Here is a 57,366-nt window from a genome sequence, read left to right on the forward strand (position 1 = left end):
AGCGCTCTACAAGGATCTGCTGATCTCGGTGACGCGCTTCTTCCGCGATGGCGAGCAATTCGCGGTGCTGCGCGATGTGTTGCAGGATCGGGTCACCGCAAAACCGGGCGCCAAGATGCGCATCTGGGTGCCCGGCTGCGCCACCGGCGAAGAGGCCTATTCCATCGCCGCGCTCTATGCCGAGGCAGCCGGCGGGCTAGACGCGCTGGGCAAGGACAGCCTCCAGATCTTTGCCACCGACATCGACGAGCACGCCCTCGCGGTGGGGCGGCGCGGCTCCTACCCAAGCAGCGCCGCTGATGACATTCCGCCCGACCTGCTTGAGAAATACTTCGACATTTCCGGCGATAGGGTGATCGTCAAGCAGAGCTTGCGTAATTGCGTCATGTTCACACGGCACAACATCTTTCAGGATGCGCCGTTCATGTCGATCGACCTCGTCAGCATCCGTAACGTGCTGATCTACTTCGACAACACCCTGCAAGACCGCGTGCTCTCGCGCATTCAATATGCGCTCTCCGCCGATGGCATGCTGTTTCTGGGCACCTCCGAAACCGCGGGCACCATCGAAAGCCATTTCATCCAGCTCGATCCGGCGGCCAAGATCTACGCCAAGCGCAGCACCCCGCCGATTGATATGACCAACTTCGGCTCCACCCATGCCATCCGGTCCAGCCGCAGGATCCTGACGCAAGACAAGGCAAAGGGCGGCGACAACTTGCACGATTGGAGCAACTTCCACGCGCTGGTCCAGAGCTTCGCCGAAACGGCGGTGCTGGTAAGCGCTGAGGGTGCCGTGCTGAAGGTCTATGGCGATCTTGCCCCCTTCTGCCAGATCACCGATTCCGTGTTCAAAGGCTTCAGCCTGCGCCTGTTGAAGGCCCCGCTCGCCAATGAAAGCACCACTCTTCTGTTGGTGGCCCGGAAAAATATGAAGTCCCGCACCGGGCAATGGCACCGTATCGAGGGGCAAGGGTTCAACCACGCGCGGCTCGTGGTCTATCCGATGGAGCCGCAGGGCCGTGAAGAACCCTACCTGCTGCTGGCCATCGAAACCGAGATGCGCACCACCCCCGAGGCGAGCGAGGAAGAGCAGGGCGATTACGTCACCTACATCGAAACCGAGCTTGCCCGCACCCGCGAGGCGCTGAACGTGACGATGGAGCAACTGCAAACCTCCAACGAAGAGTTGCAGTCGCTCAACGAAGAGCTTCAAAGCTCCAACGAGGAGCTGCAAAGCACCAATGAAGAGCTCGAAACCTCCAATGAAGAGCTGCAATCAACCAACGAAGAGCTGATCACCGTCAACGAGGAGCTGATCGTCAACTCCACCGAGCTGCAACGCACCACGGCGGAGCTGAACGGCATCGTGGATGGGCTGCCTACAACCATGCTCATGCTCGATCAGGGCCTGCTGATCCGCCACGCTTCGCGCCGGGCTGTCGAGCAATTCGAGCTGCGTACCCGCGGCCAGTCCATGGGCCACATCTCCCAGTGCCACCTGCCCGAAGGCTTCCCCCCCGTTGTCGACCTTTGCTCGCAAGCCCTGCTTAACCGCAAGAACGTCTCGCGGCAGTTCTCCAGCGGGCAGCGGAGTTTTCTGCTCACCATCGTCCCGCTCAGCAGCGGCGCCGATGAGTTGATCGGGCTTGTGGTCATGGTCACCCCGCTCGAAAGCACCCTCGAGACCTCGCTGATCCACACGCTGCGCCGGTTTGGCAAGATCGGCACCTGGCGGGTTCAATTTCCCGATACCGAGGTGGAATGGTCGGAAGAGGTTTATCATATCCACGGCCTCCCCCCGGAAACCGAAACCATGTCACTGGATCGGGCCATCGGATATTTGCACCCCAGAGACCGTGAATTTGTGCGCGAGCGGCTCGGCAAAGCCCTCGAAGAGCGTTCCGGCTTTTACTTTACCGCGCGCGTCGTCCGCCCCGATGGTCGCGTGACGGTGATCGAAAGCTCGGGAACCGTTGTCACCGACCGGCTGAACAATGTCGTCGGCCTGATCGGCGTGGTGCGCGACTTCTCCCGCATGCAAACCGAGAGCATGCTGCTCCGCCATTACAACGAGATCACCTCCGACGAAGGGCTTGGTGTTTATTCCTACGATATCCAGAATGGCATAAACTATTGGAATCCCACACTCTACGACCTGCTCGGGGTGGATCGAAGCGAGCAGCCCGAGATCGAAACGGCGCTGAAACACCTCACCCCGGAAAGCGCGAGCCGCGTCAGGGGCCTGCTCGACAGGGCGATGAAGCAGGGCGAAGACTTCGAGTTCGAAGGCGAGATCCAGCGGCCAGACGGGAGCCGCATTCCCTATCACAGCAAGTGCCGCGTGCTGCGCGACGACAAGGGCAAGATTTCACATACCTTTGGCGTTCTGCGCCGTCGCAAATGATTGCCGATCTCCTACCGCCTGAGCTCCGGCGTTAACCCTGTGGTAACTAATTTTGGACGATGATCGCCACCTCCCGAGATGGTTGCGACAAGGCGTGCGAGATGGTGACAGGTAATGGCTTCGAAGACGGCGAAAATTTTAACCAAATTGCGATTTCCCTCTTCAGAGATACCCAGACAGGTGAGTGGTTTGCCGAGCGGGTCGAGTTCAACCTGCCGGGCAGCCGCACCCGCACAAGTTTCAACGTGCCTCAGCCTCTGAAACAGGCCTTTACCCCGGGCTTCGTGGCCGAGCTCATGCCATTTTTGCCAAGCTCGCACGAGCGCGGGCTTCTTGCCGATGGCGAGGTCAATATTGCCATCTCCCACCTGTCGCTCGTTGGAGTGCGAGTGGCGACGCAGGCCGTGTTCAACGGCATCCAGAAGGTCTGGGTCCGCTTCCAGCGCGCCTTCGGTGCGGTGCAGGCCATGCTCCAGCCCCAGCACCGAACCGAACGCGCCGCGGAGACGGCGCTGCATTACGTTGCCGCCAGTGCTTTGCTCGATCTGGTCTTGCCCTGCCTCGACATGCTCCGCCTTGACGGAGCCGCAACCGACAGCAAGGTAGGGGCCGAGAGGGTGGCGGCGCGGCTGGCAACGCTTCAGGGCAAGAAGCACGACCTTGAGTTCTACACCGGTCTGCTCACCCGCTACCTCGCCCAGCCCCACGAGGAGCCACAGGCCAGCAAGCGCGGAATTGCCGATGATGCGCCCTCCGCCCTTCAGGGCTTTCGCCTGCCCCGGCCCCTGATCGTGCGTTAACGCGCGGTGCCGTGGCGGTTCCCGTCGCTTCGGGGGGTGACATCCGCCCGCGCCTCTGCATGCTGGGCCGCGAAATTGCATCGAAAGGCCCCGCCATGAACCGCCACTCGCCCAATTCGCCCGAAGCCCGCGATATCGCCTACCACCTGCACAGCTACACCAACGCCGAGCTGCATCAGGAGCTCGGCCCAACGGTGATCGAGCGTGGTGAAGGGGTCTATGTCTACGACAATCAGGGCAAGCGCTATGTCGAGGCGCTGGCCGGGCTCTGGTCGGTCGGGGTGGGCTTTGGCGAAGAGCGGCTGGTTGAGGCCGCCACCGCCCAGATGAAGCAGCTGCCCTACTACCAGACCTTCGCCCACCGCTCCCACGGCCCGGCCATCGACCTTGCCGAAAAGCTGGTGAGCATGGCCCCCGTGCCGATGAGCAAAGCCTATTTCACCAACTCCGGCTCCGAGGCCAACGATACCGTGGTCAAGTTCCTCTGGTATCGCTCCAACGCGCTGGGCAAGCCGGAGAAGAAAAAGATCATCTCCCGACTGCGCGGCTACCACGGCGTCACCGTCGCCTCCGCCTCGCTCACCGGGCTGCCCTATAACCACCGCAGCTTCGATCTGCCGATTCAGGGCATCCTGCACACCACCTGCCCGCACTACTGGAAAGAGGGGCAGGACGGCGAGACCGAAGAAGAGTTTGCCACCCGCTGCGCCGCCGACCTTGAGGCCATGATCGAAGCCGAAGGCCCCGATACCATCGCCGCCTTCATCGGCGAGCCGGTCATGGGGGCAGGGGGCGTCGTGGTGCCGCCCAAGGGCTACTGGCAGAAAATTCAGGCCGTGCTGGCGAAGTATGACATCCTGCTGGTCGCCGATGAGGTGATTTGCGGCTTCGGGCGCACCGGCAACCTCTGGGGCAGCCAGACCTACGACATCAAGCCCGATATCATGGTCAGCTCCAAGCAGATCACCTCGTCGTATTTCCCGCTCTCCGCCGTGCTCCTCAACGAGCGCGCCTATGCGCCCATTCAGGATGAGACGGGCCGCATCGGCACCCTCGGCCACGGCGTTACCGGCGCGGGCCACCCGGTCGGCGCTGCCGTGGCGCTGGAGAATATTGCCATCATCGAAGAGCGCGGGCTGGTGGCCAACGCCGCCAAACAGGGCGAGCCGCTGCGCGCCGGGCTCAAGAAGCTGGCCGATGAGTTCGACCTCGTGGGAGAAATGCGCGGCATCGGCCTGATCGCCGCGCTGGAGCTTGATCCGGCCAAGGCCCGCGAAGAAAAGCCCGTGGGCGCCCTCGGCGCGGCAATGGGCGCGGCGCTGATGAACCACGGCGTCATCGCCCGCAACCTGGGCGACACCGTCGCCTTCTGCCCGCCGATGATCATCACCGAAGAACAGGTGAACGAAGTCCTCACCGGCGTCGAGAAGGCCCTCAAGGACGTGTCCGCCGAACACGGTTGATCGAACGCCCCGTCATCCTCGGGCCTGACCCGAGGATCTCTCGCCACCCGAGAGAGCCTCCGGCTCAGACCGGGGGGTGACCCTTCAGTGCGTACTCAGGTGGGCAATCTGCCCACCACCCGCCTCACCCTTTCGGCAACACCGGTGCCGTGCGCTCCAGTGCCAGCTCCGCGTCCGTAAACTTCCACGGTCCCCGCAGCCCCGGCACGCCCTCCGGATCAATCCGCATCCCGCGCGCCACAACCTGCGGGTCGGCCAGCGCCTCGCCCACATCGTTGATCGGCCCAGCCGGCACGGTGGCCGCTTCGAAGGCCGCCAGCAGCTCGGCCTTCTCCCAGCCCGAGGTCATCGCCTCGATCACCGGTGTCAGAACCTCCCGGTTGGTCACCCGCCCGGGGTTGGTGGCAAAGCGCTCGTCATCGGCCAGCGCCCCAAGCCCCAAAACATCGCAAAACCGGCGGAACTGCCCGTCATTGCCCACCGCGATGATGATATGCCCGTCTTTCACCGGCACCACCTGATAGGGGCCAAGGTTGCGATGCCAACTGCCCGTGCGCTCCGGCGGCACCCCGGTGGCGAGGTAATTCATCCCCTGATTGGCCAGCATCGCCACCGCGCAATCCAGCAGGCTCATGTCAATGTGCTGCCCCTTGCCGGTGCGGTGCCGCTGCTCCACGGCGGCCAGAATGCCGATGGTCGAGTAAAGCCCGGTGACAATATCGGTGACGGCCACGCCAAAGCGCGTCGGCTGGCCCTCCGGATCGCCGGTAATATCCATCAGCCCGCTCATCCCCTGCAGCAGGTAGTCATATCCCGCCCGATGCGCATAGGGCCCGTCCTGCCCAAAGCCGGTGACCGAGCAGTAAATCAGCGCCGGGTTCACCCGCGACAGCGCCGGGTAATCCAAACCGTATTTCGCCAGTCCGCCCACCTTGAAGTTCTCGATCAGAATGTCGGCACCGCCCACCAACTCGCGCACCCGCGCCTGCCCCTCGGGCGTGCGAAAATCGACCACCTCGCTTACCTTCCCCCGGTTGGCCGAGTAGAAATAGGCCGCGCTTACGTCGCCGTCGCGTTCCACAAAGGGCGGTCCCCACTTGCGGGTGTCGTCGCCGTCCGGGCTCTCCAGCTTGATCACCTCCGCGCCCAGATCGGCCAGCGCCTGCCCAATCCATGGCCCCGCGAGGATCCGCGCCATCTCGATCACCTTCAGCCCTTCAAGCGGTTTCATCCTGCCTCCCCATAGCTTTGTCGCGGCACCCTAGCGCCACTTCCCTGTTGCGGAAACACTGCGTTTCTACGGAAGGTTTTCACGATCCCCTTCTGGCAGCCGGTGGTTGCGCGTATGGAAACTGCTAACCTCCGACAACAGGTAACGCGCGATGAAACCTCTTGCCCGCCTTCTGGCTCTCCTGACCGCCCTCACCGGGCTTGCCATGCCCGCCCACGCCGAAGAGCGGGCCTTGTTGGGCTGGGGGAGGCTCTTCACCAATGACGTGTTGGGCGATGGCTATGACCGCTGGCGCACCGGAGCCTATACCATCTCCATCGCCTATGGCCCGGATTGGCAGGGCGTCGCGCCGGATAGGTTTGGCCAGCTGCTGGAATTTCGCCTGCGCTCCGAGCTGATCTCCCCCGAAAGCCTCACTGCGCCCGCCGTCAACGATCGTCGCTTCGTCGCCGCGTTCACCCTCGGCGTGCACAGCTACTCCAAGCTGGGTGGCAGCGATTTGCGCGCCGGGCTCGATCTGACCTTCACGGGCCCGCAAACCGGGCTGGGTGAGCTGCAAAACACGATTCACGAAACCTTCGGGCTGGAAAGCTCCAAGGTGCTGGACGACCAAATCCCCAACAACGCCTACGCCTCGCTGTCCGCCGAGCTGTCGCGCGAGCTGGCATTCGGCAACGCGCGCCTGCGGCCCTTCCTTGAGGTGCAGGCGGGGGTCGAGAGCTTTGCCCGCGTCGGTGCCGATCTCACCTTCGGCAGCTACGGGCGCGGGGCGCTGATGGCGCGCGATATCACCACCGGCCACCTCTATCAGGTCATCCGCTCGCGCGAAGATCATGGCCTGTCCTTCCTTATCGGCGGCGACATGGCCAAGGTCTATTCGTCAGAATACCTGCCCGAAGAAGACGGCTTCGAGCTGACAGACACCCGCACCCGCCTCCGCGCCGGGATGAACTGGCAGGGCGACAACCACGGCCTGTTCTACGGCCTGACCTACCTCAGCGAAGAGTTCGAGGCCCAGACCGAGGGCCAAATGGTCGGCGCGCTGCAACTTCGGCTGTTTTTCTGACACTCCACTCGGCGGCCACATCGTGACTCCCCTGCCACGCCTTTGACTCCCCTGCACATTTTTCTTGGTGGCAGAGTCCTGCCCATGTTAACGCTTTGTTAATAATAAAAGACAAATGGCAGGCATACAGGCATGAAAACGGGCTTTCTCGGCACGTTTGTCATTCCCTGGTCGTATACGGAAACAGATGGGCATCCCGGCGCGCCGGTTACAAGCCTGCATCCGGGTGCGACATGGCGCTGGTGCGGGGCGCTCACTCGGGTCGATGGCCCGGGAGATGTGATCTCGCTCGCAGATGCTGCGGGTATGGCAGACCTCCACAAACGCGCGGCACGCAAGGTGCGGCGCATGATTTCCGGCAATAGCACGGCACTGGCCGAGCTCACACGCGGCGACGATGCCCGCCGGGCGCTCGCCCGCGCCGAGGCGATTGCCGCCGTCACCGCAGAGGATGCGCTGCTGTCCCACGCCAGCTTCACCGTCACAGACGGTCAGGACGCATGGATGGCAACCTTCATCGAAACCGTCCCCGGCGCATCTGGCCTGCTGATGTTTGCAGGCCGCGTTCCGCCCGAGGGCACCGAACTCTGGGTCAGCGCTGCCGCCCGGCCCGCCGAAACGCCGCTGCCCCCCGGAGAGACGGCAGAGGGCGGGGTGATCTGTTTCACCGCAGGCACCCGCATTGCCACGCCCGACGGCTACAAGGCCGTCCAAGACTTGCGCGAAGGCGACATGGTGCAAACCAAGGATGATGGCTCCCAGCCGGTCATGTGGTCCGGTGCCCGCCGGATGACAGGCGCCCGCCTCTTCGCCATGCCGCAACTGCGGCCCATGCGCATCCGCGCCGGCGTGCTGGGGCCCGATATCCCCGATGGCGACCTGCTTGTGTCTCCCAACCACCGGATGCTCATTCGCGGCCCCGCAGCCCAGGCGCTTTACAACACGCCCGAGGTGCTGGTGCGCGCGCGCGACCTCTCCGGCCTGCGCGGCATCACGACCGATCACCACCGCACCGAAGTCACCTATGTGCACATCCTCATGGATCGTCATCAGGTGCTCTTCGCCAATGGCGTGGAAACCGAAAGTTTTCACCCCGCCGAGGCCGATTTCGGCACGCTGGACGCGGGCGATCGCGAGCGGCTGCTCGACGGCTTGCCGTGGCTGCGCAAGCGCCCGGATGATTACGGCGCGCCCGCCCGTCGCACCCTCTCCTGCGCCGAGGCGGCGATCCTGCGTCACGATGTCGGCCTGGCCGCCTGAGCCACGCTTGACTCCCCTCCGCGCGGCTGTATAAGCCCGCCATCCACCGGGGTTCGCGCCCCGGTGTTTCAATTGGTGTTGGTGGCCCCCGCAAGGGGATGCCTGTCACTCGCAAGAGAGAGGACAACGCCCTTCATAGTCTCCGCTCAGGGGACGCATCTAGAAGGAGATCAGACGGTGACCAAACGCACCTCTGCCAAGTACAAACTCGACCGCCGCATGGGCGAAAACATCTGGGGCCGCCCGAAGTCCCCAGTCAACCGCCGCGAATACGGCCCCGGCCAGCACGGCCAGCGCCGCAAGGGCAAGATGTCCGACTTCGGCCTGCAGCTCCGCGCCAAGCAAAAGCTGAAGGGCCACTACGGCGACCTGACCGAAAAGCAGTTCCGCCGCATCTTCGCCGAGGCCGAGCGTCTGCGCGGTGACACCGGCGAGCTTCTCATCGGCCTGCTCGAGCGCCGCCTCGACGCCGTTGTGTACCGCGCCAAGTTCGTGCCCACCGTCTTCGCGGCCCGTCAGTTCGTGAACCACGGCCACGTCAAGGTGAACGGCAAGCGCGTCAACATCCCCTCCTACCGTGTGAAAGAGGGCGACGTGATCGAGGTCCGCGACAAGTCCAAGCAGCTCGCCGTCGTGCTCGAAGCCACCCAGCTTCCCGAGCGTGACGTGCCCGAGTACATCGAGGCCGACCACTCCAAGATGACCGCCACCTTCGTGCGCACCCCCGGCCTGTCGGACGTGCCCTACGCGGTCCAGATGGAACCGAACCTCGTCATCGAATTCTACGCTCAGAACTAAGTCAAAACGACAAGTTCGAGGGACAGGAGGGCCGCACCGCAGGGTGCGGCCCTTTTTCTGTTGCGGGAGGGGGGCGGCATATGGGCCGCAGCGCCGCAGGAGGGCCAGGCTGCCTTCAGCCAGCCATCTCTTCGATCATCTCGCCCAGCCACTGCAACGTCAGCTCGCGGGCCCGCGGCGAGTCGTAGGCGGCCTGATGCTCGAACCCGTCCGCGACCGGCACCGCCATCTGCCCGGTATGGGCGCCTGCGCCCGATTGCACGGTGCCATCCCCGGGCGCGTTCGGGCCCGACATCTCGAGCAGGGCGCGGTAGAAGTCGCTCATGCCGGCGCTGTCGGACTGGCCGTGCCTGCCCCTCACGGCGACTCGGTCAAACCCCAGCGCTTCGGCCTCGCCTCCCGCGAAGCTGCCACTCGCCGGCAGCAGGCCCATCATCTCGACAAGGCTCCAGTCGACCCGGTCGCGCGTGCGCCGCTCGGTTCCGTAGAACATGCGGGTGTTCGGGTGAAAACCGTCGCGCCCAAGGCTCAGGTGATAGGCCTGCGCCCGGCGGATCTGTTCGAGGTACCGCAGGTAGGCCACCTCGCCTGTCGGGTCGCCCTCGGGGTTGAGAAAGGGCTTGTCGATCAGTCGCCAGTAGTCGGTCTCGTTTTCGTACAGCTCCGAATAGGGGTCGCTGCGCGGCAGGGCCAGCTTGCGCCCGTCGGATTCGACGGCCGTGACCCAATCGCGCTGTGCATCGGCGGTCTGGTGCCACTGGTTGGGTGCCAGCTCCAGCGGCCCGGGGCAATTGCCCGCCGTCGCGGTGACCTCGATTCCGCTTCGCCCCAGTACGGGCGCGGTGGCCCCCTCGAAGCCGCCCTTCATGCGCTTGTAGAGCTCGGGGGCGCCATGGGTCGGCATGGCCCCGTGGATCACACCATGCACCAGGTCGGACTTGCCCAGGATGTTGGTGAACGCCCGCGAGACCAGCCCGCCCATCGAATGGGTGACGATCAACGGCTTCACGGCCTGCCTGTCGAGCTCGCGGGCGAGATCCTCGGCATGTTGGGCCGCCCGGGCCACAACGGTCTCGAGGTTTCCATATGGGGCGTTCTGGGGGCGCCGTGCCGAATCGAGGTTGGAGGATGTCCAGTTGTAAGGGTAACACCACACTACGATCCGGGTCATGACCAGGCATTCGTTCACGTAGCCGTGCCGCTCCCCGTTCAGGGCCGACATGAACCCCCGGTAGGAGGGCAGCATCCCGGCCCAGCCGTGATCTTCCAGGCCGCCATCGGCGCGATGGGCGACCTCCAGGTGGTCGGGGCGAAAGTATTGGCCCGGGCCGCCAACGATGCGGCGGCGCTTGCCCGCCGCGAACCGGCGAGCAAGCCCGAGGGCATTCCCGATCTGCTCCCAACCGTCGACGCCCGGATTCCAGACGATGTCGCCGTTTTGATTGCGCAGGCGGCTGCCCATGATCCCGGGGATGAATATGACCGGCGCAACTATGTTCTGGATGCAGCCGGCAACGGCGCTGTCGGCCATCTCAGCGGCGCTCCAAGCTGTGCAGGGCGTTATCCCAGATTATCTCCAGATCGTCCTGCGCGAGGCCGTCGCCCGGCCCCGGCTGCCCGGCGGCAATGAGCAGCACCCGGATCGCGCGCGAGGGCTCCCCGACGCTCTCGCCCTCCACGCCGGAAAATTCAAACCGCACCCGCGCCTCACCCGTGTCGATCTCTCGCGCCTCCTCGCCCTCGAGGCCGGCCACCTCGCGCGGCTTGGAGGCTGCGCTGGTCATCAGGTCGGCGTAGGGCGGGGCCGGCAGGCTGGCGTGCTGGCTCAGCTCGAAGGTGAGGATCACGCCTTGGCCTGACGGGTGACGAAAACGCGCGGTGACGTGCTCGCTGGCCCGTACCGGCATGTCGAGCCGGGCCCGCTCCGCGCAGATGCCGGGGCCCGGCGGAAGCTCCGTGCTCTCCCGCGGCCGGGTGGCTGCCGCGATCTCGGGCAGGTCAAGCTGGCCGGACCCCTCGCCGAGCTGGCCCAGGTCCTCGGGCGAACGGAAGCCATCCACCCGGGCCCGGAACATGTGCCCTTCGCGAAGGTAATAGGCCTCCAAACCCAGGCTGCCAGGGTCGAAGGTGGGCAGGTCGGGGTCGAAGGCCTTGCGCCACAGAAGGGCCATGCCGCCCTGGTTGCGTTCTTCGGCCAGCCGAAAGTAGCCCTCGGGCTCCTCGACACCGGCGGCCAGGGCGGTACGCCTGGCCCCGACGTGGGCTCTGAGTTCGCGCTCTGTGCCGGGCCCAAGCCCGGTCACCGCCACGGCGCGCGGTAGGCCGACGCTCGCCTCCAGCGCCCCCGGTTCGAATTCTGTCGGCAAATCGACCGCGTAGCGGCCCACGCACCATGTCCGGGCCTCTGACCCCATCGGTGTCTCCATTGTTTTTTTCGTCTGCCCCACCAAGGGCAGAACGCAGATCAAGAAAATCGCGGCGACCGCTTGAACCATGCGCTTCATCGCCCACCACCTTTCCAGTTCTCGATGTGCCACAGTCGCACACCGGCCCCTTTGCGTCGATCCGAGAGCAATTCCAGCAGGCCGGGGTCGGGGGGGCTGCCCTCGGGAAAGCGGCGTGCCAGCCCGTGCATCGCCGGACGCAGGGTCGCGTGGCTCCGAAACCCCCGGGCCTGCAGCCAGCTGCGAAGCGAGGCGAGGAAACCGTCCGAAAGGTCAAGCTCGGGCGCGGAACTGCGAAGGCGGGCGCGGACGTCTTTCAAGTCCTCGGCCTCTCGGCGCCTGCGCACCGCGTCTTCCAATGCGGCCAGCGCCACCGGGCCGAGGACCAGAGGGGAGGCGGCTTCATCTTCGCCCCGGCGGCAGAAGCCGAACCAGGTCGTCCCGCCCTGCTCGGTGTCGGGCCAGAAAAACTGGTGATTGCCGAAGAACCGGCCCAGCCACGGCTCTTCGCTCGGCGCGATGCCCGACAGTGTGGCAAAGGTCGTAGGCTCCCAGAACCGGAAGTAGAGCCAGCGCCCGCTCTCGTCCCGCAGCCGGGTAAATTTGCGCAGGTGCGCCCAGAGCATTTCGAATCGGGCGGGCGTGCGAATGAAGAGGCCGGGATATGCACTCCACAGGTGGTGTGTCGCCTCGCCCCGGCTGAAGAGGTCGCGGGTCAGTGGGCTGGTCGGGTCCAGCTCGACCAGCCAGGGCGCGACATCGCCCATGTCCTGCTGCGATCTGCCCGAGAACAGGCAGCGGTGGCGAAGCCCGGAACCGTCGAGCCGTTCGGGCAGATGCAGAATGCGGCCGGCATCAAGTACAGCGTAGGTCCAATGCTCAGAGTCTGTCGCAGGGATATCGCCCGGTTGCGGGCGGGAACGGGCTTGCGTCACGGAAACGCCGAACAACGGCTCCGCGAGGCCATCGGGTACGTAGTTTGAAAGGTTAGTTCCCGGCTGCTCGTTGACAGGCTGCACGCCCTCGAACCTCACCAGCACGCCCGGCGAGAGTTGCGGGGAAGGCAACGAAAAAGGGGTCTCCGAAGCAGCAGAGGTGCCAGCAAACACTTGGATTCAGACCCTTTACTCGCATCACAGGGTCATTTGTATGATTGCACTCGACCAAAAACAAGGGCCGCCCTTTCAGGCGGCCCTTCCTGCTCAACCCTCAGGAGACATTACATGCCGGGGCTGACGGCAAAGCCCGAGAAGCCGCCCATGCCGAGGTCGGCCAGCATCGTCGCCGCGCCGCTTTCGAGGTCGATCGCGTAGAGGCCAGCGCTTTCGGCGCCTTCCATCTGGAGCACGGCATAGGCCTGATCTTCGCCCTCGGACGGTGACAGAATGTCAAACCCGCCCCAAGCGCTCAGGTCCACCTCTTCACCGTCCACGGTCACCTTGCCCACGGTGCCCAGCGTGCCGTCGTTGTTGGCCAGCGTCACCAGCGAGTCGGTGCCCGCGTCGAGCGCAAACTGCGCGGTCGAGCCAGCGGTCTCGCCCGCAATCGCGTTGGTGTAGGCGTTGGCAAAGATCATCGGCGTCGCACCGGCGTTGGCATCGCCCTCGCCGTAAGCGGTGTCGGTAAAGCGCTTCACCGTGTTCGCCCGCTCGTCATTGTCGCCAAAGCCCTCGGGGAAGTAGACAAGGTTCGCCCCGTCCGAGCCCACGGCCCGCACGGCGTCGATCTTGTTGTTGAAGTCAAAGGCCACATAGCCATCCGCGCCAATCATGGCGTTCTCGTCAAAGGTCGCGCCAAGGTCGCTGATCTCGCCCGAAGCGGGGTTCACCGTCACGATCATGCCATCGGCAAAGCCCAGCAGGTCGCCGGTCACCGGGCGGTAAGCAATTGCGCGCAGCGGTTTGTCGAGCTCAAAGGTCTGCACCTCGCCGGGCGCGGCGATATCGGCCATCACCACCAGCGTGGAGCCGTCATCGGCGAGGGCATAGCCCATGTTGCCAGCGTGACCGGCGGCAAAAGCAGGCGCGGCGCCAAGGGCAAGGGCGACGGCAGCGGAAGAAAGAAGGGTGTTGGTCATGAAGTCCTCTGAGTTTTGAGTGTCACAGGGCGATGTGCCCCGCGTTTGCAAAAGAGGACACGAAAGCCCGGCTCCCGGAGTTTCAGCCCGCCGCCCCGATCACGCCGATGTGAACAGCCCTGCGCAAAATTCGCCATCAAGGCCGAAACTTCCACCGGTCCCTTGGCCTCGCCGCCGGGTTTTGCCATGCATGGGGGCGCAACCTGAAGGAGCCTGCCCATGTCCCACCCCGTGTATCACCGCATCGACGGCCCCATCGTGATGATCGGCTTCGGCTCCATCGGCAAAGGCACATGGCCCCTGATCGAGCGCCACTTCGAATATGACGCCGACCAGTTCCTCGTCATCGAACCCGACGCGCGCCAACACAACTTCCTGCGCCAGCACAATCTCAACTTCATCGACACCGCCCTGACCCCGGAAAACTACAAGGAGGTGCTCTCGGGCCTCTTTCCCGATGGCAAAGGCTTCTGCGTCAACCTCTCGGTCGATACCTCTTCGCTCGACATCATGAAGCACTGCCGCGAACTCGGTGCGCTCTACATCGACACCGTGGCCGAGCCGTGGGCAGGCTGGTACTTTGAAGACCGCGACAACGCCGCCCGCACCAACTACGCCCTGCGCCAAGCGGTGCGCGATGAGGCGGCCGCCAACCCGGGCGGCCCCACGGCGGTCAACTGCTGCGGCGCCAATCCCGGCATGGTCAGCTGGTTCGTCAAGGAGGCCCTGCTGACGCTGGCCAAAGACACCGGCAAAGAGACCTCCGCGCCCACCACCCGCGCGCAATGGGCCAAGCTCATGCAAAGCCTCGGCGTGCAGGGCGTCCACATCGCCGAGCGTGACACGCAGGCCCGCCGCCTGCCGCGCCCCCGCAACGTCTTCGTCAACACATGGTCCGTCGAGGGCTTCATCGCCGAGGGCTTCCAACCCGCAGAGTTGGGCTGGGGCACCCATGAGCCGTGGTTCCCCGAAAACGGCCACCGGCAGGAAACCGGCTGCAAGGCCGCCATCTGGCTGGAGCGCCCCGGTGCCATCACCCGCGTCCACACATGGTGCCCCACGCCCGGCCCGCAATTCGGCTTCCTCGTCACCCATAACGAGGCCATCTCGATCTCCGATTTCTTCACCGTCGGCGAGGGCGACCACCCCGAATACCGGCCCACCTGTCACTACGCCTATCACCCCTGCGACGATGCCGTGCTCTCGCTCCACGAGATGTTCGGCTCCGGCAAACAGCAGGAAAAGCACCACATCCTCACAGAGGATGAGATCGTTGAAGGCATCGACGAACTCGGCGTGCTGCTCTACGGCCACGAGAAAAACGCGCTCTGGTTCGGCTCGCGCCTGTCTAACGAGGAAACCCGCGATCTCGCCCCCTACCAAAACGCCACCGGACTTCAGGTCACCTCCGCGGTGCTCGCTGGCATGGTCTGGGCGCTGGAAAACCCGCAAGCCGGGATCGTGGAGGCCGACGAGATGGACCACGCCCGCTGCCTTGAGGTGCAACGCCCCTACCTCGGCCCCGTGGAGGCACATTACACCGATTGGACCCCGCTTCAGGACCGCTGGGAGCACTTCCCAGAAGACATCGACGAAAGCGTGCCTTGGGCCTTCCGCAACGTGCTGGCCACCTGACCACCGGGCCTCTCATCGGCCCCTTCAGGCCCTCTTCGCCCGCGCGATAACGGGCCGTCAGGCCCCAAGGAGCGGCCCCGGGTCTCTCAGGCAACACACCAGCGCCTGCGACCTCTCGCGCCTTCACCGCTTCGGGCGGCGCGGCTATGAAACCTCAAGCCGTTTCTATTGATGAGCCCCGCCATGCCCGAGCCAAAGCCCGACGAGACCCACCCGCTGGAGCGCACCATCGAGCGCGGCCTCTTCAACGCCCGCTGGCTCATGGCACCGATGTATCTCGGCCTCTCGATCTGCCTTGCGATGCTCACCTTCATCTTCCTGCGCGAGCTGGTCTATTACGCGCCGCAGGTGCTCACCATGTCCGCCGACAAGTCGATCCTCGTGGTGCTCACCCTGATCGACCTCTCGCTTGCCGGAAACCTGCTGCTCATCGTGCTCTTCTCGGGCTACGAAAACTTCGTTTCCAAGCTCGATATCGGCGACCCAGAGGATCGCCCCGCATGGATGGGCACGGTCGATTTTTCTGGCCTGAAAATGAAGCTGATCGGCTCCATTGTCGCGATCTCGGCCATCCACCTGCTGAAGCGCTTCATGGAAATCGGCAATGACGAGGCCGATGCCGTCTATGGCAAGCAGGAGCTGTTCTGGCTGGTGGTCATCCACCTCACCTTCGTCACCTCCGGCGTGCTCATGGCCCTGATGGATTGGCTCGCCGCCCGCTCCAAAAAGGGCTGAGAGTAGGGTGGGCTATCTGCCCACCACGCCCCCTCACGCCAAGATCTGCACGCAAAGCCCCAGCGCAACCGCCGAGGCCAGAACGAACACCCCGTTCCACTTGAAGGCCACCACCTGCGGGCTCACGCCACCCAAGCGCGAAACAATCATCACCGAGGCGGTGAAGGGTGAGGTGGGGGCGGTCAGCGTCCAGCCACTGATAAGCGCCATCACGAGCGAAATGGTCGACACGCCCAATTCATCTGGCGTGGGCAAGAGCTGTGCGAAGAGCGAAACAAAGAGGATCGGGTTGAGCCCGATCTGCCCGGCCAGCGGGATCAGCACGATCGGCAAAACCAGCAGCACCCGCGCAGGCACCCCGCCAAGGTCAAACCCCGTGCCCGCCAGCGCCTGCGCCAGCAAGGCACCCGCTGCGGTGCCGATAAAGCCCGCCGTGCTCAGCAGCACCAACTCGCTGCGAAACCCGGGCAGGTCGCCAAAGGCATAGGCCCGCCCCCGCGCGGCCAGTTCCGCCATCTTGCCGCCCCGGGCTGTCTCCACCAGCACCCAGACCACGGCGATCAGCGGCACCAGCCCCAGCACCGTGCGCGAGGGCGGAATGTGCCAGATCGCATCCACCACCAGCGCAGGCACCGCCACCGCTGCCAGCAGCCAGGCCAGCGGCCAAAGCGCGCGCGTGTCGTGGGCGGCGGCCTCGTCGCGCTTGGGCACCACCGTGCCCGCTGGCAGGCTGCCCTTGAGCCGCCTGTCGACCAGCCAGCCAATGATGACGAGGATCACCGAAGAGCCGAGGCCGGTCATCACCACCGTCCCCAACTTCACCCCCGGCACCAGCGCCGTTGTTATGACAGTGGCAAAGGCCAGCGGCGACCAGCAGAGCGAGGCCGAAAAGCCGCATTGCGCCCCCTGCAACATCCGCCGCGCCCGCAGCGCCCGGATTGCCGGGTCGGCCTCTTGCTGCGCCGAACGCTGCGCCATGGTGCCCAGCAGCGAAAGCGCGCCGTAGTTCAGCATCAGCGCAAACACCTGCGTGCCCGAGGCAAGCGCAAGGTAGCGCCGCCCCGGCGGCTGGTTCGCCAAAAAGGCCGCCGCCCGGGCAATCGCCGCCGAGCGGGCCGCCACATGTTGCAGCGTGGCCAGCGCACAGAAGAACGCCATGATGAAGCTGGTGCGGTCCAGCGCCGGCCAAAGCACCTCTCCCGGCGCGGGCAGGGTGAGCAGGCACCACAGCGCAAGGCCCACTGAAAGCGTCAGAAAGACATGGCGCGAGCCACGCACCTGCGGCGCCAGCAGCGCCAGCACGATCACCGCAAACCCGCCCGCCAACGCATGGGTGCCGGTTTCCAGCCCGAGGCCAAGCGCGAGGTTCACCGCGACCACGGCAATCAGCAGCGCGCCGATCAGGCGGGCGGTGAGGGGTTCTGGCTTTGGCGGTAAGGCGGCGGGGCTGTCCGTCATGCTCTCGGCGTGTTTCATGGCGGCAGGTCTTGTCGCGCTCCAATGCTATCTGGTCAGGCGGTGGGCGCAAGGGCAGGGCGCTCGGTGCGGTAAGGTTTTGCCCGAAAACAGCTATGCAGTATCGGAATAGGTATGGAATGTGCATGGGATGTGCATCAGATGTTGCCCCCTGCTTTCGCGGTTAACGCCCCCCGAGCCCTTCCGATCTTGCATGTTTCCCCGGTATTGCTATGACCCTGCGCACCGGAGGAAGTGATGTCTGCACCCATTCCCCAGCCCGGCATTTCAGAGATTGCCCTCTACCAGAGCGGCAAGAGCACCTTCCAAGGTGTTGAAAACCCTCTGAAACTGTCCGCCAACGAAAACCCCTTCGGCTGTTCGCCGCGGGTGGCAGAGGCTATTGCCGCCGAGCTCGCGGGCCTGCACCGTTACCCGGGAACCGACCACAAGATCCTGCGCGATGCGCTCGCTGAAACACATGATCTGCCCGCCGACCAGCTGATTTGCGGCGTCGGCAGCGATGAAATCCTCCACCTCGCCGCCCAGGCCTATGCCGGGCCGGGCGATGAGGTCGTCTATACCGAGCACGGATTTTCGGTCTATCCCATCGTCGCCAGAGCCGCCGGAGCAACCCCCGTTGTGGCCAAGGAGCGCGAGCGCGTGGCGGACGTGGATGCCATCCTAAACGCCTGCAACGAAAAGACAAAAATCGTCTACCTCGCCAACCCGAACAACCCCACCGGCACCATGATCGGGGGCAATGAGGTGGCCCGTCTGGCCGATGGGTTGCCCAAGGGTTGCCTGCTGGTGCTCGACGGGGCCTATGCCGAGTTCGTTGAAGGCTTCGATGGCGGCGCAGAGCTGGCCGCGTCCCGCGATAACGTTCTGATGACACGCACATTTTCCAAACTCTACGGCCTTGGCGGGTTGCGTGTTGGCTGGGGGTTCGGCCCCAAAGAGATCATCGACACGCTCACCCGCATCCGCGGCCCTTTCAACCTGAGCAATCTGCAAATCTCCGGTGCCGTCGCCGCCCTGCAAGATACGGAATTTACAGAGAAAACCCGCAGCGAAAACACCCGCAACCGCGCCCTTCTCGCCAAAGGTCTCGCCGCCATCGGCATCCCTTCTGATACTTCCTCGGCCAATTTCATCCTCGCTCGCTTCTCCAGCGCCGAAGAGGCGGAGGCGGCGTTTAATCACCTTGGAAATCAAGGGCTTATCACCCGCCAAGTCGGTGGCTACGGCCTGCCAGAGGCCCTGCGCATCACTGTCGGCACCGAGGATGACTGCCGTGCCGTCATCGCCGCTCTCACCAGCTTCAAGGCCGCCGTATGATCTACCAGCGCATCGCTTTCATCGGCCTCGGCCTCATCGCCGGCTCCATGGCCCACGCCACCCGCCGCGCCGACCTCGCGGGTGAAATCGTCGGCACCGCCCGCTCCGAGCAAACCCGTGAAATCGCGAAAGAAATCAACCTTTGCGATCGCATCACTGACACCGCCGCCGAGGCCGTGAAGGGTGCCGATCTCGTGGTGCTCTGCGTCCCGGTCGGGGCCATGGAAGCGGTCACAAAAGAGATCGCCCCACACCTCGCCGAAGGCTGCACCCTCACCGATGTCGGCTCGGTCAAAAAGGCGGTGATCGACGCGGTCGCCCCCCACCTGCCGGATCATGTCCACTTCATCCCCGGTCACCCGCTGGCAGGCACCGAGCATTCCGGCCCCCGGTCGGGCTTTGCCGAGCTCTTCGACAAGCGCTTCACCATCCTCGTCCCGCCCCAAGGGGGTAACGCGCAAGCTGCTGCAAACCTTCGCAAATATTGGGAAGGGCTGGGCGCCTACGTTGATGAGATGGACCCCGAGCACCATGATCTCGTGCTTGCCGTCACCTCCCACTGCCCCCACCTCATCGCCTATACGATGGTGGGCGTGGCCGATGATCTGCGCCGCGTGACCGATAGTGAAGTGATCAAGTATTCCGCCGCCGGCTTCCGTGATTTCACCCGCATCGCCGCCTCCGATCCAACGATGTGGCGCGATGTTTTCCTCAACAACAAGGAAGCCACGCTGGAAATTCTCGGCCGCTTCACCGAAGAACTCTTTGCGCTGCAACGCGCCATCCGCACCGGCGATGGCGAGCAATTGCACGACTATTTCACCCGCACCCGCGCCATCCGCCGGGGCATCATCGAGGCCGGGCAAGATACTGATGCGCCCGATTTCGGACGGGGGGCCAAGCGATGATCCGTTTTGCCTTCGCTCTCTTCCTCACGGCCACGCCAGCCCTTGCCGATGCGCCCACCGGCGCTATCCGCCCGCTGCCGCGCCCCGGCGAAGCTGTTGAAGCTGAAACGAAAACCGTGGTCTCCACCCGTGGCGTTGCCCCAAAAGAGCGGCCCGAGCCCACAGGCAGGGTGCTTGGCCCCGAAGTGTCGGAGCGACGCCCGCCTCCTCGCCCTGAGGGCTGGAGCACCCCTGTGCTCGGCACGCCAACCCTCGCCGGGCACCAGCCAAAGCCGCGCCCCCCAGCGGCCACAGAGCAGCTCACTGCGGTGCGCGTCATTCGTGGCCCACTGGCCCGCGAGGCGCTTCAGGCGCAGCCGCGGCCCAAGCACATTGACCGGCTCGTTAAGGAGCAGGCAACGCTTACCGAGGTAAAGTTCCGCAAAAAGGGCTCTGTCTGCGGCATCAATTCGGTCAAAGGGCAGGCCATCAGCAGCTTCGGGCGGCCCGGCAATGGCTGCGGTGTCGCCAATCCGGTGCAGGTCACCTCGGTGCAGGGCGTTTCGCTGTCGACCTCGGCAACGATGGATTGCGGAACCGCCAAAGCGCTCGACCTCTGGGTGCAAAAGGGGCTAAAGCCCGCCGTCGGCAAAAAGGGCGGCGGCGTGAAGCAGATCAAGGTGGTGGCGCATTACGCCTGCCGCAACCGCAACAACGCCAAATCCGGGCGGCTCTCCGAGCATGCCAAGGGCCGTGCGATTGATATTGCAGGCGTCACCCTGCGCGATGGAACCTATGTTTCGGTGCTCAAGGGCTGGGGCTCCAAGTCGTGGTCAAAGGCGCTGCGGGTGATGCACAAGGCCGCCTGCGGGCCGTTCGGCACCGTGCTTGGGCCCAATGCCAACCGCTATCACCGCGATCATTTTCACTTTGATACCGCGCGCTACCGCTCAGGCTCGTACTGCCGCTAGGTCACTGAAACTATTCCAGAATTTCTTCGCGCTTCACGCCCCAAAGGGCTGTCTTTCGCACCCAGCCGCGTTCGCCCCCGGCGATGACCCAGCACCATTCGGTGCTGCATTCGCTCAGCCGCGCCACAACGCCCGCTTCGGCCCGCGCGCTGATCGGGGCCTCGTCGTCGGGCCTCATCCGCAGGGCCGTCATGTCATCTTCCACCAATGCGGTGCGCACGCCCGACAGCAGCGAGTAATGCACCCATCCCCCCGCGCCCTCCCGGTCGCGCACGCGGCGCCAATGGCCAAACTCGGCGGTTACTTCCAGCGGCATGTTGCGGCGGGTGAAAACCCAGTCGATCCGGTGGCTTAGCGAAGGCCCGCGCCGCACGTTGCCCTCATCGGCCTTGAGCGAAACAAAGCGCGGCAACGGCAGGTTTGTCACCGGCCCGCGCTCATCCGCCGCATGGGCGGCAGTGGTCACGGCGAGGCCCAGCAAGGCATAGAAAAATATATGAAAAAAGGCCCGACCGTGTCGGGAAACGCCTGTCTTCCGCCCCATGGCTCTTACCACTTTCTGCCTCATCCGGCGCTTGTATGTCGCGCCTTTTCTTGCGCACACTCTAGCGGAAGGATGGTCCTTGAGAAGCGGGAGGATGCAGGAGATGGGCGCAGAGCGGCTGAGTGTTGTCGTAACGCGACGGTTACCCGAGACCGTCGAAACACGGATGAGCGAGCTCTTTGACGTGGAACTCCGCGAAAGCGATACCCCGATGTCGCGCGAGGAGTTGGTGGCAGCCATGCAAAACACCGATGTGCTGGTATCCACCATCACCGACACCATAGATGGCGGCCTGATCGGGCAGGCGGGCGAGCGGCTGAAGCTCATCGCCAACTTCGGCGCGGGGTTTGACCATATCGACGTGGCAACCGCCCGGCAGCGCGGCATTCTGGTGAGCAACACGCCCGGCGTGGTGACAGAAGATACCGCCGACATGACAATGGCGCTTATCATTGGAGTTACACGAAAAATTCCGCAGGGCGCGGCTGTCATGACGGCCGGCAAATGGGAAGGCTGGTCGCCCACAGGCAACCTCGGCGGGCGGATTGCCGGGCGGCGTCTGGGCATTCTCGGCATGGGCCGGATCGGGCAGGCGGTGGCCCGCAGGGCCGCTGCCTTCGGCATGCAGGTGCACTACCACAACCGCCGCCGTTTGCGCCCCGAGGTGGAAGACGAGCTGCAGGCGACCTATTGGGAGAGCCTCGACCAGATGCTCACCCGGATGGATGTGATCTCGGTCAACTGCCCGCACACGCCCTCTACCTTCCACCTGCTGTCCGCGCGGCGGCTGAAGCTGCTCAAGCCCTCTGCGGTGATCGTGAACACCTCGCGCGGGGAGGTGATTGACGAAAACGCGCTGACCCGGATGCTCCGCGCGGGCGAGATCGCCGGGGCCGGGTTGGACGTGTTCGACAAAACCCAAAAGCTCAACCCGCGGCTCTACGAACTGCCCAACGTGCTGCTGACCCCGCACATGGGCTCGGCCACCGAAGAGGGCCGGGTGGAGATGGGCGAGAAGGTGTTGATAAACATCAAGACCTTTGCCGATGGCCACCGCCCGCCCGATCAGGTTGTGCCCGCGATGCTCTGAGGCGGGCCGGGCAGGCGCATGTCACGCTCCCGCCCGCCCACCCGGCGCGACACGCGCCTGCCGTCTCAGCCCCCGAATGTCGCTTTTGGCTCCAAGGTGTCGAAACCCCATGGCACGGGCGGCGCGATTTGGTGACAGTGGCCCAAGACACCTGAGCCCGGAGCGCGTGCCCCCATGAAGACCCATGTAAAAGCCCTTGTCGTCGGCGGTGGCGCCGTTGGCACCTCGATTGCCTATCACCTTGCCAAAGCGGGCTGGGACGATGTGATGCTCATCGAGCGAGATGAGCTGACTTCGGGCTCGACCTGGCACGCCGCCGGGCTCCTGCCGCTGTTCAACATGTCCTATGCCACCACGCACATTCACCAGTACTCGGTCGATTTTTACAAAACGCTGGAAGAAGAGACCGGGCTGAATGCAGGTTTCGCCGTGGTCGGCAACCTGCGCATGGCGCAGACGCAAGAGCGCATGGACGAATATATGCTCTATGCCTCCACCGCCGAAACCTGTGGCGTGAAATACGAGTGGCTGACGCCTGAGCAAATTAAGGAACGCTGGCCGCTGATCGAGACCGGCGACCTCAAGGGCGCGATTTATCACACCGAGGATGGCTACATTAACCCCGCCGACGTGACCCAGGCCCTGGCCAAGGGCGCCCGTCAGCGCGGCGTCGAGATCCTGCGCAAGATGCAGGCGGATGCCTTCGAATGGACCGGCACGCATTGGGAAGTCACCTGCACCAAGATGGTTGAAAAGGGCGGCAACCTTGTTGAAAGCGACGAAAAGGTCGTCATCACCGCCGAACATGTCGTGACAGCCTCGGGCAACCACGCGCAGCGCACCGCGAGGATGCTGGGCATCAAAATACCCGCCATCCCGGTCGAACACACCTTCATCGTGATGGACAAGGATCCGGAGCTGGTCAAATGGCGCGAGGCGGGCAACCCCGAGCACCCGGTTGTGCGCGATGCCGACAATGAATCCTATGCCCGCGAGGAGCGCGGCGGTTGGATCTTGGGGATCTACGAGCACGGCGCACCGGCGCGGTTTGAATACGGCGTGCCCGACAGCTTCCGCGCCGACCTCTTCCCGCTCGATCTCGACCGGATCGCCGACCAATACATGGCCATGGCCCAGCGCGTGCCCTCCTGTGCCGAGTCCGGCCTGAAAGACGATTTCAACGGCCCGATCTGTTACACCCCGGATGGCAACCCGCTGGTCGGCCCCGCGCCGGGGCTGCGCAACATGTGGCTGGCTGAGGGCTTCTCCTTCGGGATCACCGCTGCGGGCGGCACCGGCTATTACCTTGCCCAGATGATGGTGGAGGGTGAGGCCGAGATCGACATGGCGAGCCTCGACCCAAAGCGCTACGGCAGCTGGATGACGACGGAGTACGCCGCGCGCAAGAACGAGGAGTGCTACGAGCACGTCTATATCCTGCACCACCCGGATGAAGAGCGCGAAGCCTGCCGCCCGCTGCGCACCGCGCCTTGCTACGACCGGATGAAGGCCCGCGGGGCGCAGTTTGGCTGCGTCAACGGCTTCGAGCGGCCCAACTACTTCGGCCCGCTAGATGCGCCGTCGAGCTTCGACCGCGACGCGCGGTCGTTCCGCCGTGGCGGCTGGTGGGAGTATGCCAAGGCCGAGGCGGAGGCCGTGCGCAACGGTGTCGGCCTGATCGACGCAACAGCTTTCGCCAAGCACCGCCTCTATGGCCCGGGCTCCGAGGCCTTCCTTGACTGGTTCACCTGCAACAAGCTGCCCAAGGTGGGCCGCATCAACCTCACCTACGCGCTGACCCCTGCCGGAACGACCCGGACGGAGTATACGATCGTCAGGGAAAACCAGTACGAGTTCTATCTGGTCTCTGCCGGCGCATGGACCGACTATGACGCGGACTATCTTCGCAAGGCGATGGAGGATTGGTCTGCGCGCCACGCCGCAGAAACAGGCTGGATCGCCATCGAGGATGTCACAACAAAATACGGCGTCTTTGCAATTGCAGGCCCGAAATCACGGGACGTCCTGAGAGAGATCATCAAGGACGCTGATCCAGACACTGCGCTGTCGAACAAGCGGTTTCCCTGGTTGAGCTATCGCAACATCGAGCTGGGCATGTGCCCGGTGCGTGCGATCCGAGTGGCCTACACCGGCGAGCTGGGCTGGGAGCTGCACCACCCGATCGAAATGCAGAACTACCTCTTTGACCTGCTGGAAAAGTCCGGGGAGAAGCACGGCATTAAGCTGGTCGGCACCCGTGCACAAAACTGGCTGCGGCAGGAGAAGAGCTACCGTGCGTTCGGCACCGAATTGGGCCGCGATGCCACACCGCTCGAAGCGGGGCTAGATCGTTTCGTAGACCTGACCAAGGACTTCCACGGCAAGGCGGCGATGGAGGCGAAGGGCATTCGCTCCGCCTGCGTGACGGTGCTGGTGGATGGTCCGGATGATGCCGACCCGTGGGGCCGCGAGGCGCTCTATGACGGCGACACGAAGGTGGGCCGCCTCACTTCGGGCGGCTACTCGGTGGCTTTCGGCAAAAGCATCGGCATGGGCTATGTCTCGCCTGAGTTAGCCAAACCGGGCACCATTCTGAAGGTCAAGATGCAGGACAAGCTCTGGAACGTGGAAGTGGCGGAAGACAGCCCCTATGATCCGAAGAATGAAACCATTCGCGCTGACGGCTAGCGCGATTGCCCTCGCGGGCATGGCGCAGGCCGAACCACCTTCGTTTCGTACGCCTTCCGGCAATATCATTTGCTATGTGCCGGTGGATTTCGGGCAGTCGCAGGTAAACACGCCCCTGCACTGTCTGATGCTCTCGGCAGATTGGGCCCCGGCTCAGGGAGAGCCGGGGTGCGGCCTGGATGAAACCCCTATCATCACCTTGCCAACACTTGGCCATCCCAGTGAGCGGCGCGGGTGCCATGGCGATGTGTTTTGGCCCCTGCCCACGCCCCGGCTGTCTTACGGTTCGGAGTGGAGCGTGGGAGGCTTTACCTGCAGCATCCAGTCCACGGGCGTCACCTGTCTCAATGAGGATGGCCACGGGTTTGAGATTGCGCGACGGGGGCGCAGGCTGTTCTGAGGGCCGATCAAGCGCTCAGCGCCAGTCTCAGAGACAGTTGGGCAGCCCCGCCACGTTCTCAATAGTCTCGCTCGAAGAATATCCCGATGCCTGCATTCCCATCCGATGAGGTCGAGCCCTTTACGTTCACGTTCGGGCCGATCTGCAGGTTGAGGTTTAGCTCCGTGGTCCCGTCGCTCTCCACCACCACGTCGGAATAGACGTTATCGCTGATATACTTGCCCGCACGCACGGCGGTGTTGCCCTCTTCGCTCTGGCTCACATCCAGATCATCAAGGCCGAACTGGTCGCGCAAACGGCTCATGATCCCCGCGCCGCCGCGCCCGGCGAGCGTGGCAACAGCACTGGCGAGTTCCAGCGCCTGCAGGGGCGAAAGGGAGGTGAGGTCGCGCCCGAAGATAAGCTGGGCGAGGATCTCATCCTGCGGCAGGGAGGGCGCGGATGTGAAGGTGATCTGCGGGTCCGAGGGCGAGCCTTCTAGGATGACGGAGATGGTGTAGCCGTCGGTCTCGGTGCTGGCGACAAGCCGCAGGTTGGCGTCGAACGAGCCGGTCAGGCGTGCCGTGCCTTCTGTCAGCTGAAACCGTTGGCTGAGCACGTCGAGCCGCCCGCGTACCAGCTCGAAGGCCCCGATTGGGATGACGTCAGAGGTGGTGCCGGTCAGGCGCAGGGAGCCGCCCAACTCCGCATCCAGCCCGCGGCCCCGCACAAACACTTGGTTGGGCGCGGCGAGCGTGATGTCGAGCGCAAAGCCTCCGCCTCCAGCCGCCTCGCCTCCCGTGCCCGTGCCGGCCTCGTTCAGCCCTGCGCGGTCCTGCGTGGCGCGCACCGCCGCTGGTGCGCCGACGTGGGTAATGTCGGGGATGTCCCCAACCCCGGAAATCCCGCTGGACGGGATCCGAATTTCAGTGCGCCCAAGCTCCAGCCGCCCGGTAATGGCCGCGCCGCCCGCGAGCGGCCCGGCAAGGGTGACGGTGCCATTAACGGAGGTGTCGTAGAGCTGCGGATCGCGCAGGTTGAGGCTTTGGAAATTGACCGTGAGATCAGCGCTTTGCGGCGATGTCAGGCCAACGGTTCCGAGCACCGCGATGCCGCCGCCCTGACCGCCGGTCGCGGAAACCTCCACGCGCGCCGAGCCGCCCGAGAGGATGACGTTGCCGGCGATGTTTTCCAAGGACACGCCAAGCTCAGGCGCAACAGCGCGCGCGCCAGAGGCGCGGACGGTGCCGGTGAGGCTCTCCAGTGCCAGCGGCCCGTCTAGCCGCAGATCAATCATGGCGGGGCCGTTCAGCCGCTGCGGGCTGATGAAGGCATTTGCGAGGCCAAGGGGCGCTTGTCCGGTGATCGAAAGGTTGCCTGTGTTGCCAACAATCGTGCCATTCACCGCCGCGGTGGTGCCGCCGGGGCCGGTGGCGTTGATATCCAGCCCGATGGTGCTGCCGTCACTGGTGATGGTGCCGCTGGCACTGGCCGGACCGGCGAAGTCGGGCGCGATCAGGCCGAGGTTTGCCAAGCGCGCCTCAAGCATGATCCGGCTCGGCGTGCCGCTGGCGCTGACGTCAAGGTTTGGCCCGTCAAAGCTGGCCGCTTCGATGGTGATCTCCTGCTCCTCATCCGCGCGGCTGACCTGAGCGGAATAGCTGGAACTGCCGGTGATCAGGCCATCCACCGTGGCATTGCCGATGCCGAGGCGCTGCGCCGTGCCGCTCAGTGCCAGATCGAGCGCGCCGGTGCCGGGGTCAAAAAGGCCGGTGGCGGTGGCTTGCGTTGCACCAGAAAGCGACACGCCCGCAAGGCTGGAGAAGCGCGACAGGGCAGGGGCGTTTGCAGTGAGGTCATAGGTGATCGCAGATTGGCCGAGCGGTTGGGCCAAGGTTGCGGTGCCGGTGATCTCGGTTTCATCCAGCGCAACCAAAAGGTTGGTTACGCGCAGCGGGGCGTTGGTGGCATAGGCCAGATCGGCCCCGATCCGCCCCGCGCCGCCAAGCACCGGGTCGAGCCGCGTGTTGCCAATCCCCAGCCCCTCTGTGGTGCCGTCGAGCCTGATATCCGCGCTGCCGTTGCCGGGGCGGTAGGTGCCGGAGGCAGAGAGGGTGGCCGCGCCGGTGAGCGGCACGCCTGCGAGGCCCTCAAAGCGAGATAGGGCGGGGGTGGAGAGCGTTGCGCCAAAGGTAACCGGCCCTTGGCCTGCGGGGGCGGTGAGGGTGGCGGCACCGTTCAACGTGGTTTCGCCCGAGGTAAAGGCGATTTCGTTCAAGGTCAGCGGACCGTCAGCAACGTAGTCGAACGTGGTTTCCAGCCGGGCCGCCTCGCCGAGGGCGCGGGCCATATCGGTGTCCTGCGCCGTGAGGCCCTCGCCCGAAAGCGCCAGTGCCCCATCGGCGCGTGCCAACCCGCCACGTGCTGTTTGCTCCAGCGCGCCCGCGCCCTCAAGGGTGAAGGCCTCTGCCCCATAGCCCTCTGTCACGAAGTCGCGGAACGCCGCATTCACCCGCCAGCGCCCCTCCTCGGCCCCATAGCCAATGTCGAGCGTGCCGCCTGAAAGGGCGAGCCCGCCTGCAATCGGCAGGCGGACGGTGCCGCTTTCATCCGAGAGCAGGGCTGCGACTGTGGCGGTTTGCAACTCGGCTCCCGCAAGGGCTACCCGCCCACTGAGCCGCGCCGCGCCGCTGGCCTCCTGCTCGGGAAAGAGCGGTGCGAGGCTTGGCAGCTCTGCGGTAAAATCGAGCGCCGAAACCGCCGTAGCCACTGTGCCCTTCGCGGTGATCGCGGCACGTTCGGTGCGGGCCTCGGCGCGGCGCAGGCTGATCCCGTTTTCATTGCGCAGCACGCTCACATCAATCCGGCCTTCTCCGGCCAGCATCCTGTCTACCACGTCTTGCCCGATGGCGAGATCGGTGGTTGTGCCTTCAAGCCCAAGGTCGAAACCGCCGGAAAGCAGGGCCACATTGCCGGTGATCCCAAGCGCCGCCGCGCCGGTCAGTTCCACACCGGCAAGCGGGCCAAAGCGGGCAAGGTCTTCGGCGGTCAGCTGCAGGTCGACCCCGGTTGAAAGGTCGGTATCCACCCCGTCCACGGTGGCGTTGCCGGTCAGGCCAAAATCTGCGCCGGTCAGGTTGAGGCCGGAAATCCGCAGCGGTTGCCCCTCGTCATAGGCCAGAGTGAACTGCCCGGTGATTGCCTCGCCCATGGCCCGAGCCAGCGCCTCATCTTCCGGGGCGAGGCCTCGCGCGTCGAGCGTGACATTGGCCGCGACCGCGCCAATCTCTTCCGCGTCACCGGAGGTGATACGGCCATCGGTGCCGATCTCCATCCTCTCGGCCACAAAGCCCGTGGTTCGCACGCCCGTTGCCTCTGCCGTGGCGGTAAAGCCGCGCCCGTTTGCCTCATCGTAATTTAGCTGCATCGTCGCGCTGGACACCGAAGTGTCGCCGCCGCCAAAAGGCAGCACCACGGGGGCACCCGCCGGATCGGAAAGAGCCAATTGCAGGGCCATCCGCCGGGGCCATCCCGAGGCGGAGAACAGAAAATCACCCTCCACCGTCGCGGTGCGGGCCGTCAGCGACAGGCCGGAAAGTGAAACCGCACCATTTGCATCGCGGGCAACGCGCGCCTGCAGGCTGATGTCTTGGCCGAAAAAGTCCCGCAAACCGGGCGCGAAGAGCGGGGTGACATCGCCCGAAAGGTCTACCGTGACGGTAAAGGGCGCGTCCGCCTCCTCGCTGGCGGCAAGTGCGATAGTGCCACCCAGCCGTTCTTCCTCATCGGATTGCACGGCCAACTGCAAAGATAGGTCACTCACCGGGCCCTCGCCCTGCAACGTCACATTGAGCGCCGGGGCACCGGGGATGTTCAAAATGCCTGCGGCGATGCCTGCTGGCCCCTCGCGCATGACAAGGTTCACAACAGCCTGCTCGGCGGCGGGGTCATAATCGGCGATGAGGGTAATTTCACCCTCTTTGCCTTCTACCCTATCCAGCTGAACATCCACGTCGATGCCGCCGTCAGCCAGATGCACCTCGCCCGCGAGGCTCACCACCGCATCCTGCCCCAGTAGCGCGGCACCAAGCTCGGCACGTTCCACTGCCAGCTTGGCAATATCAACCGAAACCGGCAGCTCGGGGATCGAGAAAGGCGTCGTCTCTGGTGAGGGGGTATCATCCGTCAACGGCGCACGCGGCATGACGATGCGCTCTGCGGAAAACTCCGAAACTTCAAGCCGCCCGCGCAACAGTGCGGCGCGGTTCCAATCCAGCACCACACCCTCGACAGTAAGCCACGCGCCCGCGTCATCCTCGATGGTGATGCTATCAATCGTGGCGCGGGAGGACAGCGCGCCCTGAAACCCATCAATCACCACTTGGCGACCGGCGTCAGAAAGCACGTCTTGCAGAAGGTTGGTCAGATACCCCTTGTCGGCCTCTTCAGAGGCGCTCTCCTGCGCTGCGGCAGTGAGCGGGGCGATCAGGAGGAGGAGGCAGAGAACAAATGTGCGCATCTCAGAACGCCTGCCCGATGCCGATATAAAGCTCTACGCCATCCCCGGTGTCGCCGCCCGTGGGGGTTGCCACATCCAGCCGGATCGGGCCAAGCCCGGTCTGGTAACGAATGCCCAAGCCTGCGCCCGCATGGCTCTCGCCCTCGTCGCCCGGCCAACTCTCGGCGCTCACAAGGCCGAAGTCGTAGAAGCCGACCACCTGAATCTTGTCGCTCACCTGCCCGCGCAGCTCGACGGAGGCACCAAGAAAGGACCGCCCGCCAATCTCTTCACCGCCGGGCAAGGTTACGCCGAGCGATTGATAAGGCTGGCCCCGCACCGTGCCGCCGCCGCCGGAGTAAAACAGGAAGTCTGGCACCGTTTCGGTCACATCTGTGCCCATCACCGAGCCAAGCTGGAGCCGCCCGGCGAGGGTGATCTTTTTCTCCGCGCCAAAGCTACGATACCCCCGCGCATCGGCATAGAGCCGCGCGCCGTTGCCCGAGCCGGAGAGGCCGATGAATGGGGTGAGGTCGAGGTTGAGGAAGTAACCGTTCTTCGGGTCAAGGTCGTTGTCGCGCCGGTCCAGCGTGCCGCTGAAGGGCAGGGTAAGCAGGGTAAAATCCCGCGTGCCGATATCGTCCTCGGTATGCGAGTAGAGCAGCCCGAGCCCGCCCTGAAACTTGTAGTCTTCGTTCACGATCCGGGTCACGCCAGCCTCGATCTCGAAGCTCTGCGAGAGGTAGAGCGGCTCGTCCTCATGCTCCAACGCGGCGCGAATGTAGAGGTCGGTATCGGGGTTGAAGGTGCCGGGGCGGCCAAAGAGCGCGCTGAGGCGATAATCCACTCCATTGTCACCGCCCAGCCCGATGTTACTGATCTCGCCGTCAAACCGCAGCCTCTCGGCCCCGCCCAGCAGGTTGCGGTGCAGCCAAAACGCCGAAACCGATGCCCCCTCCAGTGTCGTCAACTCAGCGCCAAAGCCGATCCGGCGGCGTTTGGCCTCTACAAGCTCCGCCTCGATGTCGAGCGTGCCATCGGGGTTGGCGCGCGCTGCCTCGCTGAGGGTGACCGAGCGAAACGCGCCGGTGCGCTGCAACCGTGTGGAGGCCTTGTCGACCTCGTCGGGGTGAAAGGTCTCGCCGCGCGGAAGGCCGGCGATTTCGATGATCCGGTCGGTGCGGACACGCTCGTTGCCGCGCGGCTCCAACTGCCCGAACTGCAGCTTGCGACCAGGGTTGAGCCCCACCGACACATCAAGCCGCCGCGCCGGATGGTTGGCCGTGATGCGCTGGTTGGTGACCTCGGTCTTGGCGTAACCCAACTCACGCCAGCGGTCGATTGCTGCCACACCCGCCTCTTCGATCACCGGCACCTTCGCAGGCTCTCCAGCCCTGAATGCGCCGGGCAGATTGGTGCGCGGGGCGAGCGGCGCAATCTCGGCTCGGCCAAAGCGAAACTGCGGCCCCGGCTCCACCACCACGTTGATTTGCCCAACCTGCCGGGGCACCGCGAAGGGCGACATTTGCGCCGCTTCGCGCCCATCAAGCCGTATCGAAACCACCGGGCCGTAGTAGCCCTCGCCATAGAGCGCCGCGATGATGTGGCGGTAATCCGCCTGCGCCGCCGCCACCAGCCCCTGTGGATCGGCCCCGCCTTCAAGAAGCAGTGAACGGGTGGAGAGAACGGCGATGATCTCATCGCGCAACGCACTGTCGCCGCCCTTGACGGAGAGCCCGATGCGGGTTTCGGCGTGAAGGGTTAATGCGCTGAAAAATAAAAGAAATAACGCGGTCGCAGCACGGCAGATACGGGGGGGCTTCACTGTGTTTCGCGCTCCTTGGTCCTTGCCGGGACTCTAGGCGAAACCCCGGCAACTGCAACCAGCCTGCCATGTGTCTGGCCCCTGTTTTGGTGCTGTTAGCGCACCTCCCTACATTGGTTAACGCGCAGGCCAGCGGCGCGGTTCCGGTGTTAGCCTGCCGGGGTGATCCGTGCCAATAGCGCGGGCGCATCGGCTTGTGGAACGGCCCCGGCGATCAGCCCTCGCGGGCCGGTGAGGCGGGTGGCGGCAAAGGCTTCGGCCACAGGGGCTGGCGCGCTGCGCAGCAGAATCGCGGCGGTGAGCAGCAGGGCCGTGCGCTCGGCGAACCAGCGGGCCTCTGCCTCTGTCGGCAGTCCGGAGGGCCAGCGGGCACGGTGATCGGCCAGTGCTGCATCATAGGCCGATGATGTGCCCCGCGCCTCGGCGAGTTCAGCGTAAAGCACCTCTCCGGCAAGCGGCTCGCGGGCGAGGGTGCGCAGAGTGTCGAGGCAGATAACATTGCCCGCCCCCTCCCAGATGCCGTTCAGCGGCGCCTCGCGATAGAGCAGGGGCAGGGGGGTGTCTTCGACATAACCCATGCCGCCCAGCACCTCCATCGCCTCGACGCAGACCATCGGGCAGAGCTTGTTGGCCAGAAACTTCGCCAGCGCCACCCCGATGCGGGCAAAGGCGCGAGCCTCTTCGCCGCTGCGGTCGAAGGCGGCGGCCACATGCAGGCCGAGAGCGGTGCAGCCCTGCCATTCGAGCGACAGATCGGCGAGGACGGATTGCATCAGCGGCGCGTCAATGAGGCGGCGCTGGAAGGCGGTGCGGTGGCTGGCCCAGTGGTGCGCCTCCACAAGCGCGGCGCGCATCAGCCCTGCGGGGGCCATCGCGGTGTCGAGCCGCGTGTGGTGCACCATCTCGATGATGGTGCGCACGCCCGCCCCCTCCTCGCCCAGCATCTGGGCATAGGCCCCTTCGTATTCGATCTCCGCAGAGGCGTTGGAGCGGTTGCCCAGCTTTTCCTTGAGCCGCATCAGCCGCACCGCATTGCGCTCGCCCTCCAGCCAGCGCGGCACCAAAAAACAGCTGAGCCCGCCGGGGGCCTGCGCCAGCGTCAAGAACCCGTCGGACATCGGCGCGGAGCAAAACCACTTGTGCCCGAACAGCCGCCAGCCCGCCCCGTCCCGTTCGGCGCGGGTGGTGTTGGCCCGCACATCCGAGCCGCCCTGCTTTTCGGTCATCGCCATGCCCAGCGTTGCGCCCCGTTTTTGCACAACCGGCGCGATGCTGGCGTCATAGCTGCGAGATACCAGCTTGGGCCCCCAGAGCGCCGCAATCTCGGGCGTTGTGGCCAGCGCGGGTGTGGCGGCATAGGTCATGGTGAGCGGGCAGCAGTGCCCAGGCTCAACCTGGCTGGCGAGGTAAACCATCGCGGCATGGGTTGCATGCCCGCCCGCCGCGCCTTCCCAAGCCGCCGCCGCATAGCCCGCGGCAGTGCTTGTGGCCATCAACCGATTATAGGCTGGATGAAACCGCACTTCATCAAGCCGCCGCCCGCCCGCGTCAAACTGCACCAGCTCGGGCGGGTTGCGGTTGGCCTCGCGCCCGGCTTCGCGCATCTCGGCCCGCCCCAGTGCCGCGCCGTAGCTGGCCAGCGCCTCTGCCTGCCCGCGCACCGCCGCGACGGCCTCTCGCAGAACCGGATCATCGGCCCATAGGTCAGCATCGCCCCGGGCCGGGGGCTGGTTGGTGACCTTATGTGTCGGCATATCGGAGCGGGGCGGCAACATGGGGCCATCCTACGCTTCGCCGCGCGGCCCGGCTAGCGTTGCGCAGTCTGCCAGTCGGGGTGCACCCATGGCTGCACGTTTTGAGGGGGCAGCGGCGCGCGGCCAAGGATATGGTCGGCAGCCTTCTCGCCGACCATGATCGAGGGCGCGTTAAGGTTCCCGTTGGTAATGCGCGGGAAAATCGAACTGTCGGCCAGCCGCAGCCTCTCCACGCCGATCACCCGGCACTCGGGGTCAACCACCGCACGCGGATCTTCGCGCCGCCCCATGCGGGCCGTGCCGCAGGGGTGATAGGCGCTTTCGGCGTGCTCGCGGATCACCGCGTCGAGGGCCTCATCGCTCTGCGCCTCTTCACCCGGCTGAATCTCGTGCTTGAGGTAGGGTTTGAAGGCATCTTGCCGAATGATCTCGCGGGTCAGGCGGATGCAGCGGCGGAAATCGACCCAATCCTGCTCTTCGCTCATGTAGTTGAAGAAAATTCGCGGCGCCTCTGCCGGATCGGCGGATTTGAGCGTGACCTCCCCGCGCGAGGGCGAGCGCATCGGGCCGACATGGGCCTGAAAGCCGTGGCCCTCCGGCGAGGCTTGCCCATCATATCGCACGGCGATCGGCAGAAAGTGAAACTGGATATCGGGGTAGTCCACACCCGCCGCAGAACGGATGAAACCAGCGCTCTCAAACTGGTTGGAGGCCCCGGGGCCGGTGCGGGTAAACAGCCAGCGTGCGCCGACATAGGCTTTGCCCAAGAGGTTCCAATACTTGTATAGGCTTACCGGCTGTGCCGCGGCATATTGCACATAAAGCTCAAGGTGATCTTGCAGGTTTTGCCCCACGCCTGCGCGGTCTGCCAAAACCTCGATGCCGTGCTCGGCCAGGTGCGCCGCTGGGCCAATGCCCGAGAGCATCAGCAGCTTTGGCGAGTTGATGGAACTGGCCGCGAGGATCACCTCGGCCTCGGCGCGGATCACCTCGATGGTGCCGCCGCGTTCCACCTCAACGCCAACGGCGCGGCCATTTTCAAACACCACGCGGCGCGCGAAGGCGCGGATCATCTCGCAGTTTGGCCCCTTGAGCGCGGGCTTGAGGTAAGCCTTTGCGGCAGACCAGCGCTCGCCCTTCCAGACCGTCATGTCATAGGGGCCGAAGCCCTCTTGCTGCGCGCCGTTGTAATCGCCTGTGCGCGGATAGCCCGCTTGCACTCCGGCTTCCACAAAGGCGCGGGTGAGCGGATTGAGGCGTGCCCCCCGGGTGATATGGAGCGGGCCATCGGTGCCGCGCCATGCCGCATCGCCGCCATGGCCGCCGTCATGCCAGTTTTCCATGCGCTTGAAGTAGGGCAGCACATCGGCATAGCCCCAACCCTCGGCCCCCTCGTCGCGCCAATGGTCGAAGTCGCGGGCGTGGCCGCGCACATAGATCATCCCGTTGATCGAAGACGACCCACCGATCACCTTGCCGCGCGGGGTGGCCATGCGCCGCCCGCCGAGGTGTGGCTCGGGCTCTGACTGAAAGCCCCAGTCATAACGCTTCATGTTCATGGGAAAGCTGAGCGCGCCCGGCATGTTGATGAATGGCCCCCAGTCGGTGCCGCCATGCTCGATCACCAGCACCCGGCGGCCCGCCTCGGCCAGCCGCGCGGCCATGGCGCAACCCGCGCTGCCCGCGCCAACGATAACGTATTCGGCCTGCATCAGAAGGCTGCCTCGACATCGCCCATGCGGACGTAAACCGACTTGAGCTGCGAATAGTGCTCGATCGCAGCCTTGGAGTTTTCGCGCCCGACGCCAGAGGCCTTCACCCCGCCGAACGGGGCCTCCACCGGTGCGTCATTGTAGGAGTTGATAAAGCAGCTCCCGGCCTTGAGCTGGCCGATAACGCGGTGGGCGCGGGAAATGTCGCGGGTAAACACGCCGGCAGAGAGGCCGAAGGCGGTATCATTGGCACGGGCGATTGCCTCGGCCTCGCTTTTGAAGTCGAGCACGGCCATCACCGGGCCAAAGATCTCTTCGCGGGCAATGGTCATCTCGTCCTTCACATCAGCGAAGACCGTGGGGGCGAGGTAGAAGCCATCGCGCTCAAGGCGCTCGCCGCCCGCCACCAGCCGCGCGCCCTCTTCAATGCCCTTGGCGATGTAACCTTGAACGATCTCCATCTGCCGGGCGCTGACCATCGGGCCAAAACTGGTGGCCTCATCCATCGGATCGCCAATCACAGCGCCCTTCAGCCGCTCCGCGAGGCGGGCGAGGAAGGCCCCCTTGATCCCGCGCTGCACGAACACGCGGGTGCCGTTCGAGCAGACCTGGCCGGAGGAATAGAAGTTGGCATTGATCGCACCGCTGACGGCATTGTCGAGGTCGGCATCGTCAAAGATCACCAGCGGCGACTTGCCGCCAAGCTCCATGGTCACATGCTTCATCTCGCCCGCCGCAGCAGCATAAACCTTGCGGCCCGTCGGCACAGAGCCGGTGAGCGAAACCTTGGCAACACGCGGGTCCGTCACCAGTTGCCCGCCAATTTCGCCCATGCCCTGCACCACGTTGAACAGGCCCGGAGGGGCACCGGCTTCGGTGAGGATCTCCGCCACCTTCAGCGCGCAAAGCGGGGTGGTTTCGGAAGGTTTGAACACCATCGCATTGCCGCAGGCGAGCGCGGGCGCGCCTTTCCAGCAGGCGATCTGGGTGGGGTAGTTCCACGCGCCGATGCCAACGCAAACGCCCAGCGGTTCGCGGACCGTATACACCCAATCCTCGCCCAGCTGAATGTGCTCGCCGGTCAGGCTTGCGGCCAGTCCGCCGAAATACTCCAGCGCATCGGCACCGCTCGTCGCATCGGCCACCAGCGTCTCCTGAAGCGGTTTGCCGGTGTCGTAGGTTTCCAACACCGAGAGGTCGCGGTTGCGCTCGCGCATGATCCGGGCGGCGTCGGTCAACACCCGGCCACGCTCACGCCCAGTCATGGCGGCCCATGTCTTTTGGGCCTCCGTGGCAGCCTCAAGCGCGGCGTTCACCACCGCAGGCGTTGCAGCATGGACGCGGGCAACCACCTCACCTGTGGCGGGATAAATCACCTCGATAACCTCGCCTGCGGTGTCTTCGAGATAGGCGCCGTTCACGTAGTGACTGGCGGTCGGTTGGGTTTCATAAGTCATTGATATCTCACTCGCCGCGCGGAAAGCGGGCGTCTTCTTCGACGGTGTTCAGATCCATGTGGTTGCGCATGAAGCGCTCAGACGCCTTTTGCAGCGGCTGATAATCCCACGGGTAATATTCGCCGTTGCGCAGCGCCTCGTAGACAACCCAGCGGCGGGCCTGGCTGCGGCGCACTTCGGCGTCAAAGCGCGGCAAATCCCAGCGGGCCTCTGCTTCGGCCTTCAGCGCGGCATAGGCCTCGGCATGAGCCGGGTTGCTTGCCAGATTCTCCAGCTCATGCGGGTCGGCCTCAAGGTCGAAGAGCTGATCGGGGTCGAGCGCGCAGAGGTTAAGCTTGTAGCGGCCCTTGCGGAGCGAGACGAGCGGCGCATAGCTGGCCTCGGCAGCATATTCCATCGCCACCGCGTTTTGCCGTTCCACCCCTTGCCCCAGCGGCTTGAGGCTCTCGCCGGCTGTCCAAGGCATCACCTCTTCCATGCTCACGCCCGCGAGGTCGCAGAGGGTGGGGCAAATGTCGATGTTGCTCACCGGCGCCTCCACCAGCCCGGGCTCCATCTCGGGGGAGGCGATCATCACCGGCACCCGGGCGGAGCCTTCGTAGAAGGTCATCTTGAACCACAGGCCCCGCGCGCCCAGCATGTCGCCGTGGTCAGAAACAAAGAGGATCGTGGCCTCCTGCCGGGTCCGCTCAAGCACATCGAGCAATTCGCCCACCTTCTCGTCGAGGTAGGAGATGTTGGCGAAGTAGGCGCGGCGGGAGCGGCGGATATCCTCTTCAGTAATGTCAAAGCTGCGCCAGTCGTTGGCATCGAAAATGCGCTTGGAATGCGCATCCTGCTCTTCGTAGTCGAAGGCCCCTACCTCGGGCAGCAGATGCTCGCAATCCTCATACATGTCCCAAAACCGCTTGCGGGTGACGTAGGGGTCATGCGGGTGGGTAAAGCTGACTGTCAGGCACCACGGGCGCTCATCGTGGCCGCGTGCCAGATCGTAGAGCTTGCGGGTCGCATTGTAGGCAACCTCGTCATCATATTCCATCTGGTTGGAAATCTCGGCCACGCCCGCGCCGGTGACCGACCCCATGTTGTGATACCACCAGTCGATGCGTTCGCCGGGTTTGCGATAATCGGGCGTCCAGCCAAAATCGGCAGGGTAAATGTCAGTCGTCAGCCGCTCCTCGAAGCCGTGCATCTGATCGGGGCCGACGAAGTGCATCTTGCCGGAAAGGCAGGTGTGATAGCCCGCGCGGCGCAGGTGGTGCGCATATGTCGGCAGGTCTGCGGGGAACTCTGCGGCATTGTCATAAACGCCGGTGACGCTGGGAAGCTGCCCGCTCATGAAGCTGGCACGGCCCGGCGCACAGAGCGGCGAGGCGGTGTAGCCGTTTTTGAACCGCGTCGAACGCGCCGCCAACCGCTTGAGGTTGGGCGCGTGCAGCCAATCGGCGGGCCCGTCGGGGAAGAGGGTGCCGTTCAGCTGGTCGACCATGATGATGAGAAAGTTGGGGCGGCTCATGCGAGGGCTCCGAGTTCGTGCGAGAGGGTCGCCAAGGCGTGGTCTGTGGCTGTTTGCCCGGTCATATCGTCAGGGTTGGAGGCGTAGCGCAGGTAGAGCCCGTCAATCACCGCGCCGATTCGGTCAGCGATTTCGGGCGCGGCGGTGTCGGCCAGCGGGCGCAGGCCATGCAGGAGGTTGGAGCGCAGGCGTCGGTGATAGACCGAAAGCAGCCGCCTTGCCTCGTCATTGCGGCGGGCGAGCACATAAAAGTTAAGCCATGCCGAAATGACATCCGCCCGGAAGTTGCAGCTTGAGAAGCTGGCCCGCAGGATGCCCTCAAGCCGCTCTCGCGGACCGTCCGACACCAGCAGCGCCCCGCGCACCTCGGCCGCGTAGACCGAGAGCACATGGCGCATCGCGGCGAGGAAGAGCTTGTCCTTGTCGCCGAAGTAGTGGAAGGCAAGGGCCGCCGAAACACCGGCGCGTTTGGCAATCTTGCCAACGGTCACATCGAGTGAGCCAATAGCGCCGATCTCATGTATCGTCGCTTCCACCAACTGGGCTCTGCGCTTGGGTTCTACACTCATCGCCGACTCCAAAAGGCTTGCAATACGGGGATAATCGGTCATTGTTTGATTGGTCAATCAATAAATGAACCGAGACCTCCGAAGAACAGGGAGACACCTATGAAAACCACCGCAGCCGTATCCGCCCTCGCTATTTGTGCCGCCTCCTCGGCCTTTGCCGCGTGCGACAGCGTCGTCATGTCTGACGTCGGCTGGACCGACATCACCACCACAACAGCCACCGCTAAGCACGTGCTGGAAGGGCTGGGCTATGATGTTGACGTAAAAATCCTTTCGGTGCCCGTCACCTTCGCCTCGCTGGAGAGCGATGATGTCGACGTGTTCCTCGGCAACTGGATGCCGGCCCAGAATGGCGCCATCGGGCCCTACCTGGAATCGGGCGAGATCGAGCAGATCAACGTAAACCTCGAAGGCACCAAATACACCCTCGCCGTGCCCGCCTACACCTGGGAGCGCGGCCTGCAGAGCTATGGCGACATCGCCAAGTTCGCCGAATCGCTGGAAGGCAAGATCTACGGCATCGAGCCGGGCAACGAGGGCAACGCCTACCTCGTGTCGCTGATCGAAGAGAACAAGATGGGCCTCGGCGATGCCGATATGGAAGTTGTCGAAAGCTCCGAGCAGGGCATGCTGGCGCAGGTCGCCCGTGCCTATAAGGACGAGCAGGATGTTGTCTTCCTCGGCTGGGAGCCGCACCCGATGAACGCCAACTTCGACCTGAAGTATCTTCCCGGCGGCGAAGACTTCTTTGGTGGCGAGGGCGTGGTGCACACCGTCACCCGCAAAGGCTTCTCGGAAGAATGCCCGAACCTCGGCAAGCTCTTTGCCAACATGGATTTCACCCTCGAGATGGAAAACGGCATCATGGGCCAGATCCTCGATGATGGTGCCGATCCGGAAGACGCTACCGAAGAGTGGCTGAAGGCCAATGCCGATGTGCTCGACACGTGGCTTGACGGCGTGACCGCGATGGATGGCAGTGATGCCAAGGCCGCCGTCAGCGCGGCGCTGGGCCTCTAATCGCAAATATTAAGACCGAACCGCCCGCCACGCGCGGGCGGTTCTCTTTTGGCCAACTGATTCAAGCGCGGCGCGCGCTAGGCCAACCGAAGACGAAGGGAGACAAGGGCAGTGGAAGACTGGCTGGAAGAGTACAAGATACCTGTCGGCAAGGGCGCAAAAGTCGTCTTCGACTGGATACGAGACCATGGCGAAGTGTTGCTGGATGGCTTTGCCGCAGTGATGGAAGCCATGATCGACGCCATTCTGTGGGTTATGCAGGAGCCGCCCGCGATCATCGTCATCGCCGCCTTCGTCGTCGCCACATGGTTTCTCCAGAAAAGCTGGAAAGTCTGCCTCTTCGTCTTCCTCGGCTTCCTCTTCATCCTCAATCAGGGCTACTGGGAGGAAACCACCGAAAGCCTCACGCTTGTGCTTTCGGCCTGCCTCGTGTGCATGGCCATCGGCGTGCCCATCGGGATCGCCGCCGCCCACCGGCCCAAGATGTATACCTACCTGCGCCCGGTGCTCGACCTGATGCAGACCCTGCCCACCTTCGTCTACCTGATCCCGGCCATCGTCTTCTTCGGCATCGGCATGGTGCCGGGCCTCATCGCCACGGTCATCTTCGTGCTGCCAGCCCCGATCCGGCTCACCTACCTTGGCGTTGCCTCGACCCCGCAAACCCTGCTGGAAGCCGCTCGCGCCTTCGGTGCCACCCCGCGGCAGACGCTCTGGAAGGTCGAGCTTCCCTATGCCTTCCCGCAGATCATGGCCGGCCTGAACCAGACCATCATGCTTTCGCTCTCCATGGTCGTCATCGCCGCGCTGGTGGGCGCCAACGGCCTTGGCGTGCCGGTGATGCGCGCGCTCGGGCAGGTGAACACGGCGCTGGGCTTCGAAAGCGGCTTTGTCATCGTCGTGGTCGCCATCATGCTTGACCGGATGCTCAACGTGGGGGCACGCAAATGACTACAGCGGTAAAAATCGACAATGTCTCCATCGTCTTTGGCGACAAGCCAAACCGCGCCCTGCCATTGATGGACGAGGGCCATGAGCGCGGCGAGATCCAGCAGGCCACCGGCCAGGTGCTTGGCGTGCACAACTGTTCACTCGACGTGAATGAGGGCGAAATTCTCGTGCTCATGGGCCTGTCCGGCTCTGGCAAATCCACCCTGCTGCGCGCGGTGAACGGGCTCAACCCGGTGGTGCGTGGCGCGGTTCATGTGAACGACGGCCAAAGCATGGTCGACGTGACCAACGCCGACAAACCCACGCTCCGCCGCATCCGCATGCACCACGTGGCCATGGTCTTTCAGCAGTTTGGCCTGCTGCCCTGGCGCTCGGTGCGTGAAAACGTCGGACTAGGGTTGGAACTGGCTGGAATGCCAAAGGCCGAGGCCGATGCCAAGATCGACGAACAGCTTGATCTGGTCGGCCTCACCGACTGGGCCGAGCGCAAGGTGGGCGAGCTTTCGGGCGGGATGCAGCAACGCGTCGGCCTTGCACGCGCCTTTGTCACCGATGCTCCGATTCTCCTGATGGACGAGCCATTTTCGGCGCTCGACCCGCTCATACGGTCCAAGCTGCAGGATGAGCTTCTGGAGCTGCAACAGCGCCTCAAGCGCACCATTATCTTCGTCAGCCATGATCTCGACGAAGCCTTCAAGCTCGGCAACAATATCTCGATTATGGAAGGCGGGCGCATTGTGCAAACCGGCGCACCGCAAGACATCTTCCGCGACCCGAAGAACGACTACGTCGCCGAGTTTGTTCAGCACATGAATCCCCTCGGCGTGCTTCGCGCGCGCGACCTGATGCAGCCCGCCGTCGGCGCTCCATCCGTCACCATCGACGCCAACAGCCTCGTGCGGGACGGTCTGGAGACGGTGACGGCGCAGGCTGAGCCGGTCGGCGTTACGGAAGACGGCGCGCTCGTCGGCCAGCTCTCGAAGGATGACATTTTGGCGGGCCTCACAGAGCGCGATATCACCCCAACGGGCTGACGCGGCCCTCTACACGACACGCTGGACCTTGCCGCGCCCTTGGGTATTTTCGCGCCAAAGATGGCCCGCCCAAGGGCCGTCGCAGCGCCACGCAAGGGAAAGCCGCCATGTCCGCCAACAAACGTATCGTCCTGTCCAGCGACCACGCCGCCATTGCGCTGCGCCAGACCATCGCCGCCCATGTTGCCGGGAAAGGCTGGGAGGTGGTCGACATCGGGCCGACCACGCCAGAGAGCACGCATTACCCCAAGCACGGGCAGGCGGCGGCGCGTCAGGTGGCTTCTGGCGATTGCGCGCTGGGAATTATTCTGTGTGGCACCGGGCAGGGCATTATGATGGCTGCCAACAAGGTGCCCGGCGTGCGCTGCGGTGTCTGCGCCGATACTTTCTCGGCCCGGATGATCCGCCAGCACAACGACGCCAACATCCTCTCCGTCGGTGCCCGTGTGGTGGGCGAGGGGCTGGCGCTTGATATCGTCGATGCCTTCCTCGACGCGGAGTTTGAAGGCGGTCGCCACGCAATGCGGGTCGAGATGATTGAGGGGCCTGAAAGCTGAGGCAGCGAAGGGGCTGATCGCGCCCTGAAGTCACCGCCGAACAAGCGGCGGTTTCCGGTCAGTGCCCCAACCAAAGCGCGCATAATCGCTCGAAGCATTGCATCCCGGCCGTATCCCGGCCGGGATGTTACGCGCCAGCGTCCAGCCAAAGGTTAGTTTATGTACCCGCAGAACTTGGCGACGCCATCGGAGGGCGAACATACCTGTTTGCCGAAGCCACCCAGAGCAGCGTTACGACCAAGTAGGCCATACGCCGCCGGGGCGAGCCGATCAGCGGAGCGAGCATGGCGTTCCGCAGGGGCGTATGTGCGGCCTGTGTCACCTCACGAGGCACCACCACCGGCTGCCGGCCTTTGTCGCGCCCGCTCGGAGACCATATGGGCGATCATACGTTGCAGGCCCTCCTCAAAAGAGACGGTGGGGCGCCAGTCCAGCAGCTCTTGAGCGCGGGAAATATCAGGGCATCGGCGCAGTGGATCATCCTGCGGCATGGCCCGCCATGTCAGTTCCGACTTCGAGCCAGTTGCGGTCAGCACCAGCGCAGCGGCATCCGAAATGCTGCGCTCATCGGGATTGCCGAGGTTGACCGGCGCAGAGCCCACCTCATCGTTGGCCATCAGCCGCATCAGCCCCTCTACCAGGTCGTCTACATAGCAAAACGAGCGTGTCTGGCTTCCGTCCCCATTGATGGTCAACGGTGCTCCGTCGAGGGCCTGATCAATGAAGGTGGAAACGACCCGCCCGTCGCCCGCCTGCAACCTCGGGCCGTAGGTGTTGAAGATCCGCGCAATCCGAACCTCCACACCATGCCGCGCCGACATCTCGTAAAACAACGTTTCAGCAGCGCGCTTGCCCTCATCGTAGCAGGCCCGTGGGCCCGTCGTGTTTACATTGCCATGGTAGCTTTCTGGCTGCGGGCTAACGGTCGGGTCGCCATAAACCTCGGAGGTGGACGACTGCAAAATCCGTGCGCCCTTTTCACGGGCCAGTTCCAGCAGGTTCAATGCCCCCCAGACGGACGTCTTGAACGTGTGTATCGGGTCTTCCTGATACTTCAGCGGAGAGGCCGGGCTCGCGAGGTTGTAAATCTCGGCCACAGGGCCTTTCACGATGGCAGGCTCAATTACATCATGCCGCCGGAACTGAAATCGCGGATGGCTGGCCAGGTGGGCAATATTGTCCATGCTGCCTGTCATCAGGCTATCCAGACACAGCACGGAATGACCTGCGTCTATCAATCGGTCACAGAGGTGCGAGCCAATGAACCCGGCACCACCAGCAACGATGATGCGGTGCTCTGGTGTATTTTCGCTCGAACGGATTTTGTCCTTAGGCCCTGGTTGAATATGCAGCATTATAGCCCCTCAAATAGTTCCCCCGAAACGGGGATCCCGAGAAAACGGGAACTTGAAAAATAGTATCGTCTAACCTGAACAATCGCTGACCGCAGCAAACTTTCGGCACGAGTCCTTGGTATGACTATAGCATTTTTTTGCTGTTTGGGGTGAGTTTGCAGCGGGTACCGGGAAATCAAGTAAGTGTCGGTTTATTGTCTTTGTTTCATAGCCTTGACAGGTCGCCGCACAGGGGCCCCTGACGAAAAGGGACGTGCCACAAAGGAAAGGATAACACGCGCAGGGTGGCATCTTGGCGTTGATCCAACCTCAGGGTGTTGGTCTTGCAGCCCAGGTCAAAAATTGAGTGATTCTTGCAGGTTAGTGGGACACACGGTCAGCCATGATTGCATGATGGCCGCCAGCGCCACCTCAAGTCGCCCCGACGGCCTGTCTAGCTGCGACCCTTGAGACCTTTGGCGCGACGAGCAATCCCGCCATCGAACGCCAGATCCGCGCGCCTGACCGTGCATGACCATTCCGGCCCGAAGCAATAAGGAAGCCCTGCACGCCAGCGCAAGCGGCCGCACAAGGTCACAGCAAGCCCATCAGGACAGAAAATACCGAAGAGGGGAAATGGTGGAGCCTAGGGGAGTCGAACCCCTGACCTCTTGCATGCCATGCAAGCGCTCTCCCAACTGAGCTAAGGCCCCGGTGAGGCGGACGTTTAGGGAATCGCGGCGGGGGGATCAAGCGAAAATATCGCCACCCGCCACATTTCCCGACGTCGCCTCAGCTCTCTTCTTCGTCCGACGCAACGTCGGCGATATCGTCGAGCGACACATCGTCGTCGTCGTCATCTTCCAGAACGTCATCGCCAAGATCGACATCGCTGTCGTCATCATCATCGTCGTCGAGCACGGCGATATCGGCATCTTCTTCCTCAGTCTCCACAGACTTCGGATCAGGCTTGTCGCCCTTCAGCGCAGAGCGGGCCTTGCTGCCGGTATCCAGCACCACGACTTCGCCGGTGTAGGGGCTTACGATCGGGTCTTTACCCAGATCATAAAACCGCTTGCCGGTGGTCGGGCAGACGCGCTTGACGCCCCATTCTTCCTTAGGCATCGAAATCCTCACATGCTTCGGGGTTCGAGCGGGGCCAATGCCATGCCCCGGCGGGCCTGTAAAGGGGGTATCGGCCTTTCTTGCCGGGCAGCGGCGGGCTAGGTTGGTGCCGGGCAAAAGGGGCAGGGGCATGGGCAGGATCACATTGCCGGGGCAGGGACCGGGCGAGGCCGAGGTGGAGGTTACGCTGCGGCGCTCGGCGCGCGCGCGGCGATTGTCGCTCCGGGTGTCGGGCGTTGATGGCCGGGTGACGCTCACCATGCCGCGCTTCGCCCCCGAGCGGGAGGCCCGCAGCTTTGCCGCCGAGAAGGCCGGGTGGATCCGCGAAAGGCTGGCCGAGCAGGCCCCCTTCGTGCCGGTGGAGCTGGGCGCAGAGCTGCCGGTCGAGGGGGTGCTGCGCCGTATCGAGGCTGCGCCGGTGCGGCGGATAAGCCTTGAGGCTCAAAAGCTTCTGGTGCCCGAAGGGGCCACCCGCCTGCCCGCACGCCTAGGGGCCTTCCTGCGCGAGATCGCCCGCGAGCGCCTTGCCGAAGCTTCAAGCCGGCACGCCGCCGCGCTGGGCCGCCCCCACGGCCGCATCACCCTGCGAGATACCCGCTCGCGTTGGGGCTCATGCAGCCATGAGGGCAACCTGATGTACTCGTGGCGCCTCATCCTCGCCCCGCCGGAGGTGCTCGACTATGTCGCCGCCCATGAGGTGGCTCATCTTGCCCATATGGATCACTCACCGCGCTTCTGGGCCGCCTGCGCCCGGCTTTGCCCCGGCTATGAGGCACCGCGCCGCTGGCTTCGCCAAGAGGGTGCGGCGCTTCACCGCTATGGCTTCAAGGGATAGCCGTTTGCCGTTGACGGGCCGCAGATTCGTGATCACGGTTGCGCCATGCTAATCCAACCGCCCCCCGCAGATGCCGCCCCTCCCAGCCGTGGTGCTCCCGCGCCCTCCGGTGCCGCGACCGCCGCGCATGACCGCGTCTACCGCGCCCTGCGCACCCGGATCATGCATGGCGAGCTCTTGCCCGGCCACGCGCTAACCCTCCGGGGTGTCGGCAAAGAGTTCGGCGTGTCGATGACACCGGCACGGGAGGCAGTGCGGCGGCTGGCAGCGGAAGGAGCGCTAACGCTCTCGGCCTCGGGCCGTGTGTCCACCCCGGTGCTGACGAACGACCGGATCGAGGAACTGGCCGCGATTCGTGCGCTGCTGGAGCCCGAACTGGCCACCCGCGCCCTGCCTCGCGCCCATATCGCGCTGATCGAGCGGCTGGAAGCGGTGAACGCGACGATCGCTGAGGTTACGGCGCGGGGCGATGCGGCGGGTTATATCCGCGCCAATCTGGAGTTTCACCGCACGCTTTACCTGCGGGCGCAGGCCCCGGCGATGCTGGCTCTGGCTGAAACCGTCTGGCTCCAGTTGGGGCCGACCATGCGGTTGCTTTATGACAGGCTGCGACGCACCGAGGTGCCGCGCCACCACCGGCTGATCGTGGCAGCGCTGAAGGCGGGCGACGAGCCGGGCTTGCGACTGGCGGTGCGCTCGGATGTAACGGGCGGTCTGCGGATGCTGGCCAGCTGAGGGTGTTGGCGGCGCTCAGAGGCTCCGCAGCATACTCTGCATCTCGAGCGCGGAGATGCCCAGCGAAGCGGCCAGCCGGGCCAGAAAGCCCTTTTCCGAGTGGCTGATCGTGCCATCCGAAACAGTCACCATCAGCGCACCACGCATCAGGGTTTCGCGCTGGCTGGCATTGAGACCATCACCAAAAGCCTTGAAGTCATCGTCCGAAACCTTGGTGCCCGCCATCCCGATGAGCCGCTCGATCTGGTCGGGCGAGTAGGCTGAGCCGGTCAGCTTTTCGCTGGCGAAGGCGATCAGCTTCACCTCTTCCGGGTCCACCACGCCATCGGCCTTTGCAGCATGGCACATCACGTCCAGCACCCGCTGGGCAAAGCCGCCCGCGCCTGTCATCGCATTGCGGCGACGGCGGCGCCCGGCGGTACGGAGCATTTTGAGCAGGCCGAACAGCCCGAAGGTGGCGCCAAGAGCGGCAGAGCCGGCGAAGCCTGTCACAAGCTGGGCGGTCTGCATCTTCGGCTCGGCGGGCAGGCCTGTGGGCACGTCACCGGCCGCAATCATCCGCTCCATCCGGGCGGTATCGACCGGAACGAACCGCTCACCATTGCAACCGTCGTAGGAAAGCGCGTAGCCGTTCATGCTGCGCCAGAACCCGATCTGAAAGATGTGATGCTTGGTGCTGAGGTGGCATAACGCCATTGCATTGCCGTTGCCCGAGCTGATGTTCGTCGGCGCGACGAAGTGCAACTGCTGGCTTTCCATCCAGATCGCCCCGCCACCACGGCGTGCTTGGGCTTCATCCGAACTGGCCGTCAGGACCAGGGCGGCGGCGGCCGCAACCATCCCGAACTTGCGCATCGACATGTCCTCTCGCTTTACTCAACAATCCGGGCTCTTTGGCCCATTCCTTGCCATAAGCGTTAACAGCCGATTTGGGCGGGCGTGGGGCGCAACTTGAGCACGAAAAAGGCCGCGGTGCTGCCACCGCGGCCCTGTTTCAGCAGGGGTGAGCCTCAGGCGTGGATGGCCCCGTCGCCGCAGGCCAGAGCGCTCTCGCGCACGGCTTCGGAGAAGGTCGGGTGAGCGTGGCAGGTGCGGGCCACGTCCTCTGCCGAGGCACCAAATTCCATCGCCACACAGATCTCGTGGATCAGCTCACCCGCCGAGGGGCCGATGATGTGGCAGCCGAGGATGCGGTCGGTTTCCTTGTCGGCGAGCATCTTCACAAAACCCTCGGCCTGATGCACCGACTTGGCCCGCGCGTTGCCCATGAAGGGGAACTTGCCAACCTTATAGGCCTTGCCCTTCTCCTTAAGCGTCTCCTCGGTTTCACCCACGCTCGCCACCTCTGGCGCGGTGTAGATGACGCCCGGAATGAGCCCGTAGTTGATATGCGGCTTCTGGCCCGCCAGCATCTCGGCCAGCGCGGTGCCCTCGTCTTCGGCCTTATGGGCGAGCATCGGGCCGGGGATCGCGTCACCGATGGCATAAACGCCCTTCACGGCGGTCTGGAAGTGGTCATCCACCTCGACCTGCCCGCGCTTGGTCATCTTCACGCCCAGCTCGTCCAGTCCCAGCCCGTCGACGTAGGGCTTGCGGCCCGTGGCCACCAGCACCGTGTCGGCCTTCAGCTCGTGGGCGCTCTCGTCCTTGCGCAGCTTGTAATGCACCGTGGCCTTGTTGCCCTTGGTCTCCACTTTGTTGACGGCGGCGCCCATGACAAACTCAAGCCCCTGCTTTTTCAGGATCTTCTGGAAATTCTTGGCAACCTCGGCATCGGCACCGGGGGTGATGGCATCGAGGAATTCCACCACCGTCACCTTGGATCCGAGCCGGGCATAAACCGAGCCAAGCTCCAGCCCGATCACCCCGCCGCCGACAACGACCATCTCACCGGGCACCTTGCCCAGCTCCAGCGCGCCGGTGGAGGTGACAACGACCTTCTCGTCAATCTCCACCTCGGCACCGGGGATGCTCGCAGGTTCGGAGCCGGTGGCGATGATGATGTGCTTGGCCTCGTGGGTCTCGTCACCCACCTTCACCTTGCCCGCCCCGGGGATAGAGCCCCAGCCCTTCAGCCAGTCGATCTTGTTCTTCTTGAACAGAAATTCGATGCCGCCGGTGTTCTGGTCAACGGTCTTTTGCTTGTAGGCTTTCATCTGCGGCCAGTCGACGGAGGGGCTTTTGCCCTTGAGGCCCATCTCGGCGAAATTGTGCTCTGCCTCGTGCAGCAGGTGCGAGGCGTGGAGCAGCGCCTTGGAGGGGATGCAGCCGACGTTGAGGCAGGTGCCGCCCAGCGTCTCCCGGCCCTCCACAACGGCGGTTTTCATGCCGAGCTGGGCGCAGCGGATGGCGCAGACGTAGCCGCCGGGACCGGCGCCAATGATGATCACGTCATAAGAGGACATGGGCTCTCCTTTACCAAGATTCGGGGCATGCAGAACTGATGCACAATCCATGCACAACCCATGCAGATGTCATCCGACATATGCGATTTTCGGGTGAATTCGTTAACGCGACGCCCGCTCATGACAGGCCGCCCTCGGGCAGCGGTGTGCCCTGATGGAAGCGGGCCTGCCAGCCCTCGGGCGTTTCGGCCCAGAGGGTGGAGCCGGCGGCCCATTGGACCTCGTCAGGGTAGCGGGTTTCGGAGGTGTAGGTCACGAGGGTGATGCCGGGCGCGATGGATTGGCTCTCCAGCTCGTGCAAGCGGTGCTCGGAGGGGCGACCCTCGGAGGTGTCGGTCAGCAGCTCTTCGCGGGTGTACTTCCGGCCCGAGCGCGACAACTCGAAGAACTCGGGTGCCAGCAGCCGCTCGATGGCGGCGCGGTCATAGGCGGAGGCGGCGGCCCAGATGGCGTTTTCCAGCGCGGCGAAATCGGTCATTCCGGCACCCCGCTGAAGGCGCCCTTGCGGTAGAGGTGCCACGCGAACCACGCCAGCGCGAGGGCGAGCACCAGCTCCACCGCGGCGACGATCCAGACCAGCGGGGTGATGAGCCATTGAGGCTCGATGCCCTCGCCCACGCTCGGAGTCCGGCGGATGAGCAGGAAGGAAAAGCCGCAGATGGCCCAGATCAGCAACACCGAAACAGGCCTCCGGGCGGGCAGGGTGCGGGACAATGCGAGCAACAGGAGCGCTGGCAGAAAAGCGAGCGCTGCGAAAATCAGCAACCACGGCTGAAAGCCCCCGCCCCCAAAGGTGCCAAGGGCCAGTACGCCAACAATGGAGAGCACACCCAGCGTGAATCCGGCAGACCGCAACCCGCTCGCTGTATCGGGCGAGAAGGCGAAGGTTTCGGCACGGGTGAGCAGAGTCATGCGTGCGATTTACCGATTGGCACCCACAGCAAGAGCATGGGATGACCGGCTATTGAGGTTTGTTTTGAGAGGAAACTCGTCCAGTCCGCGATTACATTGCTATTCATCGGTGGGCCCCGGGATTAGCTTTTGGGGAGGCTCCAAAAGAGCCGGGGGCGCTTCATGTTCAATGCCAAGTCTACGGCTCTCGGCCTTGCTGTGCTCATCTGCCCAAATGGTCATAGCTGACTTAACGGCTTCAAGTGCTTCTGGTCCGCTCGCCGCGGTAGTAACAGCTAGGTTCACCGCCGTGAAAATGGCCATCAGATGCGCGCTGCCTACAGAAAATCGCGACCGTGGTGCTTCGAGCTCCTGTAGGAAACTTTGAATTTCAGTCCGCAGCCTTTTTTCTCTGGGTTCCGTTAACCCAAGATTGCCTATCTCATCGTGGATCTTAGCTACCAGTACTCTTATTTCTGCTTTAGCCCGTTCATGGACTTTAAAGCCGAAAGGCTTCACTCCGGTGCCCATCTTCAAGTGCTGGCGAGTTGCCACAGCTTGGGCTCCGATCATGAAACCATCCAGCCGAGAGGTCGGGTCATTGCCAGATGGAATCGCGATTCCTTGAATGCCTAGCTCCTCAGCGGCGGCAGTGACAATCTCCATGTACTGCATTTTTAAGGCCTTGCCGGTGCGCTCACTTTCATCATCGCTGAGAGCATTCTCCAGCCGTGATCGGGCGATGTTCTCTATCGCCACCCACCTAGCCCCGGACTCTTCCGGCAGATCCTCAAAGTCTTCGTGATGCAGTAGTTGTAAAATCATTCACAGGTCCATCAGGAGCCGGCGCGGGTCTTCCAGCGCCTCTTTCACCCGCACGAGGAAGGTCACGGCGCCTTTGCCGTCCACGATGCGGTGATCGTAGCTCAGCGCGAGATACATCATCGGGCGGATCACGATCTCACCGCCCACAACCATCGGCCGCTCCTGAATCTTGTGCATGCCGAGGATGCCCGACTGCGGCGGGTTCAGGATGGGGGACGACATCAGCGAGCCGTAGACGCCGCCGTTGGAGATGGTGAAGGTGCCGCCCTGCATTTCTGCCATTGAGAGCTTGCCGTCGCGCGCGCGGGCGCCCTTCTCGGCAATCGCCTTCTCGATCTCGGCAAAACTCATCGCATCCGCGTTGCGGATCACCGGCACCACGAGGCCTTGGGGCGTGCCCGCGGCAATGCCCATGTGGACGAAGTTCTTGTAGACAATATCGGTGCCGTCGATCTCGGCGTTCACTTCCGGCACCTCACCCAGCGCATGCACGCAGGCCTTGGTGAAGAACGACATGAAGCCCAGCTTCACGCCATGCTTCTTGAGGAAGAGGTCTTTGTACTCGTTCCGCAGCGCCATCACCTCGGTCATGTCCACCTCGTTGTAGGTGGTCAGGATCGCGGCAGTGTTTTGCGCGTCCTTGAGGCGGCGGGCGATGGTTTGGCGCAGGCGCGTCATCTTCACCCGCTCTTCGCGTGCCTCGTCCTCGGCGGCAACAGGGCCGCGCGGCGGGGAGGCGGGGGCGGGCGCGGAGGAGGAGGCCGAAACGCCCGCCTGCACGGCCTTCATCACGTCTTCCTTCATGATCCGGCCATCCTTGCCGGTGCCTTTCACGTCACTCTCCGAAAGGCCCTTCTCTGCCATCATCTTGTTGGCCGAAGGCGCGTTTTCCACATCGGCGCCCTTGGCGGCGGTGGCCGCTTCGGGGGCCTTGGGCGCGGCTTCATCCTTGCCGCTTTCGGCGGGCTTCGCCGAGGAGGAGCCACCCGAGGCCCCGCCCATCACCGCAAGCTTGCCGCCCGCCTCAACAGTAGAGCCCTCTTCGGCGATGATCTCGGTGATCGTCCCGGCGGAGGGGGCGGGCACTTCAACGCTCACCTTGTCGGTTTCCAGCTCGCAAAGCATCTCGTCGGCTTCGACGCTGTCACCCACCTTCTTGAACCACGTCGCCACGGTTGCCTCGGTAACGCTTTCACCCAGCGTCGGCACCATAACGTCCACGCTTTCGCCACCGGCATCACCGCCAGCACTCTCGGCAGGCGCGGCCTCTTCGGCCTTCGGCTTCTCGGCCTTGGGCTCTTCTTTCGCGGGGGCGGTACCTTCGCCACCCTCGGAAATGGTCGCCAGCAGCGCATCAACGCCCACCGTCTCGCCCTCGGCGGCGACGATCTCGCCCATCACGCCAGCAGCGGGGGAGGGCACTTCTACGGTGACCTTGTCGGTCTCCAGCTCGCAGAGCATTTCATCGGCGGCAACAGCATCGCCCGGTTTCTTGAACCAGGTGGCAACGGTGGCCTCGGTAACGCTTTCGCCCAGAGTGGGCACGCGGACTTCGGTGCTCATTGATCAGTTTCCTTCAATTCCGAGCGCCTCGTTCACGAGGGCTTCCTGTTGTGCTTTGTGCTGCGAGGCGAGGCCGGTGGCCGGAGAGGCCGAGGTGGCGCGGCCTGCATAGGCTGGGCGGCCGTACTTTGCCTTGATCCGGCCCAGCACCCATTCGATGTTCGGTTCGATATAGCTCCACGCGCCCTGGTTCTTGGGCTCTTCCTGGCACCATACCATCTCTGCTCCCTTGAACCGCTCCAGCTCCTTGACGAGGCTGATGGCGGGGAAGGGGTAAAACTGCTCGACACGCAGCAGGTAGACATCGTCGATCCCGGCAGCGTCGCGCGCTTCGAGCAGATCGAAGTAGACCTTGCCCGAGCACATCACCACGCGGCGGATCTTGTCGTCGGCCACCAGCTTGGTGTCGGAGTTGCCATGTTCGGCGTCATCCCACAGCACCCGGTGGAAGCTGGATCCGGTGGTAAACTCTTCCCGCCGGCTCACCGCCATCTTGTGCCGCAACAGCGACTTGGGCGTCATCATGATGAGCGGCTTGCGGAAGCTGCGGTGAATCTGGCGACGCAGGATGTGGAAGTAGTTGGCCGGGGTCGTGCAGTTGGCGACGATCCAGTTGTCTTGCCCGCACATCTGCAAGAAGCGCTCCAGCCGCGCCGAAGAGTGCTCCGGCCCCTGGCCCTCGTAGCCATGCGGCAGCAGGCAGACGAGGCCCGACATCCGCAGCCACTTGCTTTCACCCGAGCTGACGAACTGGTCAAACATGATCTGCGCGCCGTTGGCAAAATCGCCAAACTGCGCCTCCCAGAGCACCAGCGCATTCGGTTCGGCCAGCGAGAAGCCGTATTCGAAGCCCAGCACCGCATACTCCGAGAGCATGGAGTCGATCACCTCATACCCGGCCTGACCGGCGCGGATATGGTTGAGCGGATAGTAGCGCTCTTCCGTCTCCTGATTGACGAAGGCCGAGTGGCGCTGCGAGAAGGTGCCGCGCGTGCTGTCCTGCCCGGCGAGCCGCACCGGGTAGCCCTCGGTGAGCAGCGAGCCAAAGGCCAGCGCTTCGCCGGTCGCCCAGTCGATGCCCTCACCCTTTTCGATCATCTGAGCCTTGGCGCCCATCATCCGCTGCACCGTCTTGTGCAGCGCATAGCCCTCGGGCGCGGTGGTCAGCGCCTTGCCAACCTCGGTGAAGGTCTCTTCGGCAATCGCCGTCTCGCCGCGCTGATACTCCTCGCCGCGCCGGTCGAGGTGCGACCAGCGGCCATCGAGCCAGTCAGCCTTGTTGGGCTTGAAGTTCTTCCCGGCTTCAAATTCGTCATTCAGGTGGCTTTGGAAGGCCGCCTTCATGTCTTCGATCTCGCCCTCGGGAATGAGGCCATCCTTCACCAGCCGCTCGGTGTAGAGGCTCAGGGTCGTTTTGTGGCCCTTGATCCGCTTGTACATGATCGGGTTGGTGAACATCGGCTCGTCGCCTTCGTTATGGCCGAAGCGGCGATAACAGAAGATGTCGAGCACCACGTCCTTGTGGAACTTCTGGCGGAACTCGGTGGCTACCTTGGCGGCATGTACCACGGCCTCCGGGTCATCGCCGTTCACGTGGAAGATCGGCGCTTCCACCATCAGCGCGATGTCGGTGGGGTAGGGGGACGAGCGCGAGAAGTGGGGCGCGGTGGTAAAGCCGATCTGGTTGTTCACCACGATATGAATGGTGCCACCGGTGCGGTGCCCACGCAGGCCCGAGAGGCCAAAGCACTCGGCCACAACGCCTTGCCCGGCAAAGGCTGCATCGCCGTGCAGCAGGATCGGCAGCACCTCGGTGCGCTCCTTGTCGCCAAGCTGGTCCTGCTTGGCGCGGGCCTTGCCCAGCACCACCGGGTTGACGGCTTCAAGGTGGCTGGGGTTGGCGGTGAGGCTGAGGTGCACGCTGTTGCCATCAAACTCACGGTCCGAGGAGGCGCCGAGGTGATATTTCACGTCGCCCGAGCCATCGACATCTTCGGGCTTGAAGCTGCCGCCCTGAAACTCGTTGAAGATTGCGCGATAGGGCTTTGCCATCACATTGGCAAGCACAGAGAGACGGCCCCGGTGGGGCATCCCGATCACGATCTCCTTTACGCCCAGCGAGCCGCCGCGCTTGATGATCTGCTCCATCGCAGGCACCAGCGCCTCGCCGCCATCAAGGCCAAAGCGCTTCGTGCCCATGTACTTCACGTGCAGAAACTTCTCAAAGCCCTCGGCCTCGACCAGCTTGTTCAAAATCGCCTTCCGCCCCTCGCGGGTAAAGGCGATTTCTTTGCCGAGCCCCTCGATGCGCTCCTTCAGCCAGGAGGCTTCTTCGGGGTTGGAAATGTGCATGTATTGCAGTGCGAAGGTGCCGCAGTAGGTGCGGCGCACGATGTCGATGATCTGGCGCAGCGAGGCAAACTTGAGGCCCAGCACCTGGTCGATGAAGATCGGCCGGTCCATGTCGGCATCGGTAAAGCCGTAGCTCTTCGGGTCCAGCTCGGGGTGGGGCGTCTGGTCCTGCATGCCCAGCGGGTCGAGATCAGCCACCAGATGGCCACGGATCCGGTAGGCGCGGATCAGCATGAGCGCGCGGATGCTGTCGAGCACGGCCGTGCGGATCGCCTCTTCATTCACCGGCGCAGCCTGTGCGCCAGCCGCATCCTTGATCTTCTTCGCGGCGCCCTTGCCCTCGGGCGTGGCCTCTGCCGGCCACTCGCCGGTGAGTGCGGCTGTCAGTTCATCCCCCGGCACCGGCGGCCAATCGCCCCGCGCCCAAGAGGGGCCCTTGGCCTCCGCCTTCACATCGGTCTCGCCGTCACCCAGCTGCCGGAAAAACTCGGCCCATGCGCCATCAACCGAATTCGGATCATCGGCGTATTTGGCATAAAGCTGTTCGAGGTAGGCGGCGTTGTGCCCCTGCATGAAGCTGGAGGCATGGAAAAGGTCGTTGGGGCTTTGGTCGGTCATCTGAGCACCTGACAGGTTGAAGGCCGCAGGCGGAGGAGCCCGCCGGCGGCCAGTTTTGGCGTATGTTGCGCGGCCCTAGCCAATCGCCTTCAGCACGGCTTCACCGAGGCCAGCAGGGCTGTCGGCAACCACGATCCCGGCGGATTTCATCGCTTCGATCTTGTCTTCCGCGCCGCCTTTGCCACCGGCAACAATCGCACCGGCATGGCCCATGCGGCGGCCCGGAGGGGCGGTGCGGCCGGCGATGAAGCCAGCAGTCGGCTTCCAGCGGCCCTTCTTCTTCTGCTCGGCGAGGAACTCGGCGGCCTCTTCTTCGGCGCTGCCGCCAATCTCGCCGATCATGATGATCGACTGGGTCTCGTCATCGTCGAGGAACATGTCGAGCACGTCGATGTGCTCGGTGCCCTTGATCGGGTCGCCGCCGATGCCGACGGCGGTGGACTGGCCGAGGCCCGCGTCGGAGGTCTGCTTGACGGCCTCATAGGTCAGCGTGCCCGAGCGCGAGACCACGCCAACGGAGCCGCGCTTGTGGATGTGGCCGGGCATGATGCCGATCTTGCAGGCGTCAGGCGTGATGACACCGGGGCAGTTGGGGCCGATGAGGCGGGAGGACGAACCCTCCAGCGCGCGCTTCACGCTCATCATGTCGAGCACGGGGATGCCCTCGGTGATGCAAACGATCAGCTCCATCTCGGCGTCGATCGCCTCAAGGATGGAGTCGGCAGCAAAGGGCGGCGGCACGTAGATGACGGAGGCATTGGCCCCGGTCACGGCCTTCGCCTCATGCACCGAGTTGAAGACCGGCAGGTCAAGGTGGCTCTGGCCGCCCTTGCCGGGGGTCACCCCCCCAACCATCTTGGTGCCATAGGCGATGGCCTGCTCGGAGTGGAAGGTGCCCTGCGAGCCGGTGAGGCCCTGACAGATTACCTTTGTGTTTTCATCGACGAGAATGGCCATCGGCGCGTTCCTCTTTGCTTCGTGGCCCTCGGGCCGATTATCAGGCGGGGCCTCCTGCGGCCCCGATACGTTTCAGTTCGACGGGAAGTAGAACCGCACATCGTTGTCGTTATTGCCGACGCAGACAGGGTCTTGCCCGCCGGAGGTGAGGCCGACGCTCCGGAACCTGCCAATCTTCCAGCCCGCACAGCCCTCAACCTCGGCTTCCATCGGATTAATACCCGCAACCTGAAGGAAGTTTTCCAACAGCAGCGCGGCTTCATCGGAGGATTGGGAGGTATGGGCGACCGAACAGATTGCGCCGTCCATGTAGAGCGAGACGTAGATGTTCGACGCGGGGTGGCTGATCTCGGCCATGCCGATCGCGGGGTCGGAAAAGACATTCCACCCAGCCACGTCGAACAGGGCCTTTGTCCCATCCTCATCGCCACCGCCCAAAAGGCAGGCCGCCCATGCGCCGCTCTGCGCTTCCGCCCCGTCAGGCTTGGAAAGCTGCCGGGTCATCTTGTGCAGTGCAACGAAGTCATCCGCCGCCACCGGGGTGGCGACGAGGCAGGCGAGGAGAGGGAGAGCGCGGCGCATCGGCCTTAGCCTTTCACTGCCTTCACGATCTTCTCTGCGCCGTCCGAAAGGTCGTCGGCGGCGATCACGTCAACATCGGAGTTGTTGATGATCTCCTTGCCTTTCTCCACGTTGGTGCCCTCGAGGCGCACCACCAGCGGCACCTGCAGGCCAACCTCTTTCACCGCAGCAATCACGCCCTCGGCGATGACGTCGCAGCGCATGATCCCGCCGAAGATGTTGACGAGGATGCCCTTCACGTTCGGGTCGGAGGTGATGATCTTGAAGGCCTCGGTCACCTTTTCCTTGGTCGCGCCGCCGCCTACGTCGAGGAAGTTGGCAGGCTCGGCACCGTAGAGCTTGATGATGTCCATCGTCGCCATGGCAAGGCCCGCGCCGTTCACCATGCAGCCGATTTCGCCGTCGAGCGCGATGTAGTTGAGGTCGTATTTGGACGCCTCAAGCTCCTTCGGGTCTTCTTCGGTGGTGTCGCGCAGTTCGGAAACGTCAGGCTGGCGATACATCGCGTTGCCGTCGAAGCCGAGCTTGGCGTCCAGCACCTTCAGCTCGCCGTTGGGCATGAGGATCAGCGGGTTGATCTCCAGCATCTCCATGTCCTTCTCCATGAAGGCTTTGTAGAGAATGCCCATCAGCTTGACGCATTGCTTGACAGCGGCGCTCTCCAGCCCGAGGGCGAAGGCAACGCGGCGACCGTGGTAGGGCTGGTAGCCTGTGGCCGGATCAACGCTGAAGCTCAGGATCTTCTCGGGCGTCGCGGCGGCAACTTCCTCAATGTCCATGCCGCCCTCGGTGGAGCAGACGAAAGACACGCGGCTGGTCTGCCTGTCCACCAGAAGGGCAAGGTAGAACTCGGAGGTGATGTCCGAGCCATCCTCGATGTAGATGCGGTTCACCTGCTTGCCCGCCGGGCCGGTCTGGTGGGTGACGAGGGTTTTGCCGAGCATCTTCTTGGCTTCCTCGGCGGCCTCTTCGACCGACTT

The 57,366-nt window shown here is 64.2% G+C and carries 46 protein-coding genes and 1 tRNA gene (2 of these 47 only partly in view); 20 read left to right on the forward strand and 27 right to left on the reverse strand.

Features of this window, described 5'->3' with window-relative positions:
• The 3 genes from ACXAG6_RS07115 to ACXAG6_RS07125 form a co-directional block, all read left to right on the forward strand.
• Positions 1–2,407: the 3' portion of a chemotaxis protein CheB gene (locus ACXAG6_RS07115; RefSeq protein WP_475336462.1), read on the forward strand. The gene continues 764 nt to the left of window position 1, outside the view; only the last 2,407 of its 3,171 coding nucleotides appear in the window; the start codon falls outside the window, past its left edge; it ends in the stop codon at positions 2,405–2,407.
• Between the two features lie 101 nt (positions 2,408–2,508).
• Positions 2,509–3,207, forward strand: coding sequence for a hypothetical protein (locus ACXAG6_RS07120; RefSeq protein ID WP_475336465.1), 699 nt, complete (start codon positions 2,509–2,511; stop codon positions 3,205–3,207).
• Positions 3,208–3,302: 95 nt separating this feature from the next.
• Positions 3,303–4,670, forward strand: coding sequence for an aspartate aminotransferase family protein (locus ACXAG6_RS07125; protein ID WP_475336467.1), 1,368 nt, complete (start codon positions 3,303–3,305; stop codon positions 4,668–4,670).
• Positions 4,671–4,794: 124 nt separating this feature from the next.
• Here ACXAG6_RS07125 and ACXAG6_RS07130 read toward each other — a convergent pair whose 3' ends face one another.
• Positions 4,795–5,901, reverse strand: coding sequence for a CaiB/BaiF CoA transferase family protein (locus ACXAG6_RS07130; RefSeq protein WP_475336470.1), 1,107 nt, complete (start codon positions 5,899–5,901; stop codon positions 4,795–4,797).
• A gap of 151 nt (positions 5,902–6,052) precedes the next feature.
• Between ACXAG6_RS07130 and ACXAG6_RS07135 the strand changes: the two genes are divergently transcribed.
• The 3 genes from ACXAG6_RS07135 to rpsD all read left to right on the forward strand — a co-directional run bounded on the left by ACXAG6_RS07135 (position 6,053) and on the right by rpsD (position 9,025).
• Positions 6,053–6,967, forward strand: a complete 915-nt coding sequence (locus tag ACXAG6_RS07135; RefSeq protein WP_475336472.1) for a lipid A-modifier LpxR family protein — start codon at positions 6,053–6,055, stop codon at positions 6,965–6,967.
• A gap of 348 nt (positions 6,968–7,315) precedes the next feature.
• Positions 7,316–8,227, forward strand: coding sequence for a Hint domain-containing protein (locus tag ACXAG6_RS07140; protein ID WP_475336474.1), 912 nt, complete (start codon positions 7,316–7,318; stop codon positions 8,225–8,227).
• A gap of 177 nt (positions 8,228–8,404) precedes the next feature.
• Positions 8,405–9,025, forward strand: coding sequence for a 30S ribosomal protein S4 (rpsD, locus tag ACXAG6_RS07145; protein ID WP_140013239.1), 621 nt, complete (start codon positions 8,405–8,407; stop codon positions 9,023–9,025).
• Between the two features lie 115 nt (positions 9,026–9,140).
• On the opposite strand, the gene ACXAG6_RS07150 is transcribed toward rpsD, so the two are convergent.
• The 4 genes from ACXAG6_RS07150 to ACXAG6_RS07165 all read right to left on the reverse strand — a co-directional run bounded on the left by ACXAG6_RS07150 (position 9,141) and on the right by ACXAG6_RS07165 (position 13,546).
• Positions 9,141–10,556 carry an esterase/lipase family protein gene (locus ACXAG6_RS07150; RefSeq protein ID WP_475336477.1) on the reverse strand — a complete coding sequence of 472 codons (1,416 nt, stop codon included), beginning with the start codon at positions 10,554–10,556 and terminating at the stop codon, positions 9,141–9,143.
• 1 nt (position 10,557) lies between these two features.
• Positions 10,558–11,439 carry a hypothetical protein gene (locus ACXAG6_RS07155; RefSeq protein WP_475336479.1) on the reverse strand — a complete coding sequence of 294 codons (882 nt, stop codon included), beginning with the start codon at positions 11,437–11,439 and terminating at the stop codon, positions 10,558–10,560.
• An 86-nt stretch (positions 11,440–11,525) separates the two neighbouring features.
• Positions 11,526–12,509: a DUF4123 domain-containing protein gene (locus ACXAG6_RS07160; RefSeq protein WP_475336480.1), complete on the reverse strand. Its 984-nt coding sequence runs from the start codon at positions 12,507–12,509 to the stop codon at positions 11,526–11,528.
• A 179-nt stretch (positions 12,510–12,688) separates the two neighbouring features.
• Complete coding sequence (locus ACXAG6_RS07165) at positions 12,689–13,546, reverse strand: DUF4394 domain-containing protein (protein WP_475336482.1); 858 nt, start codon at positions 13,544–13,546, stop codon at positions 12,689–12,691.
• A 219-nt stretch (positions 13,547–13,765) separates the two neighbouring features.
• Between ACXAG6_RS07165 and ACXAG6_RS07170 the strand changes: the two genes are divergently transcribed.
• A complete protein-coding gene (locus ACXAG6_RS07170) occupies positions 13,766–15,181 on the forward strand; it encodes a homospermidine synthase (protein ID WP_475336485.1) in 1,416 nt (471 codons plus the stop codon).
• A gap of 183 nt (positions 15,182–15,364) precedes the next feature.
• Positions 15,365–15,916 (forward strand): TIGR00645 family protein, encoded by a 552-nt coding sequence (locus ACXAG6_RS07175; protein ID WP_475336487.1) that lies wholly within the window; start codon positions 15,365–15,367, stop codon positions 15,914–15,916.
• Positions 15,917–15,949: 33 nt separating this feature from the next.
• On the opposite strand, the gene ACXAG6_RS07180 is transcribed toward ACXAG6_RS07175, so the two are convergent.
• A complete protein-coding gene (locus tag ACXAG6_RS07180) occupies positions 15,950–17,392 on the reverse strand; it encodes a hypothetical protein (protein WP_475336489.1) in 1,443 nt (480 codons plus the stop codon).
• A gap of 237 nt (positions 17,393–17,629) precedes the next feature.
• Here ACXAG6_RS07180 and hisC point away from each other — a divergent pair, with 237 nt between their 5' ends.
• From hisC to ACXAG6_RS07195, 3 genes are read left to right on the forward strand one after another with little or no spacing between them, the layout of a single operon-like run.
• Entirely contained in the window at positions 17,630–18,712 is a 1,083-nt protein-coding gene (hisC, locus tag ACXAG6_RS07185; RefSeq protein WP_475336492.1) for a histidinol-phosphate transaminase, read from the forward strand.
• On the forward strand, positions 18,709–19,620 hold the full coding sequence (locus tag ACXAG6_RS07190) for a prephenate/arogenate dehydrogenase family protein (protein ID WP_475336494.1): 912 nt from the start codon (positions 18,709–18,711) through the stop codon (positions 19,618–19,620). The genes hisC and ACXAG6_RS07190 overlap by 4 nt, the downstream gene beginning before the upstream one ends.
• Positions 19,617–20,570 (forward strand): extensin-like domain-containing protein, encoded by a 954-nt coding sequence (locus ACXAG6_RS07195; protein WP_475336496.1) that lies wholly within the window; start codon positions 19,617–19,619, stop codon positions 20,568–20,570. Before ACXAG6_RS07190 ends, ACXAG6_RS07195 begins: the two co-directional genes overlap by 4 nt.
• A gap of 10 nt (positions 20,571–20,580) precedes the next feature.
• Here ACXAG6_RS07195 and ACXAG6_RS07200 read toward each other — a convergent pair whose 3' ends face one another.
• Positions 20,581–21,114: an SH3 domain-containing protein gene (locus ACXAG6_RS07200; protein ID WP_475336499.1), complete on the reverse strand. Its 534-nt coding sequence runs from the start codon at positions 21,112–21,114 to the stop codon at positions 20,581–20,583.
• Between the two features lie 103 nt (positions 21,115–21,217).
• Here ACXAG6_RS07200 and ACXAG6_RS07205 point away from each other — a divergent pair, with 103 nt between their 5' ends.
• From ACXAG6_RS07205 to ACXAG6_RS07215, 3 genes are all read left to right on the forward strand, one after another.
• Positions 21,218–22,204 (forward strand): 2-hydroxyacid dehydrogenase, encoded by a 987-nt coding sequence (locus tag ACXAG6_RS07205; protein WP_140016016.1) that lies wholly within the window; start codon positions 21,218–21,220, stop codon positions 22,202–22,204.
• A 174-nt stretch (positions 22,205–22,378) separates the two neighbouring features.
• On the forward strand, positions 22,379–24,892 hold the full coding sequence (locus ACXAG6_RS07210; RefSeq protein ID WP_475336501.1) for a GcvT family protein: 2,514 nt from the start codon (positions 22,379–22,381) through the stop codon (positions 24,890–24,892).
• Positions 24,867–25,292 (forward strand): DUF6636 domain-containing protein, encoded by a 426-nt coding sequence (locus ACXAG6_RS07215; RefSeq protein ID WP_475336504.1) that lies wholly within the window; start codon positions 24,867–24,869, stop codon positions 25,290–25,292. The genes ACXAG6_RS07210 and ACXAG6_RS07215 overlap by 26 nt, the downstream gene beginning before the upstream one ends.
• A 58-nt stretch (positions 25,293–25,350) precedes the next feature.
• On the opposite strand, the gene ACXAG6_RS07220 is transcribed toward ACXAG6_RS07215, so the two are convergent.
• From ACXAG6_RS07220 to betI, 7 genes are all read right to left on the reverse strand, one after another.
• A complete protein-coding gene (locus ACXAG6_RS07220; protein ID WP_475336507.1) occupies positions 25,351–29,790 on the reverse strand; it encodes a translocation/assembly module TamB domain-containing protein in 4,440 nt (1,479 codons plus the stop codon).
• A gap of 1 nt (position 29,791) precedes the next feature.
• Positions 29,792–31,477: an autotransporter assembly complex protein TamA gene (locus ACXAG6_RS07225; protein WP_475336509.1), complete on the reverse strand. Its 1,686-nt coding sequence runs from the start codon at positions 31,475–31,477 to the stop codon at positions 29,792–29,794.
• A 266-nt stretch (positions 31,478–31,743) separates the two neighbouring features.
• The gene (locus ACXAG6_RS07230; RefSeq protein ID WP_475336511.1) at positions 31,744–33,348 is read right to left on the reverse strand and encodes an acyl-CoA dehydrogenase family protein; all 1,605 of its coding nucleotides are present in this window, start codon (positions 33,346–33,348) and stop codon (positions 31,744–31,746) included.
• A gap of 53 nt (positions 33,349–33,401) precedes the next feature.
• Positions 33,402–35,060 (reverse strand): choline dehydrogenase, encoded by a 1,659-nt coding sequence (gene betA / locus ACXAG6_RS07235; protein WP_475336514.1) that lies wholly within the window; start codon positions 35,058–35,060, stop codon positions 33,402–33,404.
• The gene (gene betB / locus ACXAG6_RS07240; RefSeq protein WP_475336516.1) at positions 35,060–36,517 is read right to left on the reverse strand and encodes a betaine-aldehyde dehydrogenase; all 1,458 of its coding nucleotides are present in this window, start codon (positions 36,515–36,517) and stop codon (positions 35,060–35,062) included. Before betB ends, betA begins: the two co-directional genes overlap by 1 nt.
• Positions 36,518–36,524: 7 nt before the next feature.
• The gene (betC, locus tag ACXAG6_RS07245; protein ID WP_475336518.1) at positions 36,525–38,033 is read right to left on the reverse strand and encodes a choline-sulfatase; all 1,509 of its coding nucleotides are present in this window, start codon (positions 38,031–38,033) and stop codon (positions 36,525–36,527) included.
• Positions 38,030–38,602, reverse strand: a complete 573-nt coding sequence (gene betI / locus ACXAG6_RS07250; protein ID WP_475336520.1) for a transcriptional regulator BetI — start codon at positions 38,600–38,602, stop codon at positions 38,030–38,032. Before betI ends, betC begins: the two co-directional genes overlap by 4 nt.
• 99 nt (positions 38,603–38,701) lie before the next feature.
• On the opposite strand from betI, the gene choX reads away from it, so the two are divergent.
• From choX to rpiB, 4 genes are all read left to right on the forward strand, one after another.
• Positions 38,702–39,622 carry a choline ABC transporter substrate-binding protein gene (gene choX / locus ACXAG6_RS07255; protein ID WP_140013260.1) on the forward strand — a complete coding sequence of 307 codons (921 nt, stop codon included), beginning with the start codon at positions 38,702–38,704 and terminating at the stop codon, positions 39,620–39,622.
• A 111-nt stretch (positions 39,623–39,733) separates the two neighbouring features.
• Entirely contained in the window at positions 39,734–40,573 is an 840-nt protein-coding gene (choW, locus tag ACXAG6_RS07260; RefSeq protein WP_140013261.1) for a choline ABC transporter permease subunit, read from the forward strand.
• On the forward strand, positions 40,570–41,607 hold the full coding sequence (gene choV / locus ACXAG6_RS07265; protein ID WP_475336524.1) for a choline ABC transporter ATP-binding protein: 1,038 nt from the start codon (positions 40,570–40,572) through the stop codon (positions 41,605–41,607). Before choW ends, choV begins: the two co-directional genes overlap by 4 nt.
• Positions 41,608–41,714: 107 nt before the next feature.
• The gene (gene rpiB, locus ACXAG6_RS07270) at positions 41,715–42,164 is read left to right on the forward strand and encodes a ribose 5-phosphate isomerase B (RefSeq protein WP_475336526.1); all 450 of its coding nucleotides are present in this window, start codon (positions 41,715–41,717) and stop codon (positions 42,162–42,164) included.
• Between the two features lie 323 nt (positions 42,165–42,487).
• Here the strand turns inward: rpiB and ACXAG6_RS07275 are convergent, their stop codons facing one another.
• From ACXAG6_RS07275 to ACXAG6_RS07285, 3 genes are all read right to left on the reverse strand, one after another.
• Entirely contained in the window at positions 42,488–43,519 is a 1,032-nt protein-coding gene (locus ACXAG6_RS07275) for a UDP-glucuronic acid decarboxylase family protein (protein WP_475336529.1), read from the reverse strand.
• Positions 43,520–44,135: 616 nt separating this feature from the next.
• Positions 44,136–44,211, reverse strand: a tRNA-Ala gene (locus ACXAG6_RS07280).
• Between the two features lie 79 nt (positions 44,212–44,290).
• Positions 44,291–44,623 carry a TIGR02300 family protein gene (locus ACXAG6_RS07285; RefSeq protein WP_140013271.1) on the reverse strand — a complete coding sequence of 111 codons (333 nt, stop codon included), beginning with the start codon at positions 44,621–44,623 and terminating at the stop codon, positions 44,291–44,293.
• A gap of 130 nt (positions 44,624–44,753) precedes the next feature.
• Here ACXAG6_RS07285 and ACXAG6_RS07290 point away from each other — a divergent pair, with 130 nt between their 5' ends.
• Complete coding sequence (locus ACXAG6_RS07290; protein WP_475336531.1) at positions 44,754–45,458, forward strand: M48 family metallopeptidase; 705 nt, start codon at positions 44,754–44,756, stop codon at positions 45,456–45,458.
• Between the two features lie 45 nt (positions 45,459–45,503).
• Positions 45,504–46,193 (forward strand): GntR family transcriptional regulator, encoded by a 690-nt coding sequence (locus ACXAG6_RS07295; RefSeq protein WP_140013273.1) that lies wholly within the window; start codon positions 45,504–45,506, stop codon positions 46,191–46,193.
• Between the two features lie 15 nt (positions 46,194–46,208).
• On the opposite strand, the gene ACXAG6_RS07300 is transcribed toward ACXAG6_RS07295, so the two are convergent.
• The 10 genes from ACXAG6_RS07300 to sucC all read right to left on the reverse strand — a co-directional run.
• Positions 46,209–47,054, reverse strand: coding sequence for a tellurite resistance TerB family protein (locus ACXAG6_RS07300; protein WP_475336534.1), 846 nt, complete (start codon positions 47,052–47,054; stop codon positions 46,209–46,211).
• 149 nt (positions 47,055–47,203) lie between these two features.
• Positions 47,204–48,598, reverse strand: coding sequence for a dihydrolipoyl dehydrogenase (gene lpdA / locus ACXAG6_RS07305; protein WP_475336536.1), 1,395 nt, complete (start codon positions 48,596–48,598; stop codon positions 47,204–47,206).
• Between the two features lie 118 nt (positions 48,599–48,716).
• Positions 48,717–49,076 carry a DUF4440 domain-containing protein gene (locus tag ACXAG6_RS07310; RefSeq protein ID WP_475336538.1) on the reverse strand — a complete coding sequence of 120 codons (360 nt, stop codon included), beginning with the start codon at positions 49,074–49,076 and terminating at the stop codon, positions 48,717–48,719.
• Positions 49,073–49,510 carry a hypothetical protein gene (locus ACXAG6_RS07315; RefSeq protein ID WP_475336541.1) on the reverse strand — a complete coding sequence of 146 codons (438 nt, stop codon included), beginning with the start codon at positions 49,508–49,510 and terminating at the stop codon, positions 49,073–49,075. Before ACXAG6_RS07315 ends, ACXAG6_RS07310 begins: the two co-directional genes overlap by 4 nt.
• A 99-nt stretch (positions 49,511–49,609) precedes the next feature.
• The gene (locus tag ACXAG6_RS07320; protein WP_475336543.1) at positions 49,610–50,314 is read right to left on the reverse strand and encodes a hypothetical protein; all 705 of its coding nucleotides are present in this window, start codon (positions 50,312–50,314) and stop codon (positions 49,610–49,612) included.
• Entirely contained in the window at positions 50,315–51,877 is a 1,563-nt protein-coding gene (odhB, locus tag ACXAG6_RS07325; protein ID WP_475336546.1) for a 2-oxoglutarate dehydrogenase complex dihydrolipoyllysine-residue succinyltransferase, read from the reverse strand.
• Between the two features lie 3 nt (positions 51,878–51,880).
• Complete coding sequence (locus ACXAG6_RS07330) at positions 51,881–54,847, reverse strand: 2-oxoglutarate dehydrogenase E1 component (RefSeq protein WP_475336549.1); 2,967 nt, start codon at positions 54,845–54,847, stop codon at positions 51,881–51,883.
• Between the two features lie 75 nt (positions 54,848–54,922).
• A complete protein-coding gene (gene sucD, locus ACXAG6_RS07335) occupies positions 54,923–55,804 on the reverse strand; it encodes a succinate--CoA ligase subunit alpha (RefSeq protein ID WP_475336551.1) in 882 nt (293 codons plus the stop codon).
• A 72-nt stretch (positions 55,805–55,876) separates the two neighbouring features.
• Entirely contained in the window at positions 55,877–56,386 is a 510-nt protein-coding gene (locus tag ACXAG6_RS07340) for a hypothetical protein (protein ID WP_475336554.1), read from the reverse strand.
• A 5-nt stretch (positions 56,387–56,391) separates the two neighbouring features.
• Positions 56,392–57,366, reverse strand: partial view of an ADP-forming succinate--CoA ligase subunit beta gene (gene sucC, locus ACXAG6_RS07345; RefSeq protein ID WP_475336557.1) — the 3' portion only. It continues 219 nt past the right edge of the window; the window shows 975 of its 1,194 coding nt (coding positions 220–1,194); its start codon lies beyond the right edge, outside the window; its stop codon occupies positions 56,392–56,394.

The sequence above is a fragment of the Vannielia sp. ABF1_015 genome (assembly GCF_056160745.1).

Bases quoted from the DNA above. Each gene is read 5' to 3' on its own strand.
- ACXAG6_RS07135 (WP_475336472.1), top strand. From the start codon at position 6,053: ATGAAACCTCTTGCCCGCCTTCTGGCTCTCCTGACCGCCCTCACCGGG.
- ACXAG6_RS07340 (WP_475336554.1), bottom strand. From the start codon at position 56,386: ATGCGCCGCGCTCTCCCTCTCCTCGCCTGCCTCGTCGCCACCCCGGTG.
- ACXAG6_RS07210 (WP_475336501.1), top strand. From the start codon at position 22,379: ATGAAGACCCATGTAAAAGCCCTTGTCGTCGGCGGTGGCGCCGTTGGC.
- choX (WP_140013260.1), top strand. From the start codon at position 38,702: ATGAAAACCACCGCAGCCGTATCCGCCCTCGCTATTTGTGCCGCCTCC.
- ACXAG6_RS07195 (WP_475336496.1), top strand. From the start codon at position 19,617: ATGATCCGTTTTGCCTTCGCTCTCTTCCTCACGGCCACGCCAGCCCTT.
- ACXAG6_RS07130 (WP_475336470.1), bottom strand. From the start codon at position 5,901: ATGAAACCGCTTGAAGGGCTGAAGGTGATCGAGATGGCGCGGATCCTC.
- betB (WP_475336516.1), bottom strand. From the start codon at position 36,517: ATGACTTATGAAACCCAACCGACCGCCAGTCACTACGTGAACGGCGCC.
- ACXAG6_RS07125 (WP_475336467.1), top strand. From the start codon at position 3,303: ATGAACCGCCACTCGCCCAATTCGCCCGAAGCCCGCGATATCGCCTAC.
- ACXAG6_RS07295 (WP_140013273.1), top strand. From the start codon at position 45,504: ATGCTAATCCAACCGCCCCCCGCAGATGCCGCCCCTCCCAGCCGTGGT.
- ACXAG6_RS07165 (WP_475336482.1), bottom strand. From the start codon at position 13,546: ATGACCAACACCCTTCTTTCTTCCGCTGCCGTCGCCCTTGCCCTTGGC.
- ACXAG6_RS07330 (WP_475336549.1), bottom strand. From the start codon at position 54,847: ATGACCGACCAAAGCCCCAACGACCTTTTCCATGCCTCCAGCTTCATG.
- ACXAG6_RS07180 (WP_475336489.1), bottom strand. From the start codon at position 17,392: ATGAAACACGCCGAGAGCATGACGGACAGCCCCGCCGCCTTACCGCCA.
- ACXAG6_RS07275 (WP_475336529.1), bottom strand. From the start codon at position 43,519: ATGCTGCATATTCAACCAGGGCCTAAGGACAAAATCCGTTCGAGCGAA.
- ACXAG6_RS07300 (WP_475336534.1), bottom strand. From the start codon at position 47,054: ATGTCGATGCGCAAGTTCGGGATGGTTGCGGCCGCCGCCGCCCTGGTC.
- betA (WP_475336514.1), bottom strand. From the start codon at position 35,060: ATGCAGGCCGAATACGTTATCGTTGGCGCGGGCAGCGCGGGTTGCGCC.
- odhB (WP_475336546.1), bottom strand. From the start codon at position 51,877: ATGAGCACCGAAGTCCGCGTGCCCACTCTGGGCGAAAGCGTTACCGAG.
- lpdA (WP_475336536.1), bottom strand. From the start codon at position 48,598: ATGTCCTCTTATGACGTGATCATCATTGGCGCCGGTCCCGGCGGCTAC.
- ACXAG6_RS07190 (WP_475336494.1), top strand. From the start codon at position 18,709: ATGATCTACCAGCGCATCGCTTTCATCGGCCTCGGCCTCATCGCCGGC.
- choV (WP_475336524.1), top strand. From the start codon at position 40,570: ATGACTACAGCGGTAAAAATCGACAATGTCTCCATCGTCTTTGGCGAC.
- rpiB (WP_475336526.1), top strand. From the start codon at position 41,715: ATGTCCGCCAACAAACGTATCGTCCTGTCCAGCGACCACGCCGCCATT.
- ACXAG6_RS07290 (WP_475336531.1), top strand. From the start codon at position 44,754: ATGGGCAGGATCACATTGCCGGGGCAGGGACCGGGCGAGGCCGAGGTG.
- ACXAG6_RS07285 (WP_140013271.1), bottom strand. From the start codon at position 44,623: ATGCCTAAGGAAGAATGGGGCGTCAAGCGCGTCTGCCCGACCACCGGC.
- hisC (WP_475336492.1), top strand. From the start codon at position 17,630: ATGTCTGCACCCATTCCCCAGCCCGGCATTTCAGAGATTGCCCTCTAC.
- ACXAG6_RS07315 (WP_475336541.1), bottom strand. From the start codon at position 49,510: ATGACTCTGCTCACCCGTGCCGAAACCTTCGCCTTCTCGCCCGATACA.
- ACXAG6_RS07200 (WP_475336499.1), bottom strand. From the start codon at position 21,114: ATGGGGCGGAAGACAGGCGTTTCCCGACACGGTCGGGCCTTTTTTCAT.
- ACXAG6_RS07150 (WP_475336477.1), bottom strand. From the start codon at position 10,556: ATGGCCGACAGCGCCGTTGCCGGCTGCATCCAGAACATAGTTGCGCCG.
- ACXAG6_RS07215 (WP_475336504.1), top strand. From the start codon at position 24,867: ATGAAACCATTCGCGCTGACGGCTAGCGCGATTGCCCTCGCGGGCATG.
- ACXAG6_RS07120 (WP_475336465.1), top strand. From the start codon at position 2,509: ATGGTGACAGGTAATGGCTTCGAAGACGGCGAAAATTTTAACCAAATT.
- ACXAG6_RS07155 (WP_475336479.1), bottom strand. From the start codon at position 11,439: ATGGGGTCAGAGGCCCGGACATGGTGCGTGGGCCGCTACGCGGTCGAT.
- betC (WP_475336518.1), bottom strand. From the start codon at position 38,033: ATGAGCCGCCCCAACTTTCTCATCATCATGGTCGACCAGCTGAACGGC.
- ACXAG6_RS07170 (WP_475336485.1), top strand. From the start codon at position 13,766: ATGTCCCACCCCGTGTATCACCGCATCGACGGCCCCATCGTGATGATC.
- ACXAG6_RS07140 (WP_475336474.1), top strand. From the start codon at position 7,316: ATGATTTCCGGCAATAGCACGGCACTGGCCGAGCTCACACGCGGCGAC.
- ACXAG6_RS07230 (WP_475336511.1), bottom strand. From the start codon at position 33,348: ATGCCGACACATAAGGTCACCAACCAGCCCCCGGCCCGGGGCGATGCT.
- ACXAG6_RS07220 (WP_475336507.1), bottom strand. From the start codon at position 29,790: ATGCGCACATTTGTTCTCTGCCTCCTCCTCCTGATCGCCCCGCTCACT.
- betI (WP_475336520.1), bottom strand. From the start codon at position 38,602: ATGAGTGTAGAACCCAAGCGCAGAGCCCAGTTGGTGGAAGCGACGATA.
- ACXAG6_RS07205 (WP_140016016.1), top strand. From the start codon at position 21,218: ATGGGCGCAGAGCGGCTGAGTGTTGTCGTAACGCGACGGTTACCCGAG.
- ACXAG6_RS07320 (WP_475336543.1), bottom strand. From the start codon at position 50,314: ATGATTTTACAACTACTGCATCACGAAGACTTTGAGGATCTGCCGGAA.
- ACXAG6_RS07310 (WP_475336538.1), bottom strand. From the start codon at position 49,076: ATGACCGATTTCGCCGCGCTGGAAAACGCCATCTGGGCCGCCGCCTCC.
- ACXAG6_RS07175 (WP_475336487.1), top strand. From the start codon at position 15,365: ATGCCCGAGCCAAAGCCCGACGAGACCCACCCGCTGGAGCGCACCATC.
- sucD (WP_475336551.1), bottom strand. From the start codon at position 55,804: ATGGCCATTCTCGTCGATGAAAACACAAAGGTAATCTGTCAGGGCCTC.